This is a genomic window from Parafrankia colletiae (genome assembly GCF_001854655.1).
In the GTDB taxonomy this organism is placed as follows: Bacteria; Actinomycetota; Actinomycetes; order Frankiales; family Frankiaceae; genus Parafrankia; species Parafrankia colletiae.
Window position 1 is genome coordinate 1 of record NZ_MBLM01000158.1, and the last position, 48,843, is coordinate 48,843.

41 protein-coding genes and 4 pseudogenes are annotated in these 48,843 nt (G+C 69.6%); 30 read left to right on the plus strand and 15 right to left on the minus strand.

Annotated elements, in window-relative coordinates; translation table 11 throughout:
- Nucleotides 1-62 precede the first annotated feature (62 nt).
- From CC117_RS37670 to CC117_RS29070, 8 genes and pseudogenes are all read right to left on the minus strand, one after another.
- The gene (locus tag CC117_RS37670; RefSeq protein WP_157905474.1) at nucleotides 63-248 is read right to left on the minus strand and encodes a hypothetical protein; all 186 of its coding nucleotides are present in this window, start codon (nucleotides 246-248) and stop codon (nucleotides 63-65) included.
- Between the two features lie 70 nt (nucleotides 249-318).
- A pseudogene (locus CC117_RS39475) lies at nucleotides 319-434 on the minus strand (Gfo/Idh/MocA family protein); the annotation flags it as partial.
- Between the two features lie 14 nt (nucleotides 435-448).
- Complete coding sequence (locus CC117_RS29045; protein ID WP_071090024.1) at nucleotides 449-1,672, minus strand: glycoside hydrolase family 1 protein; 1,224 nt, start codon at nucleotides 1,670-1,672, stop codon at nucleotides 449-451.
- Between the two features lie 139 nt (nucleotides 1,673-1,811).
- Entirely contained in the window at nucleotides 1,812-4,247 is a 2,436-nt protein-coding gene (locus CC117_RS29050) for a glycoside hydrolase family 3 N-terminal domain-containing protein (RefSeq protein WP_071090027.1), read from the minus strand.
- Between the two features lie 312 nt (nucleotides 4,248-4,559).
- Complete coding sequence (locus tag CC117_RS29055; protein WP_407673606.1) at nucleotides 4,560-5,294, minus strand: SDR family NAD(P)-dependent oxidoreductase; 735 nt, start codon at nucleotides 5,292-5,294, stop codon at nucleotides 4,560-4,562.
- Nucleotides 5,295-5,299: 5 nt separating this feature from the next.
- On the minus strand, nucleotides 5,300-6,130 hold the full coding sequence (locus CC117_RS39480; protein WP_071090030.1) for a TauD/TfdA dioxygenase family protein: 831 nt from the start codon (nucleotides 6,128-6,130) through the stop codon (nucleotides 5,300-5,302).
- A 91-nt stretch (nucleotides 6,131-6,221) separates the two neighbouring features.
- Complete coding sequence (locus CC117_RS29065) at nucleotides 6,222-7,205, minus strand: LLM class flavin-dependent oxidoreductase (RefSeq protein ID WP_084132984.1); 984 nt, start codon at nucleotides 7,203-7,205, stop codon at nucleotides 6,222-6,224.
- 3 nt (nucleotides 7,206-7,208) lie between these two features.
- The gene (locus tag CC117_RS29070) at nucleotides 7,209-7,853 is read right to left on the minus strand and encodes a TetR/AcrR family transcriptional regulator (RefSeq protein ID WP_084132992.1); all 645 of its coding nucleotides are present in this window, start codon (nucleotides 7,851-7,853) and stop codon (nucleotides 7,209-7,211) included.
- 170 nt (nucleotides 7,854-8,023) lie between these two features.
- Between CC117_RS29070 and CC117_RS29075 the strand changes: the two genes are divergently transcribed.
- Nucleotides 8,024-9,265 carry an amidohydrolase family protein gene (locus tag CC117_RS29075; protein WP_071090032.1) on the plus strand — a complete coding sequence of 414 codons (1,242 nt, stop codon included), beginning with the start codon at nucleotides 8,024-8,026 and terminating at the stop codon, nucleotides 9,263-9,265.
- Nucleotides 9,262-9,831, plus strand: a complete 570-nt coding sequence (locus CC117_RS29080) for a nuclear transport factor 2 family protein (RefSeq protein ID WP_071090034.1) — start codon at nucleotides 9,262-9,264, stop codon at nucleotides 9,829-9,831. The genes CC117_RS29075 and CC117_RS29080 overlap by 4 nt, the downstream gene beginning before the upstream one ends.
- Nucleotides 9,832-10,047: 216 nt before the next feature.
- Here CC117_RS29080 and CC117_RS29085 read toward each other — a convergent pair whose 3' ends face one another.
- Nucleotides 10,048-10,644 carry a CGNR zinc finger domain-containing protein gene (locus CC117_RS29085; protein WP_241830526.1) on the minus strand — a complete coding sequence of 199 codons (597 nt, stop codon included), beginning with the start codon at nucleotides 10,642-10,644 and terminating at the stop codon, nucleotides 10,048-10,050.
- 129 nt (nucleotides 10,645-10,773) lie between these two features.
- On the opposite strand from CC117_RS29085, the gene CC117_RS29090 reads away from it, so the two are divergent.
- Entirely contained in the window at nucleotides 10,774-11,226 is a 453-nt protein-coding gene (locus tag CC117_RS29090) for a VOC family protein (RefSeq protein ID WP_071090038.1), read from the plus strand.
- Nucleotides 11,227-11,456: 230 nt separating this feature from the next.
- On the plus strand, nucleotides 11,457-12,362 hold the full coding sequence (locus tag CC117_RS29095) for a pyridoxamine 5'-phosphate oxidase family protein (RefSeq protein WP_071090041.1): 906 nt from the start codon (nucleotides 11,457-11,459) through the stop codon (nucleotides 12,360-12,362).
- Between the two features lie 149 nt (nucleotides 12,363-12,511).
- Here CC117_RS29095 and CC117_RS29100 read toward each other — a convergent pair whose 3' ends face one another.
- Nucleotides 12,512-13,177 carry a TetR/AcrR family transcriptional regulator gene (locus CC117_RS29100; protein ID WP_071090044.1) on the minus strand — a complete coding sequence of 222 codons (666 nt, stop codon included), beginning with the start codon at nucleotides 13,175-13,177 and terminating at the stop codon, nucleotides 12,512-12,514.
- Between the two features lie 335 nt (nucleotides 13,178-13,512).
- On the opposite strand from CC117_RS29100, the gene CC117_RS29105 reads away from it, so the two are divergent.
- Nucleotides 13,513-14,280, plus strand: a complete 768-nt coding sequence (locus tag CC117_RS29105; RefSeq protein ID WP_198542024.1) for a DUF2071 domain-containing protein — start codon at nucleotides 13,513-13,515, stop codon at nucleotides 14,278-14,280.
- Nucleotides 14,281-14,377: 97 nt separating this feature from the next.
- On the opposite strand, the gene CC117_RS29110 is transcribed toward CC117_RS29105, so the two are convergent.
- Nucleotides 14,378-14,662, minus strand: a complete 285-nt coding sequence (locus tag CC117_RS29110; RefSeq protein ID WP_071090047.1) for a hypothetical protein — start codon at nucleotides 14,660-14,662, stop codon at nucleotides 14,378-14,380.
- Between the two features lie 601 nt (nucleotides 14,663-15,263).
- Between CC117_RS29110 and CC117_RS35435 the strand changes: the two genes are divergently transcribed.
- The 9 genes and pseudogenes from CC117_RS35435 (at nucleotide 15,264) to CC117_RS29145 (ending at nucleotide 23,644) form a co-directional block, all read left to right on the plus strand.
- Nucleotides 15,264-16,004, plus strand: coding sequence for a class I SAM-dependent methyltransferase (locus tag CC117_RS35435; RefSeq protein WP_407673607.1), 741 nt, complete (start codon nucleotides 15,264-15,266; stop codon nucleotides 16,002-16,004).
- A gap of 865 nt (nucleotides 16,005-16,869) precedes the next feature.
- Nucleotides 16,870-17,130, plus strand: a pseudogene (locus CC117_RS29120) (alpha/beta hydrolase); the annotation flags it as partial.
- 128 nt (nucleotides 17,131-17,258) lie between these two features.
- A complete protein-coding gene (locus CC117_RS39485; protein ID WP_071090053.1) occupies nucleotides 17,259-17,501 on the plus strand; it encodes a LuxR C-terminal-related transcriptional regulator in 243 nt (80 codons plus the stop codon).
- 141 nt (nucleotides 17,502-17,642) lie between these two features.
- The gene (locus tag CC117_RS29130) at nucleotides 17,643-18,908 is read left to right on the plus strand and encodes a glycosyltransferase (protein ID WP_071090055.1); all 1,266 of its coding nucleotides are present in this window, start codon (nucleotides 17,643-17,645) and stop codon (nucleotides 18,906-18,908) included.
- 358 nt (nucleotides 18,909-19,266) lie between these two features.
- On the plus strand, nucleotides 19,267-19,740 hold the full coding sequence (locus tag CC117_RS29135) for a PH domain-containing protein (RefSeq protein ID WP_071090058.1): 474 nt from the start codon (nucleotides 19,267-19,269) through the stop codon (nucleotides 19,738-19,740).
- Between the two features lie 205 nt (nucleotides 19,741-19,945).
- Nucleotides 19,946-20,244, plus strand: a pseudogene (locus CC117_RS35445) (DDE-type integrase/transposase/recombinase); the annotation flags it as partial.
- Nucleotides 20,245-20,419: 175 nt separating this feature from the next.
- Nucleotides 20,420-20,866: a superinfection immunity protein gene (locus tag CC117_RS40720; protein WP_198542025.1), complete on the plus strand. Its 447-nt coding sequence runs from the start codon at nucleotides 20,420-20,422 to the stop codon at nucleotides 20,864-20,866.
- A 331-nt stretch (nucleotides 20,867-21,197) separates the two neighbouring features.
- Nucleotides 21,198-22,355, plus strand: a complete 1,158-nt coding sequence (locus CC117_RS29140; protein WP_071090061.1) for a GDSL-type esterase/lipase family protein — start codon at nucleotides 21,198-21,200, stop codon at nucleotides 22,353-22,355.
- A 170-nt stretch (nucleotides 22,356-22,525) separates the two neighbouring features.
- Nucleotides 22,526-23,644, plus strand: coding sequence for a phosphotransferase (locus CC117_RS29145; RefSeq protein WP_071090063.1), 1,119 nt, complete (start codon nucleotides 22,526-22,528; stop codon nucleotides 23,642-23,644).
- Nucleotides 23,645-23,767: 123 nt separating this feature from the next.
- Here CC117_RS29145 and CC117_RS39985 read toward each other — a convergent pair whose 3' ends face one another.
- On the minus strand, nucleotides 23,768-24,994 hold the full coding sequence (locus CC117_RS39985; protein ID WP_071090066.1) for an oxygenase MpaB family protein: 1,227 nt from the start codon (nucleotides 24,992-24,994) through the stop codon (nucleotides 23,768-23,770).
- Nucleotides 24,995-25,333: 339 nt separating this feature from the next.
- Nucleotides 25,334-26,017 carry a TetR/AcrR family transcriptional regulator gene (locus CC117_RS29155; RefSeq protein WP_071090070.1) on the minus strand — a complete coding sequence of 228 codons (684 nt, stop codon included), beginning with the start codon at nucleotides 26,015-26,017 and terminating at the stop codon, nucleotides 25,334-25,336.
- Nucleotides 26,018-26,483: 466 nt separating this feature from the next.
- On the opposite strand from CC117_RS29155, the gene CC117_RS29160 reads away from it, so the two are divergent.
- The 15 genes and pseudogenes from CC117_RS29160 to CC117_RS29225 all read left to right on the plus strand — a co-directional run bounded on the left by CC117_RS29160 (nucleotide 26,484) and on the right by CC117_RS29225 (nucleotide 46,318).
- Nucleotides 26,484-27,737: an ABC transporter substrate-binding protein gene (locus tag CC117_RS29160; protein WP_071090073.1), complete on the plus strand. Its 1,254-nt coding sequence runs from the start codon at nucleotides 26,484-26,486 to the stop codon at nucleotides 27,735-27,737.
- An 85-nt stretch (nucleotides 27,738-27,822) separates the two neighbouring features.
- Nucleotides 27,823-29,754, plus strand: a pseudogene (locus tag CC117_RS29165) (ABC transporter permease); the annotation flags it as partial.
- Nucleotides 29,755-29,805: 51 nt separating this feature from the next.
- Complete coding sequence (locus tag CC117_RS40725; RefSeq protein ID WP_407673608.1) at nucleotides 29,806-30,576, plus strand: ABC transporter ATP-binding protein; 771 nt, start codon at nucleotides 29,806-29,808, stop codon at nucleotides 30,574-30,576.
- Nucleotides 30,577-30,722: 146 nt separating this feature from the next.
- On the plus strand, nucleotides 30,723-31,367 hold the full coding sequence (locus CC117_RS29170) for an ABC transporter ATP-binding protein (protein ID WP_241830531.1): 645 nt from the start codon (nucleotides 30,723-30,725) through the stop codon (nucleotides 31,365-31,367).
- Between the two features lie 41 nt (nucleotides 31,368-31,408).
- Nucleotides 31,409-33,358 (plus strand): FAD-dependent oxidoreductase, encoded by a 1,950-nt coding sequence (locus tag CC117_RS29175; protein ID WP_241830529.1) that lies wholly within the window; start codon nucleotides 31,409-31,411, stop codon nucleotides 33,356-33,358.
- Nucleotides 33,359-33,429: 71 nt separating this feature from the next.
- Nucleotides 33,430-35,373, plus strand: a complete 1,944-nt coding sequence (locus CC117_RS29180; RefSeq protein WP_071090084.1) for an AMP-dependent synthetase/ligase — start codon at nucleotides 33,430-33,432, stop codon at nucleotides 35,371-35,373.
- Nucleotides 35,374-35,410: 37 nt separating this feature from the next.
- The gene (locus CC117_RS29185) at nucleotides 35,411-36,574 is read left to right on the plus strand and encodes an acyl-CoA dehydrogenase family protein (protein WP_071090088.1); all 1,164 of its coding nucleotides are present in this window, start codon (nucleotides 35,411-35,413) and stop codon (nucleotides 36,572-36,574) included.
- Nucleotides 36,575-36,641: 67 nt separating this feature from the next.
- Nucleotides 36,642-37,850: an acetyl-CoA C-acetyltransferase gene (locus CC117_RS29190; protein ID WP_071090091.1), complete on the plus strand. Its 1,209-nt coding sequence runs from the start codon at nucleotides 36,642-36,644 to the stop codon at nucleotides 37,848-37,850.
- Nucleotides 37,851-37,879: 29 nt separating this feature from the next.
- Nucleotides 37,880-40,042, plus strand: coding sequence for a 3-hydroxyacyl-CoA dehydrogenase NAD-binding domain-containing protein (locus tag CC117_RS29195; RefSeq protein ID WP_071090094.1), 2,163 nt, complete (start codon nucleotides 37,880-37,882; stop codon nucleotides 40,040-40,042).
- On the plus strand, nucleotides 40,039-41,025 hold the full coding sequence (locus tag CC117_RS29200) for an NAD(P)H-dependent flavin oxidoreductase (protein ID WP_198542026.1): 987 nt from the start codon (nucleotides 40,039-40,041) through the stop codon (nucleotides 41,023-41,025). Before CC117_RS29195 ends, CC117_RS29200 begins: the two co-directional genes overlap by 4 nt.
- A 67-nt stretch (nucleotides 41,026-41,092) precedes the next feature.
- Nucleotides 41,093-41,503: a Sec-independent protein translocase subunit TatA gene (gene tatA, locus CC117_RS29205; protein WP_071090097.1), complete on the plus strand. Its 411-nt coding sequence runs from the start codon at nucleotides 41,093-41,095 to the stop codon at nucleotides 41,501-41,503.
- A 46-nt stretch (nucleotides 41,504-41,549) separates the two neighbouring features.
- Nucleotides 41,550-43,040, plus strand: coding sequence for an aldehyde dehydrogenase family protein (locus CC117_RS29210; RefSeq protein ID WP_071090100.1), 1,491 nt, complete (start codon nucleotides 41,550-41,552; stop codon nucleotides 43,038-43,040).
- Nucleotides 43,041-43,248: 208 nt separating this feature from the next.
- Nucleotides 43,249-44,472: an oxygenase MpaB family protein gene (locus CC117_RS29215; protein ID WP_071090103.1), complete on the plus strand. Its 1,224-nt coding sequence runs from the start codon at nucleotides 43,249-43,251 to the stop codon at nucleotides 44,470-44,472.
- 215 nt (nucleotides 44,473-44,687) lie between these two features.
- Entirely contained in the window at nucleotides 44,688-45,167 is a 480-nt protein-coding gene (locus tag CC117_RS29220) for a DUF4334 domain-containing protein (RefSeq protein ID WP_241830530.1), read from the plus strand.
- Between the two features lie 62 nt (nucleotides 45,168-45,229).
- A complete protein-coding gene (locus CC117_RS29225) occupies nucleotides 45,230-46,318 on the plus strand; it encodes an alcohol dehydrogenase catalytic domain-containing protein (RefSeq protein WP_071090109.1) in 1,089 nt (362 codons plus the stop codon).
- Nucleotides 46,319-46,405: 87 nt separating this feature from the next.
- On the opposite strand, the gene CC117_RS29230 is transcribed toward CC117_RS29225, so the two are convergent.
- The gene (locus tag CC117_RS29230; protein WP_071090113.1) at nucleotides 46,406-47,101 is read right to left on the minus strand and encodes an SDR family NAD(P)-dependent oxidoreductase; all 696 of its coding nucleotides are present in this window, start codon (nucleotides 47,099-47,101) and stop codon (nucleotides 46,406-46,408) included.
- Nucleotides 47,102-47,187: 86 nt separating this feature from the next.
- Here CC117_RS29230 and CC117_RS29235 point away from each other — a divergent pair, with 86 nt between their 5' ends.
- The gene (locus CC117_RS29235) at nucleotides 47,188-48,066 is read left to right on the plus strand and encodes a helix-turn-helix transcriptional regulator (protein ID WP_071090116.1); all 879 of its coding nucleotides are present in this window, start codon (nucleotides 47,188-47,190) and stop codon (nucleotides 48,064-48,066) included.
- Nucleotides 48,067-48,129: 63 nt separating this feature from the next.
- Here the strand turns inward: CC117_RS29235 and CC117_RS29240 are convergent.
- The coding region (locus CC117_RS29240; protein WP_131803154.1) for a thiolase family protein at nucleotides 48,130-48,843 on the minus strand (714 nt) is incomplete at its 5' end.

Here is a 48,843-nt window from a genome sequence, read left to right on the forward strand (position 1 = left end):
TCCACCCGCCCCGTCTGGCTACAACCCGTCACCACCTATGCAACGGCCGCGTGATCGACTGATCACACATTCCAGCTCAGTGCGGAGAGCCCCATTTCGCGGGTCGGTAGCCGGTGCATACGGGCCCGCGGAACTATCTCCTCGGTGATCTCGGGGAGCCTTCCGCCGAACTGGTTGTCCACCACGTGCCGCCAGGYGGCGGCACACTCCTCGTCCATGGCCGGTGCCGGGTGGTTCGCTGTTCCCATATTGTCCTTTCGTTCTGAACGTGAAGGGCCAGGTGGGGTGCTGGATCGTCATCCGGGCGGGATGTCGGGTCGTCCGCTGGTGCCGCGAGCCGACGGCTACCAGCTCGGCGTCGGGCAGGCGGCCGAGCGCGTCGGCGAAACCGTTCGCGACGGAGCCGGGCCCGCGATCGCCCAGCGGAACGACATGGGACGTCCTCGATTCAGGTGAGTCCGCCGGCGCGGGCGACCTTGCCGAGCCAGTGGGCGGAGGGTTTGACGGTGCGGGTGAAGGTGGTGCGGTCGACGGCGATGAGCCCGAAGGTCATCTGGTAGCCGGACGTCCACTCGAAGTTGTCAAGCAGGGACCAGTGCAGGTAGCCGCGGATGTCGACGCCGTCGGCGAGGGCTCCGGCCAGGCCTTCGAGGGCGGCGGTGGTGTAGGCGATCCGGGCGTCGTCGTCGTCGGTGGCCATGCCGTTCTCGGTGACGAGGACGGGCACGCCGGCGTGTTCGGCGGCGAGTCGGACGGTGTGGCCCAGCGCCTGGGGGTAGACCTCCCATCCGGTCTGCGTGGTGGGGGCCTCGGGGGGGACGGGCAGGACGCCGTCGGGGCCGATGCGTTCCCGGGTGTAGGTCTGCACGCCGACGAAGTCGTCGTCACGGGAGACGTCGAGCCAGTCGAGCAGGGCCGCCTGGCGTACGGCCTGGCAGCGTTGTTCGCCGCCGTCGGCGGGCTGGAGGTCGATGAGAGCCAGCGTCCAGCCGACGGCTGGGTTCCCGGGACCGGATTTGATGGCGTCCACGGCCTTGCGATGGGCCTTGGCCATCACCTCGACGGCGGGGGCGGCCCACGCCGCTCCTGACCGCGTCCCGCCGGGATCCTGGCCCTCGCTACTGGTCGACAGGCCGAGGGTCTCGTCGCGGGACGCGGCCGGGATGACACCGAGGTGCATCATCAGGGAGATGACGTTCGGCTCGTTGAACGTGCACACCCAGGGCACCAGGTCACCGATGTGCTCGGTCACCCGGCCCGCGTACCGGGCGAAAAGGTCCGCCGCTGCCGGGTTGCTCCACCCTCCCGCGTCGGCGAACCATCGCGGTGTCGAGAAGTGGCTGTAGGTCACGACCGGGGTGATTCCGTGTTCGAGGCAGGTGCCGACCATCCGGCGGTAGTGGTCGAGAGCGGCGCGGGAGAAACAGCCCTCCTCCGGCTCGATCCGCGCCCATTCGACCCCGAACCGGTAGGCGTTCAGGCCGAGGCCGGCCAGAGTCGCGATGTCCTCCGGGTACCGGTGGTAGTGATCGCAGGCGTCTCCCGACGGCTCGGCGAACCTCGAGTTCTCCGCCCATTCGCTGCGCCACATGTCGGAGTTGACGTTGCCGCCCTCCACCTGGTGCGCCGCGGTCGAAGCACCCCACAGAAAGCTGTCGGGAAACGTCCTCATAGCCGGTGGACCTCCTGGGGTGAATCCCGTTCTGTCACGTCAGGTTCAGATCCGCTGACCTCGGTCGGCGACTGGCACCTGGCCGGAACCGGGTCTGCGAATACCACGGTCGGGATTCCTGGTGGATACGGCCGGTGGTTCAGGGGCGTGTGTCGCTGACGGTGACGTCGGAGAGGAAGGAACGGCGGCCGTTCAGTTCGGCGGTTTTCCCGACGACGTCGAAGCTGCCGCGCAGGCGGATGTCGTCGGAGGAGCTGCCCGCGAGAATCTGGATCGGGCCGGGTTCGAGAACGAATCCGCCGTCGAGGGCGACGTAGCCGAGCTGGCTCATGGGCACGGTGAAGGCCACCGTCGCCGACGCGCCGGCGTCCAGACTGACGCGGGTGAAGCCGACGAGCTCCTGGGCTGGCCGAGTGACTCCGGTGGCCTGGTCGGAGAAGTAGAGCTGCACGACCTCGTCACCCGCCCGTGCGCCGGTGTTGCGGACGGTCAGCCCGACGGTGACGGCGCCCTCGCTGTCGACCTCGGGTGAGCTGACCGTGAGGTCGAGGTAGTCGAAGGTGGTGTAGCTCAGCCCGTGCCCGAACGGGAACAGCGGGCTGGACGGCAGGTCGAGGTAGCCCAGGTGCATGTCCTGGTCGGTGCGCCGGTAGCCGGTGCCGGTCGGCTGGCCGGAGTAGACGGGCACCTGCCCGGAGTGCCGCGGGATGGAGACGGGGAGCCTGCCGGCCGGGTTGACGTCGCCGAAGAGCACGTCGGCCATGGCGGTGCCGGCGTGCTGGCCGCCGTAGTAGCCGTAGAGCAGCGCCGGGAGCAGGTCGACAACCGGGGTCAGAGCCATCGGCCGGCCGGTGTGGACGATGCCCACGCAGGGAGTTCCGGTGCCGGCGACGGCCTGGACGAGCGCGACCTGGTTCGCGGGGAGGTCGATGTTCGCGGTGTCGCAGCCCTCGCCCTCGGTGATCCGGGGCGTGAACCAGCCGGCCCGTCCGCCGAGGGCGAGGATCACCACGTCGGCGGCCGCGGCGGCGGCGACCGCGGCCGGGATGTCGGCTGGTTCCTCGTCGAGGACTCCGCAGCCGGTCGCCACGGTCACCTGCGCGTCGGGCACGGCCAGCCGGATGGCCTCGGCGAGGGACAGCGCTCCGTAGGCGTTGCGGATGTAGTCGTCGATCGGCGTCCCGATGGGCTCGGCGAGCTCCTGGCGCATCAGCGCGGCCGCTTCGGGGGTGATGTCGCCGGCCATGTTCTCGGTGCCGGGTATGTGGGCCCGCTCGCCGGTGAACCGGGCACGGAGCATCTCCAGCGCGGCCGGGTAGGTGTAGGGCGGGAACGCGAAGGAGATCCCGTCGGCGTGCGGGCCGACGATCGCGATCCGGCGCAGGACCCGGGACAGCGGCAGGATGCCGTCGTTCGCCAGCAGGGTCACCGACTGCTGGGCGAGCCGGTAGGACAGGTCGACACCCTGGCGGGCGACCTCGTTGACAACGATCGGGTCCTCGTCGGCGTAGGGCCGGTCGAACAGGCCGAGCGCGAACTTGTCCCGCAGGACCCGCCACACGGCCTGGTCCAGCTGCTCGGCGGGAACCGTGCCGGAGTCGACCGCCCGCGCGAGCGTGGCGCCATAACCGTCGGAAACGGGAAGCTCGACGTCGAGGCCCGCGGCGAGGGCGAGCCGGCCGGCTTCCTCGGCGTCACGCGCGACACCGAGCCGCTTGTACAGGTGGCGGATGGTCTCGTAGTCGGAGACGACGGTGCCGGCGAAACCGAGGCGTTCCCGCAGCAGGCCGGTGAGAACCTCGGGGTTGGCGCCGACCGGGATGCCGTCGATCGTGCTGTAGGAGTTCATCACCGCCCCGAGGCCGGCCAGTCTGATGGCGGCCTCGAACGGGCGGGCGTACACCTCGTACAGCTCCCGGGCCCCGATCGCGGTGCGGGCCATGTTCTGACCGGCTTCGGTGAGGGCGTAGCCGAGGAAGTGCTTCCCGGTCGCGATCACACCCTCGCGCGGGTCGCCGCCCTGGATGCCGCGGACGAACGCGACGCTCATCGCGGACACCAGGTACGGGTCCTCGCCGTAGGTCTCATGGACCCGGCCCCAGCGGGCGTCCCGGGCGACATCCATGACGGGGGACAGGACGAGCGGGTGACCGATCGCCCGGGCCTGCCGGCGCAGGACGTCCGCCATCTCCTCCACGCCGGCGGGGTTCCAGGTGGCGGCGAGCCCGATCGCGGTCGGGAACGTGGTCAGCCCGGGCGAGACCACACCGTTGAGGGCCTCCACGTGGAAGAGCGCGGGAATGCCCAGGCGGGTCCGGGTGACGAGATAACGCTGGATCTCGTTGACACCCTTCGCCAGGTTCGCCGGCGTCCGGTGGCTGAGCATCCCGAGCGGCGCGATGTGGCCGATCCCGTTGCCCATGACGCGCTCGGCCTGCGCCTGGATCAGGCCGTCCACGCCGAGCAGCCCGACCGGCATCAGGCCCGTGATCTGCTGCGCCTTCTCCTCCACCGTCATCGTCCGCAGAAGCGCGTCCGCCCGGGCCTCGGGCGTCAGCGTGTCGTCATACGTCATCGTCGACTCCTTACTGATGCGTCAGCCGGTCAGCGTGCGGATACCGGTGTTCGTGGTCTCCTGGTCCAGGAGTTCTCCCTCCTGGACGGCGCCGCCCTCCGGAAGATGACCGAGGTCGTGGAGATGAGGGCCTAGGCGCGCTAGCGCGCACTAGTGCTGTGGATCGACAAGCTAACATCGGGTTGTTAGCGCGCGCAAGTGGCGAGATCGAGAGCGCCGATACGGCGGCTGCTGCTGCGTCGGCGCTCAGCGGACGGCATGGCGAACCCAGGAGATCACGAACCGGCACGTACCAGCACGGCGTGCCTGGTCTCAGGTGTTGCGGCCGCCGTTGACGTTGAAGGTCTGGCCGGTGATGTAGCCGGCCTCGTCGCTGACGAGGAAGGCGCAGGCTGCGGCGACGTCCTCGGGGCGGCCGATCCGGCCGGCCGGTGTGGCGGCCGTCTGGACGTCGATGTCTATATGGCCGCTGCTCTGGGCGTTGCGGAGCATGGGGCTGTCGACGAATCCGGGCGGGACGTTGTTGACGGTGATGCCCTTGCGGCCGAATTCGCGGGCGAGGACCTTCGTGAGGCCTACGACGCCGGACTTGGCCGCCACGTACGAGGCCATCTGCGGCGGCCCGGTGTGGATGCTCGACGAGGAGATGTTGACGATGCGGCCCCAGCCCGCCTCGAGCATGTCCGGGAGGACGACCTGGCAGCAGTCGAAGGTGCCGGTGAGGTTGACGGCGATCGACCGGTTCCACTGCTCGGTACTGATCTCCAGGAACGGCCTCTCCGGAGCGATGCCCGCGCTGTTCACCAGGATGGTGGGGCGGCCCAGCCGGTTGCGGACCTCCTCGACGCCGGCTTCGATGGCGGCGCGGTCGGTCACGTCGACGAGGAGGCCGATCGCTGCGCCGCCGCTCTTCTCGATCAGGGCCGCCGTCTGCTCGGCGGCGCCGTTGATGTCGAAGACCGCGACGGCGACCCCGCTGGCGGCCAGCCGCTTGCTGACGGCTTCGCCGATGCCCGACGCACCGCCGGTCACGATCGCTGTGCGCACGGCGCTCACTGGATCCCCTCGCTGCCGATGAGCGTGGACCGGTGCATAACCCGCGGCTTGGTCCGGTCGAACGGGCAGGCCCGGTGGATCAGACCGACGTTGTCCCAGATCACCATGTCGCCGACCGACCAGCTGTGCCGGAGCACCCGGTCGGGGGTGGTGGCGCGGTGCTCGAGATCGTCGAGTAGCGCCCGGCTCTCGTCCTCGTCCAGGCCGACCACACGGGAGGCCGTCGCGCCGAACACCAGCGAGCGCTGCCCGGACCGGTGCGTCCACACCAGCGGGTGCTCGCGCGACGGCCGCGAGCGCCATTCCGCCAGCTGCTCCGGTGTCGGGTTCGGGTAGCTCAGCCGCTGGGTCGCCTCGAACGTGTGGATGACGCGCAGCGTCGCGTACCGCTGCTTCTCGTCGTCGGCAAGATGGTCGTAGGCGGCGTAGGTGCTGGCGAACTCGGTCTCGCCACCCTCGTCGGTGACGACGCGTGCGCTCAGCACCGATGCCCTGGGCGGTGGTCCGGCGTCCAACGAGCCGTCCATGTGCCAGCGGTCGTTGCTTTTGAAGTACTCGGCGTTGGGATTGTCCGGATCGAAACTGATCTCCATGATCTCGGGGACCGCGTACCTGGTGAAACGTACGAGTTCGCCGAGCCTGCGGCAGAACGCCACCTGCGTCGCGCCGTCGGCATGTACCTCGCGGAACACCAGGACGCCGTGCTCCTCCAACGCCGCCGTGCAGGCCCCGGGAAGGTCCTCGTCGTGCAGCAGGCGGTCGACGTCGACGTCCAACACCTCAGCGCCGACGTACGTCCCCAGTTTCTTCGTGGCGATCGCGGTCATCAGACCCGCTCCCTTGCTCTCACGGTCTCCCCGCGTACCAGGCCGTCGGCCCTCGGAGCGACGCTGTGCCCGACTGCTGGTTGTGCGCCGACTAATGGTGGTGGGCGGCGGCGAACGTTCGTAGCTCGCCCGCGATGTCCGGCCCGCTCGGGTTGTACATGACCTCGCGGAAGCCGGCCTTCGCGAGCCGACCGATGCCGCGCCGGATGGTGTCGGGATCGCCGACCAGCTCGCCGAGGGCCGGGCCGCCGGTGCCTGACCGACCGAGCAGGTCGACGTCGCGCGGAGCCAGGTGGGTGACATGGCCTTCGAAGGCGAGCAGGTGGCGCTGGCCTTCGGGCACGCGCGACTCCAGATCGGTCCGCCAGTCCCGACCGCCCGGCAGCGCGTCGACCGCGTCGGCGCCGCCGACGGCGTAGACGGTGTGCGCGGAGACGACCCGCCATGGCCCGACAGCTTCGAGGACGCGCGGCGAGTCGGGGGTCTCGTCAGCTGCCAGGACGGTGCCGGTCACCATTGTCGCGGTCGGCAGCGTCGGATGCGGCGGCCCGATGGTTCCGTCAGCGACCTCGGGCGCTCTCCGGTTGCCCCGCGGACCCAGCACGCTGAGCCACAACGGCACGTCGAGGGGGCGCGGGGCAGCCAGGCCGGGCCCGTGCAGCATCCGTGCCGCCCGGCCGTCCACCAGCGTCGTTTCGCCGGCGAGCAGCTTCCGGAGCGCGGCGACGTAGTCGAACAGGGCGTCCAGCCGCAGTGGGGGCTGCCCGAGTGTCATGCGGGCCGTGTGACCGGTGCCGAAACAGGCGCGGAAGCGGTTGTCGGACAACCGCGCGATCGTCGCGATGCTCGACGCCATCGCCATGAGCGAGCGTTCGTCGGGAATCAGCACCGCCGTGGCCAGGCCGATCCGCCTCGTGCGGACGGCGGCGAGTGCCAGGTGGACGAACGGGTCCTCCCACAACGACGACGAGCCGAAGATCCACACACGTGTGTATCCCAGTTCCTCCGCGAGCACGGCGTGATCGGCGAACTGGGGGCCGGGAGGCAGGCCGCAGGATAACTCGATGTCAGCCACGACTCACAGGCCTCCAGTCGGCGTCGGCGTCGGCGCCGGCACCGGTCCCGGCATCRGCGCCGGGTGCGGCGCTGTGCCCGCCACGGTGCCGAGGGCGGCGAAGGCTTCGTCCAGGAGGTCGACCAGGTCCTGTCTGCCGGCGGAGGCGGCCCAGCGGGCGATGGCGATGTTCAGGCATTCCAGGGCGGCGGCAGCGCGTACGGAGGGGGCCAGCGCGGTGGGCTTCACGCCCGAGCCTCGCTCGGCGAGGGCGTGGGTCAGAGCGGGACGCCAGCCATGCTGTTTCTCCCGCTGGCGCATGCGCAGGGCAGGGGTGTCGAGGATGAGGTGTGTCGTCGCGAGGGCCTCTTCCGGGTCCTGACGGTAGATCTCGACGACGATGTCCAGCGCTCGGCGAAGAGCCGTCCAGTCGTCCTCGTCGGTGGGACGGGCGCGCAGCGCGTCGGCGACCTGTTCCCCGTGCACGTCGAAAACGCCCAGGACGACGTCCTCCTTCGTGCCGAAGTAGCGCAGGACGGTGCTCCTGGACACCCCGGCCGCCACGGCCAGATCGTTGATCGTGATCTTCTCGAAACCGTCGCGGCGGAACAGGTCGAGGGCCACCCGGGCCAGCTCCGCTCGGACCGCGGTCCGAGCGATGTCTCTCATCGCCGTCGGCGCTGCTGCGTTCACCGTGCGATCCTAGCCTTCCGACGGGAGCTCGGTCTCCTGATTGAGTCTTGCTTGCCGGATGGATGCTGCGTTGCTACCGTGACACCGAGTTTCACCCCGGCAACTGGCCCCGAGTCCTCTGCGTCGAGAGAGTGGGTAGCAAACTCATGTCCGAAGATCTCATCGTCTCCGTGGACGGGCATATCGTCGAGCCGCCCGACCTGTTCCTCACCCGCCTTCCCGGCCATCTGAGAGAACGAGCCGTGTGGGAGGAGGACTTACTGATCGAGCCACTCGGAGAAGACGGTCGAACCCATTTCCGTAAGCTCCACACCCCGGGTTTCGAGGGGTGGACGAACTCGGCCTATCCTCATTTCGACGGATCGCCCAACACCGGTCAACCCGATCGGATCATCGCCGACATGGACAGCGAGGGCGTCTGGGCCCAGGTGATGCATCCGAACCTGTCGTTCTTCGGGCTTTACTCGGACGATCACGATCGTTCGATAGGGCATGCCCGTGTCTACAACGACTACGTTGCCGAGACGTTCGGCGCCTACCGGGACCGGATCGCTCCCACCGCCCCGATCCCACTGACCAACCTCGACGACGCGGTGGCCGAGATCGAGCGTGCCGCCGGCCTCGGCCTGCGCGCGATCCTCCTGCCGGCGGTCTCCCCGGTGCCCTACCACGCCCGAGAACTCGACCGGGTGTGGGCGGCGGCCCAGGCCCACGGACTGGTGGTGGCGTTCCATGTGGCCACCGGCAGCGTGAAGGTGGACAAGAAGGCCTCTCCCACGCTGCGGGCCCTCATCGAGTCGGTCCGCATGCAGAGCCAGGAACTGACTGACGACCTCGTCGTCGGACGCATCCTCTCGGCTGTCACGAAGCAGTCGTTCGTGCCTCAGCAGATCATCGCGTCGCTGGTGGGCGGTGGTGTCACCGAGCGGTTCCCGGGCCTGCACTTCGTTCTGGTCGAGTTCAACGCCAACTGGCTCGTGTCGTTCATGGCCGCGATGGACAAGGCCTGGACGCTGGGAGTCGGCCAGGACCGCGACTTCTGGGTCGGCACCTGGGACGACGCCCGTCCCGACGGCGACCAGCCGGGAATGGCGCAGGTGTTCCGGCTGAACGAGCGGTGGCCGTATCCGCTGCGGCCGAGCGACTACGCCAGGCGCCAGATCCACGTGTCGTTCCAGGAGGATCCCGTGGCGGTCGCCTGTCGGCACATCACCGGGGTGTCGACACTCGTGTGGGGCGTCGACTACCCACACCCGGAAGGGACGTTCCGGCGCAGCCGCGAAGCGATCGATGTCCAGTTCGCGGGCGTCAGCCCCGCAGACCGGGCGGCGATCCTCGGCGGCACCACCGCCGGGCTCTTCGGCTTCAAGGCCCCGGCCGCGGTATGACCTCCGCCAGCAACGGCACCTTCAGCGACGGCGTCTCCGCCGGTCACGACCTGGCCAGCGACCGCCGTGCCCTGCGGCGGCTGCTCGACAAGGACGCCATCGTCGACCTTGTCCACCGCTACTCCTACTGCGTCGACCACCGGCTCCACGACGAGCTGGCGGCGCTGTTCACCGAGGACTGCACCGTCGACTACGGCCCGGGCTCCGCCCCGGTCATCCACGGGCGCAGCGAGTTCCGGGCCATGTTCAGCGCCTCCACGCCACCGAACGACCAGCCGGGCTTCGTCCGGACCAGCCACCACAACGCCAACGTGCTGACGGCGTTCGACACCGACGACCGGGCGACGGTCCGGACGTCGATGTACGCCTGGCACCGGACAACAGCAGGGACGACTCCCCAGGTCTGGGGCTATTACCACGACGTCGTCGTGCGAACACCGGACGGCTGGAAGTTCCACGAACGGAAACTGCACCTTCTCGGAACCGACGGCTGGCACGACGGATACCACCGGGCCGTACACACGGCCCCCGAGATCGCCGCCCCCGCCACACCCACCGCGGGCTGACTGGCGCTGCGGTCGAACTGGTCGAAGGCGGCACACCGCAACAGTTTTCTGTCCCTCGTCCGGATCGATCTCCCGGACCCGCACCCGCTCCGCCGCAGCCCGACCATCCCGGTAGCCGCACGGGATCTTGTGACCGGCGCACCGCTGCGGAGCGGGCAGACCTCGGCGGCTACGGCGCTAATGGAGCTGCACCGCTACGGCGACCCGGTGGCTCCATCAGGGGCCCGGCCGGGTCTTGGCGTAGTGGCGGGCGGCTCGGGCCCGGTTGCCGCAGCCGGCCGAGCAGTACTCCCGCCGCGGCGCGCCGTGGACGAAATAGAGAACACAGCCAGGCCCGTGGCAGGCCCGCACCTCGGCGCCGGCGGGTCCGCCGAACAGGCACACCGCATCGTCGGCCAGCGCGGTGAGCGCGAGCGCGACGGGTCGGTCCGCGCAGCTCACCACCACCCGGGGTTCGGGGTCGACACGCAGCTCGCGCCACCACGGTGTTCGCCGGGCGAGCTTGTTCAGGGCGGCGACCGCGTCGGGATCCGCCTCGCGGCCGTTCGCCGCCGCGCCGGCCAGCGCTCGGACCGTGTCTCGTAGCTCGCGTGCCATCCGCAGGTCATCCTCGCCGACAGCACGCAGGTCGTCCTCGGTGAGCGCGACCGTGAGCCGCGGACGCATCGCGCGCATCCAGTCGACCAGTTCCAGCACCGTCCGCAGGGCGTCGCGGGGACGGCCCCGCGTGGCGTAGATGGTGTTGCCCAGCTCGATAGCCGGTGGTTCACCGAGCATCGGGGCGCCGTCGTACTCGGCAGGGGCCTGCTCCATCAAGCTAACGCTACCTCCGGGTTGACACCGTTAGAAAGCTCGGGCATCTTTCTAGCGGGACGGGTGCGGTCAGGCCGTTAGAACGGCTGATCTGCGAGTCGGAACCAGATCCACAAATCGGAGGTACACATGGGCAAGCCTGGGCCGCAGACCGGCCATGTCGGTCTGAACGTGACCGATCTGACCCGCTCGGCCGCCTTCTACCAGCGGGTCCTCGGCCTCGAGGAGCTGGGCGGACAGACCAACGGCGACCGGAAGTTCGCGTTCCTCGGCCGGGATGGCACGCTCCTGCTCACCCTGTGGCAGCAGAGCGAGGGGGCGTTCCCCACGGGGCTGCCCGGGCTGCACCATCTGTCGTTCCAGGTCGCCGACCTCGAGGCGGTCCGCCAAGCGGAGGTGGTGCTGCGCGAGATCGGCGTCGAGCCGCTCTACGACGGCGTCGTCGCGCACGGCGAGGGCGCGTCGTCCGGGGGCGTGTTCTTCACCGACCCGGACGGCATCCGGCTGGAGATCTTCGCCCCGACCGGCGCCGAAGCTGCACCCGTGCCAACCCAGGGCGCCCCGACCTGCGGCTTCTTCTAGTGCCGTGACCGGCAGGGTTCGCCCCGGCACGCCCAGCCGGCCGGGGCGAACCCTGCCGGTCACGGCACTAGCAGCCGGGATCCCGACGCGGCCTGTGGTGGCTCTGGGTGTCCTGCCCGGGCCACCGCGGCGGCCATCCCGAACCCCCGCGACGCCGGGAGCCGACACGAGCTGGACCGCCTGCGCGGGCCAGGTGGCGAGCCAACCCGTCCTGACGGAAGGAGCCAGTCATGCTTCACCCGGGCGAACGTTCGGTACAGGCGCGCGCGAGCCTGCCCCCTGGCCCGCGCGGATCGGCCGTCGTCGGCGCCACCATCCCACCAGTGGCCGCGGAGTTCCTCGGGCAGCAACGGGTCCTCCTGCTCGGAGCCGCCGACGAGGCCGGCGCGGTCTGGGCCAGCCTGCTGACCGGCACGGCCGGCTTCGTCGCCGCGGCGGACGAGGAGACCATCGTCGTCGATGCCCTGCCCGGTGCCGGGGATCCCCTCGAAGGCGCCTTCGCCGCGCGGCGGGACGTCGGCCTGCTCGCCCTCGACCCAGCCAGCCGCCGACGGATGCGGGCCAACGGGAAGGCCCGCTGTGACGGCGGCCGGATGGTGGTCAACACCGACCAGGTCTACTCGAACTGTCCGAAGTACATCCAGCCACGCCACCTCGCGCGGGACGACGCCGAGGCGGCTCGCGGGCCCATCTCAGTGACCACCGGGCTCACCGCCAGCCAGCGGCGCTGGATCGCCGAGGCCGACACCTTCTTCGTCGCGACCCAGGCCGCCGGCCTCGGGGCGGACACGTCGCACCGGGGCGGGAGCCCGGGCTTTGTCACGGTCACCGACCACGGACGTCTGATCTGGCCTGACTACCGCGGCAACTCGATGTACATGACGCTGGGCAACATCGAGCTCGACCCGCGCTGCGGCCTGCTCTTCCTCGACTGGGAGCACGGCCACACCCTGCAGCTCACCGGCCGCGCCCGGGTCGACTGGAATCCCGACCGGGCAGCGACGGTGCCCGGCGCGCAGCGCGTCGTCGACTTCGAGGTGCAGCGGGTCGTCCAGGTCTCGGCGGCCAGCCCGCAGCGCTGGTTCATCGCCCGATTCCCCCGCGACCCGCGAGAACGCGCTCACCGGACAGAGTGACCGGTGCTGGGGTAATGGTTCGAGTCCCCTTCGGGCACTCTCGTTCGTACATGATCCCTTGAGGCTTGGCCTCGGCGGTCACTCGGTGGACTCCCGGTTCGTAGTGAGCTGCAGGCTCCCAAGCGGCCCTTGGACCTGGCCGCCGTCTGTCACGTACCGGATCCGGCCCGGTCGGTGCGCGTGCGAGCGCGCAGGGCGCGACGGGCCAGCGGGCCGAGGCTGTCGAGCAGGTCGAGGAGGACAGCGAGGCTGTCGAGGGCATTGGTCGCGGCGTGCGCCCCGTCAGGGTCGACGCCGTCGTACAGCTCCAGCCCGACGAACGCGGCGGACACGGCGCGAGCCAGGCCGGCGAGGTCGGTGACATCCGCGAGCGGCGAGTCGGCGAACAGCCGGCGCAGCACGAGTTCGACCTCGGCCGTCCACAGCTGGAGCGCGGTGCGAACGGGTTGAGCGAGCCGGGAGTCGACCTGCGCGCCGGCGAGCAGCTGCGCGAGGACAGCCACGTGACCGCGCTGACTTTCGGTCTCGTGCAGCTCCTGGCCGAGGCGTAGCAGTTCCTTGGCCGAGCCGACGGCGGCGAACCGATCGCGGTAGTACGCGATCCGCTCGGCGGTAGCGCTTTCGCAGGCGGCGGACAGCAAACCGTCGACGGTGTCGAAGTAATAGAAGACCAGCGCCTGGTTGACCCCGGCGGTGGCGGCGACAGTCCGCGCGGACACCCCGGCGATCCCGTGCGTTCGGATCGTCTGCAACGCGCCCTCGATCAGGCGCTGCCGCGTGGTGGGTACCGGGCTCCGGCTGGCAGGGTTGCCCACGCGTCCGTCCTCCCCGCAGCGGTTTTCGGGCCGTTCGTGCCGCAGCGGCCTGGTGCCAATCTAGCGGTCACTCCGGTCGCGATCGAAGCCTGGCCCGACTCGTGACCAGGAGGTCTGATCTTCGCACTCGGCCCACCAGCCGACCACCTGTCCCGGCTGCCGTGCGAGCGGAAGAGTTGAGCATCCGCTCAATGGGCGCTAGAGTCCGTCTTGAGCAGTCGCTTAATGGCTTGCATGTGAACGAGAGATGGGTGCCCGACTCCGGCTGTATTGCGTCCGCCCCGGGGGCTCTCGTGTTCACATCTGCGGCGCGCTGCCGAGCCCGAGGAATCCGCGTGACGAAGCCTGGCATGTCGAGTGTCGTCGAGCGACGCCTGCTGGTGAACTATCGCGTCGACCCAGGCGCTGTCGCCTCACTGCTTCCCCCACCGTTGCGTCCCCAACTGGTCAACGGCTGGGCGGTCGCCGGAATCTGTCTCATTCGGCTGGGCCAGGCCCGCCCCTCGTGGCTGCCCGGTGCGTTCGGGCTGCGCAGCGAGAACGCCGCGCACCGCGTCGCGGTGGAATGGGACGACGAGCGGGGGCCGGTCGCCGGTGTGTACATCCCGCGCCGAGACAGTGGGTCGGCCGTGAACGTCCTGGTCGGCGGGTGGCTGGCGCCCCTACGTCAACATCCCGCCTCCTTTGACGTCCGTGAAACGCGGCAGTCCGTGCACGTCGCCTACACCAGCCGCGACCGCCTGACCCACGTCAGCGTCGATGTCCGCAGCGCCGAGAAGTTCCAGGGAAGCGCACTGTTCGGCGGCCTCGACCAGGCGTCGGAATTCTTCCGGCAGGGCTCGGTGGGCTATTCACCTGGGCTTCGCGCTGGCCGTCTGGAGGGTCTGGAGCTGAAAACCGACGCCTGGCGCGTCCAGCCAGTCGAAATCGAGGCCGTCAGTTCCAGCTTCTTCGACGACCCCGAGCGATTTTCGCCCGGAAGTGCGACGCTCGACCACGCCCTGCTCATGCGCGACGTCCGAGCGACCTGGACTCCGCTCCCGTCTCTGGTCCGACGGAGCAGCCCAGAAGCTCCGGCAGTAAGTTCTGTCGATCTTCCTTGAATGAATGCGTCTCCCTTGATGGCGCGGGCGGCCGGATTGTCTCCCAGCCACAGCTCCGCATCTTTTCGCTCGGCAGCCGGGCTGACACGACAGGTTGTCAGTCAGTCGGATTCCCCGGGGCCTCCCCGCTGGCGGCGGGGGGAAGTGGCGGGCGGACGTCGGCCAGGTTCAGGTGCAGGTTGCGCAGCCGGAGAAGCGGCATTTTCTCCTTGGTGAGGCTGGACATGATGGTCAGGTCGAAGCGAAGCGTGCCGCCGACCAGGCCCGACCGGGCACATCGCCTCAGCGGTGAGCAGAACCGGGCTTCCGTCCCGGACCCCGGCCTTTCCCCGGAGGAGGGGGAGGAGCCGCTGTAGGTCACCAGGAGCCGGGCGCGCGGCACCGCTGATCTCCTCCGGCGGACCGACACCCGGAGGGTTACCCCAGAACCTCCCGGCCCTGCAGGAGCGCACAGCACCCAGCAGGCACAGCCGGATCGTCGACGCTCTTGCACGGCCAGGAGAACCCGGGGTAAGGCGCAGCCTGCCCGCCCGACGGAGGAGATCAGCTCAGACAGGGTTCTGTGAAAGATCGGACTCGGGTCAGGGGCCGCCGGACCCCTCCCGACCCGACTTCGATCATGCGACAAGGCACCCGTCTACCCCGGACCCTCGACGAGCTTCTGCCCGCGCCCTGCTACGTCGACGCTGCGCGGGGAATAATCGGATCGAAGTCGACCACGGCTGGTTGAAAGCTCGGCTAGTGCGCTGGCCACGAACGTTTCCGGGTTGTGAGGACACGCCGGGCGGAGTGCTGGGGATCGGGCGGTTTCGGGTGGACCATCGGGATTGGTAGCTGATATCGATCCCGGGAGGTGAGCCCGATTGGACAGCCGGTGCGAGCGCGGCGGCTGACCGATGAGGAAGGCCAGCGGCTGCAGGCGATCGCGCGCCGTGGGAAACACGGCTCGATCCGGGACCGACGAGCGAAGGAGCGTTGCCGACGTGTGGAAAGGTGAGCCTTATGACAAGGTTGCGAGCCCCCAGCATCGGTGGGGTCTAGATGTTCTCGACAGGATTTCCGGTATGCCGATCACGCGGGTGCTCGATGCAGGATGCGGTTCTGGTCGAGTCACCGAGGCTCTTCTCGAACGATTTCCGGATGCCGAGGTGGTCGCCGTCGATAGCTCCGACAGCATGCTCGCGGCTGCGGCCAAAAGATTGTCGGTGTATGGCGAACGGTGCACGCTCCGTGAGGTCGATCTCGAGGATGGAAACGCAGTGCGGAACCTCGGTATGTTCGATGCTGCAGTGTCTGCTGGCGCCTTGCATTGGGTCCGCGACCATGAGGCACTTTTTCGAGACCTACATCAGATCCTAAAAAGTGGCGGAATTTTCGCCTGTCAGTCAGGTGGCCGGGGGAGTGTTCGGGCGGTTCGTGATGTCCTCCTCGATCTGGGGGTGGATTGGCGACCATATAACTGTTATGCGAGCCCAGAAGAATCCGAACGGCGACTCGTTGCCGCGGGCTACGAGGGCATCAGCTGCTGGTCGACCAATGAAATCGTGCGTTTCGACGACACGAGCGATCTCATCTCGTATGTCCTGGACGGGGTGATCGCGCCTTACGTYAGCGAGTTCTCATCGGAGGATCGGCTGCGACTTGCGAAAAAGGTTGTCGCTCAGTTACCCGATCCTCAACTCGAATTCGTACGGCTCAATATCCAGGCGCGCACCCAGYCGTGATGCTCGTCACCCGAGATATCCGGCCGCGAGGCAGTCGGACGGATGGCTTGTTGCCGCTGGACGAGCTGCTCGCCTTGAAGGCTCGGTCGCTGTTGTCGGCGCCGAAGGCTCTGGCCGCGCTCCATGGCTGGAGGTGAATGGCGATGCGACGTCCCACGAGGTACAGTCCGAACGATGGTTTACTTCCGTCTGGAAGCGGCTGCCGCAGCCTCCTGTCGCGGATAATCCGGCCCGACGGGAGTGCCAACAATCCCGGCGCCCCAGGTTCCCCTGTCGTCATTGTTCTGATGCTAACACCACGTCCGTCGCGACAGCGGACCGGGAAATGGCGGGCAGGCGGCTCGGTCGCGGCACACGGTCATATTCACAGGCTGCCTGCCGCTCAAGTTGATTAGTTTGATGAGGAGCATTTCTCTCGTTGAGCTCAGCAGCGAGCCCGATGACAGCCGGTTTCCCGGCACCGATGACCGTGGACCCCCCGACCTGCGTCGATGCCGCCGAGCTCAGCCGCCTGACGGGCACCGCGACGCACGATCGGCAGCTGGAAGTTCGGCATCAGCAAGCGACGGGCGGTAGCGCCGTCTCGACGTCGGCACCGGTATCGGCAAGCGGCCCGAACGCGGCCGCCCGGCACCGGAGCACCTTGCCGCGCTCACTGCCATCGAGGACCGCGCCGCCCAGAACGCGTTCACCGCTGCGGGCCAGATCAAGCTGGGCGCGCTGCGCCGCGCGGGTGAGGCCCGCGGACAGGTGCAGCGCTTCGGCGTAGGCGCTGCGCCGACGGTTCTTATCATTCTAGTAGGGGTTACTGTCCGGAGGAAAAGGGCATCTCACAGCCCGGCAAAAGCCCGAGGTTAGAGAGCCCCTCGCCTGGATGGACGATCGCCTGACCGGCCACCCGTGGCGGTGCTTCGAGCAGCCGCTGACGCTCACCAACGAGGAGGCGCTCTGGGTGATCCCRCAGTACCACATCGTGTGCACCTCCACGCTGGCCACCCGCGACGCGGAGCTGATGGAGAAGGCGCACGCGGCGGGCCGCCTGTGGGAGATCGACACCGGCCACGACCTCATGATCACCGAGCCGCGGGCGGTCGCGGACGCGCTCCACGAGGTCGCCGCCGCCTGACAGGACCGACGTCCGGCCCACCACGGCGAGCTGCTGCGCCCCGTGGGTGCGGGCGACAGGTGCATTCGTCACAGCTCCCGGTCGTCCGGTACGGTTCGAGTTATCGCTGATTCCTGGAATGTGTGGAGATGCCCGATTCGCCGGGCCGTCCGGAGCTCGCCGTCGGCAGGCGGGCCGCCGCGGGTCTCGCCAGCCGTCAGGGCGCCCGGGAGGTCGTCCTCAGCGAGAAGACCGTCGATCACCATCTGCGTACCGTGTTCGGGAAGCTGGCGGTGACGGCGCGGGCCCAGCAGTCCGGCCGGATCGTCGCCAGCATCGGGAGCGTCACCCGGCGGGACGGCGCCGACAGGGTGCTCCTGCGATCGAATTGATCAGCTTCAGATCCTCTCCTCAGCCTGACCCGAATCGGTCCGTGGTGGTCCGGCGCGCCCGGCGTCCGGGCGAGCCGGGCGCTCCCACGGCGGGCTCGGGCTCCTTCGTCATGGTCGGGCTTCAGGAGGAAGGGTGGCTCCGTGCGTGTCGCAGTTTTCGTGATGGGTACCCGAGGCGATGCACAACCCGCGGCGATACTCGGCGCCGAACTGGCCCGGCGCGGTCACGAGGTGGTCCTCGGTCTCCCCGAGGACCTTGCCCACTTCGGGCTCAGCATGGGGGTGGAGACCGCGTCGATCGGCGTCGGTGCGCACGACTTCATGGGATCCGAGGAGGTGCGGGCATGGCTGGCCTCGGGCGATCTGGGAAAACTCATGATGGGGTTCAGCCGCTACAAGCGTCAACAGGCGACACGCATCGCCGACGCCATGGCGGAGATCTCCGACGGCGCCGATCTCATCGTGTCCGGTGTGACCATCGAGGACGAGGCGGCGTGCATAGCGGAATGGCGAGGGGTGCCGATGGCATCCCTGCACCACACGCCGATGCGGGCGAACGGGGCCTTCCCGTTCTTCCTCGCCAGCACCCGCCGGTTTCCGCGTGCCGTCAACCACTTCATGTATCACGCCGTCCAGTCCGCAGGCTGGCGGGTCCTCGCCGCCGACGTCAACAGGCTGCGGGCGCGGCTGGGCCTGCGGCCGACGCGAGTACCGACTCCTCGCCGGCTCGCGCGGGCCGGCGCGACAGAGCTGCAGGCCTACAGCCGGTTCCTGGTGCCGGAACTCGCCGCCTGGGGTCCGCGTCGCCCGCTGGTCGGCTTCCTCACGCTGTCGGCCGAGCAGCGCAAGCTGCTCGGGGAGCACCAGCTCGACCCGGCCGTGGACCAGTGGCTGGACGACGGTGAACCGCCCGCGTACTTCGGATTCGGAAGCATGCCGGTCCAGGATCCATCCCGGGTGCTCGATCTGATCAGCACGGTCGCCCGCAGGCTGGGGCTGCGCGCGCTGGTGAGCGCGGGCTGGTCCGACATCCCGACCGGCATCAGCGCTGACCAGCGGGTCCGTGTCGTCGGCAACCTCGACCACGACACGGTGCTGCCGCGTTGCCGCATCGCCGTCCACCATGGCGGTGCCGGTACCACGGCAGCCTCTGTCGGAGCCGGACTGCCGACCGTCGTGTGCTCGGTCATCGGCGACCAGCCCTTCTGGGGCGCACAGCTCGAACGCCTCGGGATCGGCGCCACCCTGCGCTTCCCCGAGATGAGTGAGCGGACCCTCGTCCGCGCCGCGGAACCGCTGTTGGACCGCGAACCGAGGGAACGAGCGGCCCGGCTGGCCGCCCAGCTCAGATCGGAGGACGCGGCCGGATGCGCCGCCGATTTCCTCGAGAAGGCACAGCGGTCCTGATCCCGGCCGCACCAGGACAGAGGTTGTCGTTCGAGGTCTGTGGCCGGGAACGAGACCGGTGAACGTTCAGGTCCGCTCGGCTGACGACAGAGCGTCAGGCATGTCCTGAGCCCATCCATGACCAGTCAGGACGACCTTGTACTCCTACCGTCCCCCGGTGCCGGAACGCGACGGGGAGCGCACCTACACCCAGGCTGAGCTGAACAGCCTCGTCGACGTCGACGGGCTACGGCCCGGGTGGCGGGACACCCCCTTGCTGCCCACAGGACCGGCAACAGCCCACCAATCATCACCCCCCGCACCGGACTGTTCGCCAGGCGGTAATAACGTCCCTTGCCGGACCGCAGGGGGGAACATCATGAACTGGCAGGGGACACCCGAGCCGCACCACCACCAGTCGCACCAGCCCGCACCGTACGGGCACTCGGGCCGCGGGCAGGGCTACCCGCCGCCGCCCGCCTACGTACCCGCATCCGGGCCGCAGGACGAGCGGACCCTGTGGGAGACAGCCAGCCAAACCCTTGCCGGGATCGCATCAGGTGGGCGTGCCGCCGGCCGCTACCGGGTCACCGCTGTCCGCCTGTACGTCACCGAAGGCATCGCCACCACCAAGACCGAGCAGTACGAGCTTGGTTGGCTGTACGACATCGACATCCGGCAGACCCTCGTGCAGCGGGCCCGCAGCATCGGTGATGTGGTCGTGCACGTCCGCCGTGGGTGGGGGCAGGAGACCGTTGTCCTGCAGTCTGTGCCCGAACCCGCCCGGGTTCGCGACATGCTGAACCAGTTGGCTGCACATGCACGGGGCCCGCAGCAGGGCCGGGGCTGGTAGCGGCGCAGGACTGTGCTGTCCCTCCTGAACGTGACGTTGGAGCGTTCAGAAGGGCGGCTCGGTCGGATAGCCGTCGGCCGGCTGCGCCCACGGGCGACCCGCCGCCGGGGCCTGCTGGGCGTAGCCCTACGCCGCCGACTGCTGGGCGATGCACCTCGTTCAATCCGGACAGTCGCGATTAAGCTGATCTACGCTGCGGGCTGGCGGCCAGGCCATCGACGTCCTCGCGAGCACCCGCCGAGATCAGATCGCCGTCCGCCGCTTCTTGGTCCGGACGCTGTCCCACGGCCGGTCCGAGGTCACAGCGGACAAGGCCCCGGTGCACCCAGGGGTTCTTGGCGATCTTCTCTCGGAGCGTGCCACGTGGATGCCGCCCGCGAGAACAACCGGATCGAAGTCGACCATGGCCGGTTGAAAGCCCGACTCCGGCCGATGTGCGGGCTGGAACGCCTCCGCTCCGGCAGCCGCCGTGGCCTCTGGCATGCCTCCCTTCCTCAGAACATGACAGTGCCCCTGATGTGCTGGCTATGTCGGTCCGTCCCGACGTCTGCTTCAAAGCAATTAACGGGCGCCACTGGCCCGTAATGTCGCGCTTGCAGCATGGAAGCGGGATGTCGTCATCGTGCTACTATCCGATCAGGTTTCGCTGTGTCGCCGACCCGGGGGAGCGGGGGATTTCGTGAATGCCGTCATCTGGCTTTATCTGCTTATTTGTTTCCCCTTGTATTTCCTGCCGAGCATCATTGCGATGATGCGCAAGCGGCAGGTTGCGTCGGTCATCGTGATCAATCTCTTCCTCGGTTGGACGGTCATCGGATGGGTCGGGTCTCTCGCCCTGGCGGTGAGCTCCGGGAACAGGAACATGCCTCCGCCAGCCGTCGGAATCGCGTACTACCCGCCGCCCCCCGCGATCCCGGGCCCATCCGGCGCTCCGTCGTGGTACCAGCAGCCGGGCCCATACGGCTCGCCGGCGCAACATCCGACCCCCAACTCCGGTGGCCAGTGGACGCCGCAGCAACTGCCGGAGGGGCCACCGCCGCAGGGGTGGCAGCCGCCCTCGCCCTCGGGCCCTCACCCCAGGCTTCCCGACCCCGGCGGCCCGAGCGGCCCACATCCGCAGCCCTGATCGCCGCAGGCCGACCCGGCGGGCATCGGGCACCAGGGGCGGGAAACGCGAGCGCTGGTGTGTACCCCCGGGCCCCGGCATTCCTGCTGGCATTCACCGGGCTCGCCCGCGCTGTCCGGCCACCGGTCGCCGGAGCCTCTGGCGTGCGTCGAATCCCCCCGAGCGCAACAACGCCGGCCCCGGCGGCCGGGACTTCGCGATCTTTTTGATCTCCCGGCGCTCGGCGTGCACATGTTGAATCCTGTCGCTGGATTGCGCAGTTTCCGCTCCGAACTGCCAGAATGCGTTGTCTGGACCGACTCGGCGGCAGGCGGGAGGCGGCGTGGGGAGCATGGGCGGACTGCGTACGGGTGGGCAGCGCCGCGTCTTCCGGCGTCTGTTCGAGCCCGCAGCGGGCGCGTGGCTGGGCAGGCGGGCGCGCCTGGCGGCCGCGCTGGTAGCCGCGGTTCTGCTGGCCGGCTGCACAGGTCTGGCTGTGGCCGTGGCGGGCGGGGGCGGCGACCAGTCCGACGCGCCGACCAGGGTGCTGATCCTCGGCGACTCGGTCGCCGTGCAGACCGCCGGTGACTACACCTGGCGCTACCGGCTTGCCCACCACCTGAACCTCACCGCGCCGGGCAGGGTGGACTTCGTCGGCGACCGCATCGACGTCTGGGACAACGTCGCGAACGTGCCCGGCTCGAACGACTACGTCGATGCCTGGTTCGACCGGGACCACCATGCGGTCTGGGGGGCATCCATCCGGGGTGAGCGGGATGCGATCGCGAACGTGCTGCGCGCGACGCCCGCCGACGTGCTGATCGTGTCCCTGGGTGCGAACGACCTCACCTACTGGTCGGCGCCGCAGACCGCTGTCGACGACATGATTGCTCTGATCAACAACGCCCGGCTGCTGAACCCCGACATCGACGTCGTGGTCTCGCAGGTCCTGGACCGCTCCAGATACGACGGTGGGCGGGATCTCCAGCAGCAGGCAACCGCCTACAACACGCTGCTCGACCAGCAGGTCGGAAGCTGGCAGACGGAGCGGTCCCGGGTGGTCGTCGCCCGTGACTATGCCGACTGGGACCCGTACCGGTACACCTGGGATGGCTCGCATCCGAACCCTGCCGGCGACTTCGTGATCGCCCGGGCCGAGGCGAACGCACTCGCGCAGCTCGGGATCGGTGCCGACTTCGGCCCGCTGTACGGCGACTTCCCGTGGCCGTACAGCGGTGGGGCGGTCACCGTCACCGGCCAGCCGGGGCGCAATGTACTGACCTGGCCCGCCACTCCCGGTGCGACCGAGTACCTCGTCGAGCAACGAGTGCTGTCCCGGGGCGAACAGGCATTCCAGCGCCTTCCGGGCAAACTGACCGGGACACCCGGGACGAACACGTGGACGACGGACCCGCTGCCCGCCGGGACGATCACCGAGTACCGGGTCATCCCGGTCAAGGGGAGCATGACCGGGAAGCCCGGCCCGCCGGGACGCGCCACCACCCGCTGACCGGCGGACCCGCCGACGCCCGCCGCTCGACATGCCCGTCCCGTCCCGTCCCGTGCCGCGGGGCGACCTGCTGGAGCTGCTGATTCGGACTGAGAGTCGCTGCCCGTTGATCGTAGGTCCACCTCCGACAGAGTTGACCAACGGCGTAAGTGAACACATACTTTCTCCTCATGCTGCTGCGAGACGCCGACGCCTCGAACGGAGCCGTCCCGTTACGGATCCCTGCCGACTGGGCCGAGGCGACGCCCGACTGGTTCGCCGCGGCACTGGCCGAGAGCTGCCCGGGCGCCGTGATCGAGGACGCGATCCTGGTGGCGCGCGACGATGGCACCAACCGTCGCGCACGGTTCGACCTCACGTACGCGGCGGGTTCCGGCCCCGGCCGGGTCTTCCTCAAAGCCGAGGGCGTGCACCGGGCCATCCACGCCCGCAACGGCAACCTGTTCAACGAGGCTGATCTGTTCGCCTCGGGCGTTCCGATTCCCGTCGACCATCCGCAGGCCTTCAAGGTGATCATCGACCGGCCGGGGCTCGACTACCTCATCCTCATGGAGGACGTGACCAGGCGGGGTGGCGACCCGAGGGACTCGACCCGACCCATGACGGTGGAGCAGGTCGCCAGCGGCCTACGCGGACTGGCGCGTCTGCACAGCCGCTACTGGGGGTTCTCCGCGGCCACCGAACCACGCCTTGCCTGGGTCCAGACCTGGGCGCCGACCCAGGGATTCCAGTCGGGGCTGCGGACCTACACACCGCGAGGTCTTGAACGCGGCGCATCCCGCCTCCCCGCCGCGGTCACGGCGCACGACGGCGACGGCCACGTCGACCTGTGGGCTCGCTACGTCGCCATGCTGGACCGCGGACCGGTGACGCTGCTGCACGCCGACGCCCACATCGGCAACACCTACGTGCTGCCCGGTGATGACGTCGGCTTCCTCGACTGGCAGGTTGCCCGTCGCGGCTCATGGTCGCAGGACGTCGGTTACTTCCTCACCGGCTCGCTGACCGTCGAGGACCGGCGCCGCGCCGAGGTCGACCTCGTCAACGAGTACCTCACCGCGCTCGACGTGCCAGACCGCCCAGCCCGCGACGAGGCATGGCTCCACTATCGGGCTTCCGCCGCTTACGGGCTCACGATCTGGCTGTCGACCCTCGGCACCGACGGCTACCAGAGCCGCGAAGTCGCCCTGACCCTCGCAGAACGTTACGCGGCTGCCTTTGTCGACCTGGACACCGAAGCAGCCCTGGCCACGCTCGAAATTTCTGGCATAGGACACTCCCGACACTAGATTCCCGGGCCTGGAGAGGGCAGTCAATCCTCAGGATTTCGGGGGTCGAAGCCAGGGTTTACTCCGGGCCGGGGCTTCACGGCGGGCCTCGATCGTGCGGGCGGGGCTGGATGTTCGCTGGTGTCAGTAGTTGGGGTTGTTGGTGTCGGGGATCTGGATGCTGATGGGGAAGTCGGCGCCGGAGAGGACCACCAGGATGCCGAGGCGGAGGATCTCGTCGAAGGCCCAGTAGACCTGCTGAAGGATCCCCGGGGCCTTCTCGAGCTTCAGCAGGCCTTCGCGGACAGCGACGAAGGGTTCCCAGGCGATGTCGAAGGCGGTGTCCCAGAAGGGGTATCTCGGCAGTTTCAGCGAGTCGGCGATGTGGTCACCCAGGAAGTAGCGGGTGAGGGCACACAGAACGGGCTTGCTGAGAAGGCTGCCGTCGATGAACGAGGCGAGATTGACGAGGATGTCRGCGAGCTTGATGCCCTCGGGGGTGGCGGCGAGGATGGGCGTCAGGACCTGGGCGGCCTGCGAGTTGGCCTCGTCCCAGGAGGCGGGGATGTACTCGTCGAGAATGCCCAGCATGTGGGCGGTGAGCTGCCAGGAGTGCAGGAACCCCGCGGATTCGGCGGCGTTGATCGGCACCTTCCACTGCTGCAGGTTCTGCATGACGGTGGTGGGCAGGCTGTGCCAGGTCACCATCATGTCGGCCTGGGAGATCGGGATCTCCTCGTCGGCGACCCTCGTCCAGTGCGGGGAGCTGGGCAGCAGATGCCGCACCCCGGCGTGTGCCAGGCGTGTCTTGACGCAGGTGACGATCATCTCGCCGGTGGGCTCGAAGGCGTTGGCCGTGCCGACGTCGTAGCCCAGCTTGGCGGTCTTGGTGATGCGGTCCCGCATGTCCGCACCGCCCTTGGAGTAGTAGACCGCCAGGGCCTCCCGGGGGATGATCGTGCTCATCATGCCGCTGACGAAACCGTAGGTGACGCCCAGGTACAGGCCACGCTTCTGGTTGARGTTCGTCGCGGCACCCAGCTTGGCCTGGTCGGTCCACGTCGGCAGCTGACGCGCGTGCTCCATGAAGTCGCGCAGGTCGGTGGGCAGGCCGGCCGGCAGCGGCTGACCGTTCTTCGTCCACTTCTTCAGCAGCTTGTTGACCGCTGTCGTCTCACCCCGGTTGATCACTCCGGCGACCACTGGGTCGGCCTCGGCGTCCCACACGTACTTCGGGTCCAGGCCGGCTCCGGTACCGGCCACCGAGCCCGCGGGTGACCACGACCATGCCGGCGTCGCCGCGGCCAGCGCGCCGGCCATGCCCAACGCCCCGCCCGTGATGAGTAACTGGCGCCTGCTCCGCTCAGCCATTGTTCTTCCTCTCGACACCCCGGCATCCCGGGGATTGGTACAGGGATACAGGTGGGTATCTCTGTATCATTACTTCGCAGTGATCAGAGCACGCGAAGGATGCGAAAACAAGGTTTTTTCGGGTTGGGTTTGCATTGCCTGGTCGGTCGAGGGGTGTCGAGGGGAACGGAGATGAACTGGGCATGTCAATGACGGAGCGCRCTTACGTCGGCGGCCTGACCGGAGTGGCTCGGATCGGGCGCAGTACTAATCGGCCGCGTGCGCCGGGGCGGTGATGTCCGCGCTGCGGYGACTACGGGCCCTGAGTGGGTCGGATATCTCGGGTTGCTCTCGTTCGTACTATGTGTGGGTTGACGGGGCGGCCGGCGTTCCGTGCATCGGAACACCGAGAGACCGCTGCCAGATCTTGTTTATTGTGTCGATCAGGGTTTCCGGGTCGTAGTCGACGCCCTCGTAGGACCAGGCCATGACCATGCGCTCGACCATGAGCGTCAACGCGTGGGCCGTATGCCGCGGATCCATGTCGGGATAGGCCAGCCCCGCTGCCTGCCACCGGCTGATGGCTCTGGTCAGTCGGCCCTGGAAATGCTCGGCGACCTCGTGCCACTGGGCCTTGAGGCGCTCGTCGTCGTCACGGGCCTGGTACACGGCCCGGAGCACGTGGACATTGCGCTGGAAGGCCTCGATGTAGGCCCGGTTCACGTCTTCGATGCTGCTGGCCGGGTCGAACTGGGCGCTTACGTGATCTGGTGCGAGTGTGGTCAGCTCGGCGGAGACGTCCTTCATGACCTCGTGCAGAAGATCGTGTTTCGAGCGGTAGTAGTTGTAGAGCGTGCCCGACGCCACCTTCGCCTCGGCGCTGATGTCCGAGAGTCGGGCGTTGTAGAACCCGTCCCGCTCGAAGACGACCCGGGCGGCTTCGGCGAGGCGTCGTGGGGTGGTCTCGCGACGAGGGTCGTTGCGCGTACGCCGGGGGCTCTCCGGAGCGTTCGTGTGATTCCGGCCAGCAGTGGGCGTCGACACAACCACTCCTTGTTCTCATCTTCACGGTCCGGCGGGGGCTGGTCTCCAGGCCCGCGCGATCCGTTGCGATGGTACGGGCCTGTTCCCAGCGGCGGGCCAGGCGGCGGCGGGCCAGGCGGCGGCGCATCGCCGGCCGGCGATGCGCCGCGCGCCAGGAGCCTGGGTGCCGGCGCCAGGCGAGCGTGATCAGCGATCTCGTGGGTGGCTCATGGGTCTCCCGCAGGTTCCGTGTCGTCTCCGCCGTGTGCCGGCCCATCGAGGCTGGTCGGGGGTCGCGGTGCCGGCCGGACTGATTCAAGCATGCGAGTTGGAACCAAACAAGAGATTGACGTCATCCTCAGTCTTGTCTAACTTCACCTGTCAGTGACGGACTTCGCACCCGGGGCGCCTAGGTCGGGGCCGGGTGCGATGTCGCCGCGCCACGAGAGCGCGCCACGAGAGCTGGCTTCGAGAAGCGAGGCACTTCATGCGATTAGCAGCGAAGCGATCAAGAGTCGTCGTCGGGCTGGGACTGGGCCTTGCGCTCGCGGTGACAGCCGCCTGCGGAGGTTCGGACGACCCGGCCGCAGACACGACGGGGCGGAACACCGCGACCGGCACACCGGTCAGGGTGGGTTTCTTCAGCCCGGAGTCGGGAGTCAACGCGCTTCCCGGCGCCGTCACCGGCATGAAGGCCGCCGTCGCCTACGTCAACGGTGATCTCGGCGGGATCGGAGGGCACCCGATCGAGGTCGTGAGCTGCCCGATCGACGGCACGCCGGAGACCACGATCTCGTGCGCCAACCAGTTCGTGCAGGATGGCGTCGTCGCGGCGTTCGACGGTTTCAACTACAGTTCGAGCGCGGGCATCGACACACTTGTCTCGGCGAAAATACCGCTGGTCGGCCAGATTCCCTTCGACCAGACGACGGGGAGCAAGGCCGAGGGCCGGGTCTTCTTCGGTGCGCCGCAGGCATCGTTCCTCATCGGAGCGCTGCAGGGCTTCAAGTCCGAGGGGATGACCTCGGCGACGCTGACCCTGGCGGACACGCCGGCCGGCCACAACACGGTGGACAACCAGCTCAAGCCGCTGTCCGCGGCCCTGGGCCTCGAGGCGTCCGGGATCTACTTCTCGGTGACCAACCCGAACTTCAGCGCGGTGGCCTCCACCGTCGCGTCGACCGACCCTGACGTCGCCGGGCTCATCGCCTCGCCCAACGAGTCGGTGTGCATCCAGCTGGTGAAGAACCTGCGGGCGGTCGGCTACGACGGCGCGATCTTCCTCGCGGCCTGCACCGCCTTCATCAAGGCGGCTCCCACGGAGGCGCCGGGCGCGACGATGTACTCCTCGGCCTGGCTGCCGGGCTCGGAGCAGCACGCTCCGGCCGAGGTCGGCCAGCAGATGAATGTGGCCACAAGGTACATCGAGAAGGCGGGCGGTCCGGCGGACTACTACGCCTACGGCGAGTTCGCGACCGTGGTGGACTTCGTGCAGGGGCTGGCCGGCGCGTCATCGACCGACGGCCTGACCGGCGAGACCGTGCTGACCACGCTCAAGGCGCTGAAGGACTTCCCGACCTTCCTGGGCGCACCGGCCACCTGCGGCAGGGCCACGACTCCGAACTGCACGACCCAGATGCTGCTTTTCAGCGTTCAGAAGGACCTGACGCTCAAGCCGGTGAGCGGTGGCTGGATCACCCCGTCGCCGCAGATTCTCTCCACCATTCCTGGCGCGATCTGAGCGGAAGGGGCAAGACGTCCACGGCGTACCGGTGCGGTGCGGTGCGGATGTCGGTGTGGCCGATGACCACTGTGACGTGTTATTCATGAGCGAAATCCTGCAGTTCGCCGTTCTCGGGTTCTCGACCGGTGCCGTCTATGCGGTGCTGGGGTCCTCGCTGGTCAGCGTCTACGTCGCGACCGGAATCATCAACTTCGCACAGGGCTCGGTCGCACTGTGGGGCGTCTGGCAGACGGCGGCGCTGCGTGCCAACGGGACCCTGGTGCTCCCGGTCGGAAGCGTCAGGATCACGGACGGGCCGACAGGCACCATGYCGGCCCTCGCGATCGGTGCGGCCAGCTGCCTGATCTGGGCGGTCGTCGCGCACTTCCTGGTGTTCCGGCCACTGCGCAGATCGCCGGTGCTCGGGCAGGTCGTCGCGTCGGTGGGTGTCATGCTCTTCCTGCAGGCGCTGGTGACACTCAGGTTCGACCGCGACACCCTGGGTCTCGACCCGTCCGTGCTGGTGCCGCTGCCGATTCTGCCCGCGGACACCTTCACGCTCGCCGGGAGCACGATCGCGGTGAGCAACCTGATGCTCGCCGGCATCGCGATCTCGATCGCCGTGGCGATGTGGGCCTACCTCAGGTTCACCAGGATCGGGACGGCGACCCGGGCCGGTGCCCAGGACGAGCGTGCACTGCGCCTGCTGGGCTACGCACCGGACCGTCTCGCCACGCTGGTGTGGGGCGCGACCGGGCTCTTCTCGGGCCTCATCGTCGTCCTGGCCGCGCCGGCCATCGGCGGGCTCGACCCGACGAGCTACATGTTCTACGTCGTCCCCGCGTTGTCCGTCGCGCTGGTGGGCCGGCTCACCTCGATCGGCATCGCCTGCGCGGCGGGGCTGGCGCTCGGTTCGCTCCAGCAGATCCTGCTGTTCCTCACCACCAAGAGCTGGTGGCCGTCCTGGGCGCAGGCCGGTGTCGGCGACGCCATCCCGTTCGTCATCGTCGTCGTCGCCCTCTTCGCGCTCGGCAGCGGCATCCCGGAGCGTGGCAGCGCCGACCCGGGGCGGCTCGCGCGGGTGTCGGTACCGCGCCTGCGTCCGGTGCCGACGGCGGGCGCCGTCGGCGTCGCGGTGCTGGTCATCGCGCTGACCTCCGGGGCGTGGCGGTTCAGCGTGGTGATGTCGGCGATCCTCGCGTTGATCGCGGTCTCCGTGGTGCTGCTGACCGGGTACCTCGGCCAGATCTCGCTGGCCACGATGGCCTTCGCGGGCGCCGCCGGGTTCGCGCTGTCGAAACTGACCACAGCGGCCGGTGTGCCGTTCCCGTTCTCGCTGTTCCTGGCGGCGGCGGCGTCCACCCTGCTCGGGATCGTCGTTGGTGTCCCCGCCCTGCGGATCCGCGGTGCCCAGCTCGCCGTCGCCACCATCGCCGCGGCGCTCGCCATCGAGGCCTTCGTCTTCAACAACCCGGCGCTGACCCCCTACTCGGGAGCCCTGATCCGCGATCCGTCCCTGTTCGGCTACTCGCTGGCGGTACGGCACGGGACGGACGTCATCACGCTGCGCTTCTCCTACCTCGTCCTGGCCGTCGTCGTGCTGTGCCTGGTCGTGGTGGCGCGCCTGCTCGGCGGCGGGACCGGACGTGCCTTCCTGGCGGTGCGGTCCAATGAGCGGGCGGCCGCGGGCGCCGGGGTGGACGTCGCCGCGACGAAGCTCCTCGGGTTCGCGATCGCGTCCTTCCTCGCCGGTGTCGGCGGTGGCCTGATCGGCTACAGCCGCGGGCAGCTCTCCGCGGCGTCGTTCACGGTGCTCGTCGGGCTCACCGTCCTGGCGATGACGTACGTCGGCGGGATCACGAGCATCTCCGGCGCTGTCATCGCGGGGCTGGTGGGCCCGCTCGGCGTCCTGCACCTGTTTCTCACCCGGACGCTCGATCTGAGCAGCTACTACACGCTGATCGCCGCGAGCGGCATGCTCGTCCGCGCGGTGGTCCTCCCGCCCTGCGGACCCGTCCAGAACTGGTTCGCAGCCCGGCTGCCCCGCAGCGGAGCCACCTTCGTCCCTGTTACGAGGCATCCGCTGATGCCCGCTGAACCCGGTGCCCACCGACGCCTGCTCGAGACCACGGGCATCTCGGTCCGCTACGGCGGGGTGCGGGCCAACGACGAGGTCACGCTCGACGTGGGCGGAGGGGAGATCGTCGGTCTCATCGGGCCGAACGGCGCCGGCAAGACGACCTTCGTCGACGCCGTCACCGGCTTCACCCGGTACTCGGGGACGGTCGGACTGGGCGGCGCCGGTCTGGACGGGTCCGGACCGCACCAGCGCCGCCGGGCGGGCCTCGCCCGCACCTGGCAGGCCGGTGAGCTCTTCGGCGATCTCACGGTGGCCGAGAACCTGACCGTCGCTGTCGCGCGTTCCGGCGTCCGCGGCGCGTTCACCGACGTGTTCGGGCGTCGCGGCCGCTCCGACCGGGTGGTGCGTTCCGCGCTGGAGCTGGTCGGGGTGGCGGCCCTGGCGGACCGGCGGCCTGACGAGCTCACCCTCGGACAGCAGAAGCTTGTCGGCGTGGCCCGCGCACTCGTCGGCGCGACGCAGGTGCTGCTGCTTGATGAGCCGGCGGCGGGCCTCGACACCGAGGAGAGCGCGGCGTTCGGCGGGGAACTGCGGCGGCTGTCCGCGGGCGGGCTCGGTGTGCTGCTCATCGACCACGACATGACGCTCGTTCTCGACGTCTGCGACCGCGTCTACGTCATGGACTTCGGACGGATCATCGCGGCCGGCACGCCCGCCGAGGTCAGTGCCGACGAGCGTGTCGTGGCCGCCTACCTCGGCAGTGCGGTGACCCCATGAAGACATCGACGGACACAGCGTCAACGCCAACGCCAACACCAACAGCACCGCCAACGCCAACGCCAACGCCAGCGACCGCGACGGCGTCCGTGGCACCCGCGGCGCCGGCACTGGTGATCAGGGATCTCACCGCCGGCTACCGCGGCGTGCCCGCCGTGCGCGGAGTCACCCTGGAGGTCGCGCCGGGCGGGATCGTCGCGCTGCTCGGCCCGAACGGCGCCGGCAAGACGACCACGTTGCTGGCCGCGGCCGGCCTGCTGACCCCGCTGAGCGGCACGGTCACCGCACTCGGATCCCCCGTGACCGGCCGGGTCGAACGCACAGCGCGGGCAGGGGTGAGCCTGATTCCCGACGACCGGGGCCTCTTCCACCGGCTCACCGTGGCCGAGAACCTCCGTCTCGCCGGCGGCCGCGCCGAGCTGGACGAGGCCCTCGACCGGTTCCCGCAGATCCGCGGCCTGTTGAAGCGACGATGCGGCCTGCTCTCGGGCGGGGAGCAGCAGAGCCTGGCGATAGCCAGGACCCTGATGCGGCGRCCCCGCGTGCTGCTGATCGACGAGCTGAGCATGGGCCTGTCACCCGTCGCCGTGCAGGCGATCCTGCCCACGCTGCGGCGGCTCGCCGACGAGACGCAGCTGGCGATCGTGCTGGTCGAGCAGCACATCGACCAGGCGCTGTCGATCGCCGACAGCGCGGTGGTCCTCCACCACGGCGCCGTCGCCCTCGCCGGTCCGGCCGCGGCGCTGCGAGCGGACCGTGACCAGATCCAACGCGCCTACTTCGGCCGATGACACCTCCTCCGGCCGTAGCCATCGCAGCCGGCGCTGGCCAGGTGCTCAGCCCCAGGCAGCGTGCCGCGCTCGTCGCCATCTGCGACACGTTCGCCCCAGGGGACGGCGCGGGTGTCCCGTCCGCCAGCGCCCTCGGCGCGGTCGACATCGCCGAGGCGCTGGTGAGGGGCCTGCCCCGAGCGGTGGACCGCGAACGGATCTCGTCGCTGCTCGCCCTGTGGGACACCCGGCTGGCCGGTCTTCTCCTCGGCGCCGGGCCCCGGCGCTTCTCGGACCTCGACCCCGCCACTCGGCAGGATGTTCTCCTGCGCCTGGGGGAGGCACCGGCAGAGCGCAGGCGGGTGCTGTTCCAGGCCCTCCGGATGCTGGCCACGTCGTCGTATCTGCTCGCACCGGGGCCGACGGGCTCGTCGCCGGTGTGGGAGGCGATCGGCTATCCCGGCCCGCCGGGCGTGCGCGCGGATGCCTTCCCGCCCGCGCTGACGCCACTGACCCCCATCGCGGACACCACGCTCGACTGTGACGTGGTGGTCGTCGGTTCGGGAGCGGGAGGCGGGACCGCGGCCGGAGTCCTCGCCGGCGCCGGCCTCGACGTCGTCGTCCTCGAACGGGGCGGGTACTACGACGACGCGGACTTCGACGGCGGCGAACTGTCCGGCCTGCGTCGGCTGTACGCGGCGGGGCCGGCGACGACCGCCGAGGGGCAGGTCGCCCTGGTCGCCGCGTCCTGCCTGGGTGGGGGAACGGTCGTCAACTGGACCACCTCGCTCCCGACCCCGGCGCGGGTCCGCGCCCAATGGGCGGCGCTGGGGGCGAAGCAGTTCGACACCGAGGAGTTCTCCGAGGCGTTGGACGCGGTGACGCGGCGACTGTCGGTCAATGTCGACCACAGCGCCGCCTCCGCGCGGGACACGGTGATGGAACGGGGGCTGAACGCCCTCGGCTGGCATGTCGACGTCCTGCCGCGCAATGTCACCGGCTGCGACCAGGGCGTGGAATGCGGGCGCTGTGGACTCGGCTGTCGGCTGGGCGCCAAGCGGTCGGTCACCAAGACCTGGCTCGCGGACGCGCAGTCCCACGGCGCCCGGCTGGTCGTGGACGTCGATGTGCGCCGCGTCGATGTGCGGGGCGGTCGCGCCGTCGGGGTCCGGGGTGTCACCGGTTCCGGCCATGCGGTCACGGTGCACGCCCGGGCGGTCGTCGTCGCCGCCGGTGCCATCCAGACACCCGCGCTGCTGCGCCGTTCGGGCCTGACCAACCCCAACATCGGCCGGTACCTGCGCCTGCATCCGGCCACCGCGGTGTGGGGCGTCTACGACGAGCCGATCCGGCCGTGGGAGGGCGGCCTGCAGACCCGCTACTCCCGGGAGCACGACGATCTCGACGGCGCCGGCCACGGCGTGATCTACGAGACGGGTCCGGGCAACCCGGCCGCCCTGCAGGGCTTCATGAACTGGCGGGGCGGGGCCGCGCACCTCGCCACCATGAAGGAGCTCGCGCACACCGCGGCGATCGGCGTCATCACCCGGGACCGTGACGCGGGCGAGGTCGGAGTCGGCCGGGACGGGGAGCCGGTGCCGCGCTACCGGCTTTCCGAACACGACACCGCCCATCTGAAGGCGGGAATCGAGGGCGCGGCCCGGATAACGGCGGCCGCGGGCGCACGCCGGATATTCTCCGCCCACCAGGCCGGGCCGTCGTACGAGCCCGGTCGGCGCGGCTCCCACGACCAGTTCGTCGCGGCCTGCCACGCGGCGGGTTATGGTCCCGGGCAATGCGCCGTCGCGGCACTGCACCTCATGGGAACGGCGCGTATGGGCGGCTCGCCGGAGCTGAGCGCGACCGATCCGGACGGCTCCCTCTGGGAACTCCCGAATGTGGTGGTGGCGGATGCCTCCTGCTTTCCCACCTCGTCCGGGGTGAATCCGATGATTTCCATCGAGGCGATCGCCTACATGAATGCCAGACGTCTCGCCGCCAGGATCGTCTGATGCGCGGCAACTGCATGGAACCTCGTCGTTTCCGTTCCGGCCCGGCCGCCCGACCCCTCAGGGAGCGAAAGATGACCGACATCGCCTTAGCCCGCTCGGCCGTCGAGGCCGAGATCGAGGGCCTGACCCTTGTCGGAGTCCTCGAACGCACGGTGCGGGAGCGTGGCGCCGAGCCCGCCTACTCCGATCGCCGCGTGACGAGCGAGCCGGCGGACGGCACCGGCTGGCGGACCGTCACCTGGGCCGGGCTGCGTGACCGTGCGCGGGGGCTGGCCGCGGTCTACCTGGAGGCGGGCCTGGAACCGGGCGACACGGTGACGATCATGGCCTCCAACCGGATCGAGCATGTGGTGGCGGATCTCGCCGCGGTGCTCGCCGGCGGCATCCCGGTGTCGGTCTACAACACGCTCCCGCCCAACCAGGTGACCTACCTGGCCGAGCAGTTGGCCCCGCGGATCGTCGTGCTGGAGACCGGCGACCATGTCCGACGCTGGCGCCAGGCGCTCGCGGAACGCCCGGAGATCAGCCGGATCGTCGCGATCGACCCCGCGATCGACCCCGCGATCGACCCCGCGATCGACCCCGCGATCGACCCCGCGTTCGACCTGCTGCGCGCCGACAGCCGGGTCCTCGCCTGGTCCGACGCGCAGCTCCGGGGCCCGGCGGCGCTGGCCCGCCAGGACGCCGCGCTCACCGCCCGCAGCGAGGCCGTCAGGCCTGACGACCCGATCACGATCCTCTACACCTCCGGTACGACGGGCCAGCCGAAGGGTGTCGTCCTCACCCACCGCAACATCTGGTTCGAGGCGGTCACCTCGGCCCGGACAGCCCACCTGGACGGTCCCGGCATCACCGTGTCCTACCTGCCGTTCGCGCACATCGCCGAGCGGCTCCTCGGCCTGTACATCCCGCAGCTGCAGGGCGGTCACGTCCACCTGATCGATGATCCGGCGACGCTCGCGGCCACCCTGGTGGAGGTACGTCCCACCCGTTTCTTCGGGGTCCCGCGGGTGTGGGAGAAGATCCGCACCGGCGTGGCGGCGGCGCTCGCGGCCGAGCCGGACGAGGCGAGACGGGCGGCCGTGCGGCAGGCCCTCGCCGTCGGACTGACCTACATCGAGTCGACCCAGACCGGCCGCGCGACGCCGCCGCGGCTGCGCGAGCAGTTCGAAGCGGTGGACGGACCAGTGCTGCGCCCGCTGCGGGCCGCCCTCGGCCTCGACCGGATCGAGTGGGCGACCAGCGCCGCGGCGCCGATGCCGGTGGAGGTGGCCCGGTTCCTGGCCGGTCTGGGACTGCGGGTCTACGACGTGTACGGCATGACCGAGACCACCGCGTCGGCGACGGCCTGCAGCCCCGACTCGTTCCGACTCGGCACGGTCGGCCGGCCGCACGACGGCATCGAGCTGCGCCTCGCCGACGACGGCGAGATCCTGCTGCGCGGTCCGATCACGACACCTGGCTACCACCGGGATCCGGCGGCGACCGCCGAGCTGATCGATGCCGACGGCTGGGTGCACACCGGGGACGTGGGCGAGGTCGACGAGGACGGCTTCCTGCGGGTGATCGACCGCAAGAAGGACATCATCATCACCTCGTCGGGCAAGAACATCGCTCCGTCGAACATCGAGAACGCGCTCAAGGAAAGCCCGTTGATCGGGCAGGCCCTGGTGGTCGGTGAAGGCCGCCCGTATCTCGTGGCGATCCTCACGCTCGACGGTGAGGCCGCGCCGGTCATCGCGAAGCGGCTCGGCGTCCAGCCCGCCTCGCCCGCCTCGCCGGCCTCGGTGGCCGAACTGGCGGCGCACCCGACGATCCAGGCCGCGGTCGCCGCGGCGGTCGAGGCGACGAACGCGCGGCTTTCGCGGCCCGAACAGGTCAAGGCGTACGAACTGCTCGCCGAGGAATGGACGGTAGGCAGCGAGGAACTGACACCCACCCTGAAAATGAAGCGCCTGATCGTCAGCAGCCGTTACAGGGACGTCATCGCTCGGCTGTACGGGGAGAAGGCGTGAGCAGCGATATCGGAAACATTGGTGAACGGAGAATATGATGAGTGGCGTCTACGCGGCCCGGCGCTCCCTCTACGACGAGGAGCACGAGGAGTTCCGGTCGACTGTCCGTGCCTTTGTCGACAAGTACGCCAAGCCCAACGCCGAGCGGTGGCAGGCCGAGGGCAAGGTCGACCGCTGGCTTTTTCAGGAGGCCGGGAACGCGGGTGTCCTCGGTTTCAACATCCCGGAGGAACACGGCGGGGGCGGCAGTCGGGACTTTCGTTTCAACGCGATCTTCGCCGAGGAGCTGGCCCGTCACCCGGTGTCCGACGGCATGGCTGGTATCGGCCTGTCCAACGACATCGTCATTCCGTACTTCACGGATCTCACCGACGACGAGCAGAAGGCCCGGTGGCTGCCCGGGATCGCCCGGGGCGACCTGATCGTCGCGGTCGCGATGACCGAGCCGGGCACCGGTAGCGACCTCGCCGGGATCCGTACGAGCGCGGTGCGTGACGGCGACCACTACGTCGTGAACGGCAGCAAGGTGTTCATCTCGAACGGGCAGAACGCCGACCTGGTTGTCACCGCCGTGCGGACCGGCGAGGACCCGCACAAGGGCCTCAGCCTGCTGGTTGTCGAGGCCGACACGCCCGGCTTCGGCCGGGGACGGAACCTGGAGAAGATCGGCCTGCACGCGCAGGACACCAGCGAGCTGTTCTTCGACGACGTCCGGGTGCCGGTCGAGAACCTRCTCGGCGCCGAGGGCACCGGTTTCGCCGGGCTGATGCGGAACCTCTCCCAGGAGCGGCTCTCGATCGCCGTCGGTGCCATCGCCTCGACCGAGGGAGTGCTCGAACGGACGCTCGAGTACGTGACCGGACGCAAGGCGTTCGGCCGGCCCATCGGCTCGTTCCAGAACACCCGGTTCCAGCTCGCGGAAATGGTCACCGCCGCCCGGGTCAGCCGGGTGTACATCGACGATCTGATCGCCCGGCACACGAACGGCGAGGTGACGGCCGCCGAAGCCGCCGGGGCGAAGTACTGGACGACGGAGCAGCTCGTCGACGTCGTCGGCCGCTGCCTGCAGCTGCACGGCGGCTACGGCTACATGCTCGAGTACCGCATTGCGCAGGACTACCTCGACTCGCGCATCACCACGATCTACGGCGGCACGACGGAAATCATGAAGGAGATCGTCGGCCGCGATCTGGGCCTGTGACACGGATCCGGCCTGTGACACGGGTCTGGGCCTGTGACGCGGAAGAAGACCTGAGAAAGGAATCCTCGTGTCCGAGGCGTTCATCTACGATGCCGTTCGCACCCCACGTGGAAAGAACCGGGGCGGGGCGCTGCACGGCACCAAGCCGGTCGACCTCGTGGTGGGCCTGATCCACGCGCTCACCGAACGCAACCCCGGTCTGGATCCCGGCCGGATCGACGACATCGTCCTCGGTGTCGTCTCCCCGGTCGGCGAGCAGGGCGGCGACATCGCCCGGACGGCTGCGCTCGTCGCCGGGCTCCCCGACGCCGTCGCCGGCGTCCAGATCAACCGTTTCTGCGCCTCCGGGCTGGAGGCGGTCAACCTGGCGGCCCAGAAGGTCGGCTCGGGCTTCGAGAGCCTGGTGCTGGCCGGCGGGGTCGAGTCGATGTCGCGGGTGTCCCTCGGCTCGGACGGTGGGGCCTACGTGCAGGATCCCACCACCGCGTACGACGCGTACTTCGTCCCGCAGGGGATCGGCGCCGACCTCATCGCCTCCCTGGAGGGGTTCACCCGCGAGGACGTCGACGCCTTCGCCGTCCGTTCCCAGGAACGCGCCGAGACGGCCTGGCGCGAAGGACGGTTCGCCCGGTCGATCGTTCCCGTCACCGACCTCAACGGGGTGGTCGTCCTCGACAACGACGAGCACCGCCGGCCCGGCACGACGGTCGACAGCCTCGGCGAGCTGCGGGCGTCCTTCGCCGGCATCGGCGAACACGCCGGCTTCGATGCCGTCGCCCTGCAGAAGTACCACCAGCTCGAACGGATCGAGCACGTGCATCACGCGGGCAACAGCTCCGGCATCGTGGACGGCGCGGCACTCGTGATCATCGGCGACGCCGCGGTGGGCGAGCGGCTGGGGCTCACCCCGCGGGCCCGCGTCGTCGCGACGGCCGTCACCGGATCGGACCCGACGATCATGCTGACCGGCCCCACCCCGGCGACCGAGAAGGCGCTCGCGAAGGCCGGCCTCACCCTCGACGAGATCGACCTGTTCGAGCTCAACGAGGCCTTCGCCGCCGTCGTGCTGAAGTGGCAGCGCGACCTCAGGATTCCCGCCGACGTGGTCAACGTCAACGGCGGGGCGATCGCCCTCGGGCATCCCCTCGGCGCCACCGGCGCCATGATCCTCGGCACGTTGCTCGACGAGCTCGAACGGACCGGCGGCCGCCGCGGCCTGGCGACGCTGTGCGTCGGGGCCGGCATGGGCATCGCCACCGTCATCGAGCGCGTCTGAGCGCGTCGAAGCGCGTCTAGGAGACACAGATGAGCAGCTCAGGCATCAGGTACAGCCACGGCGCGGACGGCATCGTGACCCTGACGATGGACGATCCCGACGCGCCGGTGAACACCATGAACGACAGTTTCATGCTCGGGCTGCGCGAGGCGGTCGACCGCCTCGAATCCGCTCGGAAGGAGGTCGTCGGCGTCCTGCTCACCTCGGCGAAGAAGAGCTTCTTCGCGGGCGGCGACCTCAACCGGCTGCGGGCGAGTGACCCGGCGCGTGCCGCCGAGGAGACCGACTACATCAACACCATGAAGGCCGACCTGCGTCGGCTGGAGAAGCTGGGCCGCCCGGTCGTCGCGCTCATCGGCGGCAGCGCGCTCGGGGGCGGGCTGGAAGTCGCGCTCTGCGCCCACCACCGGATCGCCGCGGACGTCCCCGGCAGCCAGATCGGTCTGCCCGAGGTCTCGCTCGGCCTGCTCCCCGGTGGCGGCGGCATCTCGCGGACGGTGCGGATGCTCGGCCTGCAGAAGGCACTGCAGGAGGTGATCCTGCCCGCCACGAAGTTCAGCCCGCGCCGGGCCCGGTCGCTCGGCCTGGTCGACGAGATCGTCGCGGACCCGGCCCAGCTGGAGCGACGCGCCCGCGTCTGGATCGCCGCGAACCTGGCGCCGGAGAAGCCGTGGGACCGCAAGGGCTTCCAGATTCCCGGCGGGGACGCCCGCAGCCCGCAGGTCGCGGCGACGCTGCAGCTGCTGGCCCCCCTGCTGCGCAAGCAGTCGAGAGGCGCGCCGGTGCCCGCGCAGCGGGCGGCGCTCGCAGCGGCGGTCGAGGGCGCCTACGTCGACTTCGACACCGCCTCGCTCATCGAGACGCGCTACCTGGTCAGCCTCACCACCGGGCAGATCGCCAAGAACATGATCAAAGCCTTCTTCTTCGATCTGCAGCACATCAACTCCGGCGGCAGCCGCCCCGAGGGCTACCCGATCCACACCACGAAGAAGGTCGGCGTCGTCGGTGCCGGCATGATGGGCGCCGGCATCGCCTACATCAGCGCGAAGGCCGGCATAGAGGTCGTGCTCAAGGACGTCTCCCTGGAAGCGGCGGAGAAGGGCCGGGACTACGCGCGCGCGTTGGAGGCGAAGGCGGTCGCCCGCGGACGGACCAGCCAGGAGAAGTCCGACGCGCTCCTGGGCCGGATCACGGTCACCGACAGCCCCGCCGACTTCGCGGGCGTCGACCTCGTCATCGAGGCCGTCTTCGAGTCGATGTCGCTCAAGCAGGACGTGTTCCGCGAGATCCAGGACATCGTGGAACCCGACGCGGTGCTCGGGTCGAACACCTCCACACTGCCGATCTCCATCATGGCCGGAGGTGTGGAACGCGAAAGCGCGTTCATCGGGATCCACTTCTTCAGCCCGGTGGACAAGATGCCGCTGGTCGAGATCGTCCGTGGTGAGAAGACCAGTGACGAGACGCTCGCCCGGGTCTTCGACTACGTGCGGCAGATCCGCAAGACCCCCATCGTCGTCAACGACTCGCGGGGCTTCTTCACCTCGCGGGTGATCAGCAGGTTCATCGCCGAGGCGGTCGCCGCCGTCGGTGAGGGTGTCGAGCCGGCGAGCGTCGAGCAGGCAGCGACGCAGGCCGGCTACCCGGTCGGCGCCCTCCAGCTGCTCGACGAGTTGACCCTCACCCTCACGCAGAAGATCCGCATCGAGACCCAGGAGGCGGAGGAGATCGCCGGCCGCGCCTGGATCGCGCATCCGTCCGAACCAGTCGTCGACTGGATGATCGAGAACGGGCGGGCCGGGCGGCGCGCGGGCGGCGGCTGGTACGACTACGACGACAACGGCGGACGCCTCGGCATCTGGCCCGGCGTCCGCCGGCAGTACGGGTCGGGTCGGACGGTGCTACCGCTGAAGGACCTGCAGGAACGCATGCTGTTCGCCGAGGCGCTCGACACGGTCGACTGCCTCGAGGCGGGAGTGCTCACCAGCGTCCCCGACGCCAACATCGGCTCCCTCTACGGCATCGGGTTCCCGGCCTGGACCGGCGGTGTCCTGCAGTACATCAACCAGTACGACGGTGGCCTGCCGGGGTTCGTCGCCCGCGCCCGGGAGCTCGCCGCGGCCTACGGCGACCGCTTCACCCCGCCGGCGTCGCTGGTCGAGCGCGCCGAACGAGGGGACGAGTACCGGTGACCCTCGCGACCGGGCTGCGCACCCGCTTCACCGAGCTGCTCGGCATCGAACACCCCGTCGTGCAGGGCGGGATGATGTGGGTCGGCCGGGCGGAGCTTGCCGCGGCGGTCTCCGAAGCAGGCGGCCTGGGCATCGTCACCGCCCTCACCCAGCCGACGCCGCACGACCTCGCCACCGAGATCGCCCGGACCCGCAAACTCACCGACAAACCGTTCGGCGTCAACCTGACGATTCTCCCGTCGATCAACCCGCCGCCCTACGACGAGTACCGGCGGGCGATCGTCGACTCCGGGGTCACGATCGTCGAGACGGCGGGCTCCAGCCCGGAGCCGCACATGGGCTTCTTCCGCGAGCACGGCGTCCAGGTGATCCACAAGTGCACCAGTGTGCGGCACGCGGTGAAGGCCGAGCGGGCCGGCGTCGCCGCGGTGTCGATCGACGGCTTCGAATGCGCCGGCCATCCCGGCGAGGACGACATCCCCGGCCTGGTGCTGGTGCCCGCCGCCGCCGACGCGCTGAGCATCCCGTTCATCGCCTCGGGCGGCTTCGCCGACGGGCGGGGCCTGGCCGCCGCGCTCGTGCTCGGCGCGGACGGGATCAACATGGGCACCAGGTTCATGTGCAGCGAGGAGTCGCCCATCGCGGCGGCGGTCAAGCGCCGCATCGTCGAGGCGACCGAGCTCGACACCACCCTGATCTTCCGGTCCCTGCGCAACACCGCGCGCGTCGCCCGCAACTCGGTGAGCGAGCAGGTCACGCGGATCCTCGCCGACGGGGGGACGTTCGTCGACGTCCAGGAGCTCGTCGCCGGTTCGCGTGGCCGCCGGGTGTTCGAGGACGGAGACCTGGACGCGGGCATCTGGACCGCCGGGCTCGTCCAGGGCCTCATCCACGACGTGCCGCCGGCCGGGGAGATCGTCACCCGAATCGTCCGCGAGGCCCGCGCGGTGCTCGACGCGACACAGACGAAGTTCACCCCATGATCACCCACGACGTCGCGACGAGCCGCACGGTCCTGGCGACCGCGCCGGCGACTGGAGGACTCCCGCCATGCCGAACCTGGGCACGACCGAGATCATCATTATCGCGCTGGTAGTCCTGGTGCTCTTCGGATCCAGGAAGCTGCCGGACGCGGCTCGTTCGTTCGGCCGCTCGCTGCGCATCTTCAAGGCGGAGACGAAGGGCCTGCGTGAGGACGACTCCTCTTTCCCCTCCTCCGACGCCGCTTCGTCCGCCCCCGCCACGCTCCCAGCCCCTGTCGTGAATCCTGCTCCGGCCGCGCGCCCCGTCCCTGTCGTGAACCCTGCTCCGGTCGCGCGCCCCGTTCCTGCCGTGCCGCTTCCGATCGAGAACCGGGCCGTGCCGGCCACATCGGTCAACGGCACCGTCCCTGCCGTCCCTGCCGTCCCTGCCGACACGGCCGGCACGGCCAGCACGTCGCCCGCCGTCAACAGCGCCTGATGCCGGAAAGCAACGACATTCTGTTTCGTCTCCTCAGGGAGGTGCGGTGACCACCGCGATCGATGCGTCAGCAGTGCTGGTGACCCGCAACCCGGCAACCGGCCTGACAACCGCCTCCTACCCGGTCGCGGACTCCGCTGTCCTTCGCGCGGCGGTCGACGCCGCCCGTGTCGCCGGGGAATGGTGGCGTTCCCTCGGCTGGAAGCAGCGCCGCCGGCATCTGTCGGCGCTGCGGCTGGCCCTCGCCCGCGAGATCGACGACGTGGCCGCGATGATCCGGGCCGAGACGGGAAAGCCCCTGGACGACGCCGTCCTCGAGGTCATGCTCGCCGCCGAGCATCTCGACTGGGCCGCCCGCAACGCCCGGCGCGTCCTGCGCCCGCGCCGGGTCCGCCCGGGCCTGCTCGCCGTCAACCAGAAGGCTGTTCTCGAATACGTCCCGCTCGGTGTGGTCGGGGTGATCGGCCCCTGGAACTACCCTCTTTACACGCCGATGGGCTCGATCTCCTACGCGCTGGCTGCGGGCAACGCAGTGGTCTTCAAGCCCAGCGAGTACGCACCGGGCGTCGGGCGCTGGCTTGCCGACACCTGGGCCAGGGTGGTGCCCGACCATCCGGTGCTGCAGGTCGTCACGGGTTTCGGGGCGACCGGCGCCGCGTTGTGCGAGTCGGGCGTTGACAAGATCGCCTTCACCGGCTCGACGGCCACCGGCAGGCGTGTCATGGCCGCCTGCGCCAGCACGCTGACCCCGGTCGTGATCGAGGCGGGCGGGAAGGACGCACTGATCGTCGCCGCGGACGCCGACCTCGACGCGGCGGCGACCGCGGCCGTGTTCGGGGGGATGGGCAACGCGGGCCAGACCTGCGCCGGAGTGGAACGGATCTTCGTCGTCGACTCCGTGTTCGACGACTTCCTCGCCCGGGTCACCACCCTCGCCACCTGCCTGCGGACCGGCGAGGACGAGGGAACCCACTACGGGCCGATCACGATGCCGGGCCAGGTCGAGGTGATCCGTGCACACATCGAGGACGCGCTGGGGCGCGGGGCACGGGCCGTGGTCGGCGGGGCGGACTCGGTGCGCCCGCCCTTCGTCGCCCCGGTGGTGCTCGTCGACGTGCCGTCGGACAGCCTCGCCGCGCGGGAGGAGACCTTCGGGCCGACCCTGGTCGTCGACCGGGTCGCGGACCTCGACGAAGCGGTCCGCCGGGCGAACGACTCCCGGTTCGGCCTCGCCGCCTCGGTGTTCACCCGAAACCGGAAGCACGGGATCGACGCGGCCCGCCGGCTGCACACCGGCGCCGTGTCCGTGAACAGTGTGCTCGGGTTCGCCTCGATTCCGGCCCTTCCCTTCGGCGGCGTCGGCGATTCCGGTTTCGGTCGTATCCACGGTGCCGACGGCCTGCGGGAGTTCAGCAGACCGAAGGCGATCACGAGTACCCGCTTCGCGAGCCCGGTGGACCTGATGACGTTGGAACGTTCACCGAAGGCCGTGCCGAACGCGCTGTTCCTGTTCCGGTTACGGCACGGTCACCGATGAACGCTGAAATGTCGTCGGKTCTTTCCGTGAACCACGAACCTGGACGAAATCGGCCCGGAACATAAGGCTTGTGCAAGTCTGGAAGAATCGGTACCGTCATAGTTCTCCGCTCGTCGAGCGATTCCCTCCCCTCTTCTGTCGGCGTACTGCGTCATGCCCTGAAGCAGGACGTCGGCGATGCCGTTCCTCTCGGGAAGAAGGTACGAAAATGAGCGATCTCAGTCGGCGAGGTCTCATTTCCTTAGGCGCCGTACTTGGGCTGGTCGGTGTCACGGAGGTGGCCCCGGCCTGGAGTGCTCCGGGCTGGAGCTGGTCTCCGTCGGGGTCCGTCGCCGGGGCCGGTACGGGGGTCGATCCCCAGTGGGTCTGGGACGACACCATCGACCGGGCGATGGTGCCCGTCCTGGAGAACGGCCAGGTGCCCGCGGTCAACGCCGCCATCCGTCCCTGGGTGAACAACAACCACCCCCTGCCCTCCGGACTGCCGGCGGATATCACCGCCTTCCTGCAGCAGGCGAACCAGCTGCCGTCCTGGGCCGACCGCGCCAAGCTGCGTCGCGCCGCCGACTTCAACCGGCGCAAGGACACCTATCTGTTCATGCTGTACGGCGTCGGCAGCGGCATCATGAGCACGGTCATCCCGCGCGAGGCCAGGTCGGTGTACTGGTCGAAGGGCGGCGCCGACATGAAGGACCGTGCGGCGAAGACCTTCACCTTCGGGTACGACCTGAGCCAGCTGAGCGCCTACGAGCCGAATGGGCAGTTCATCGTCACCGCGAACAAGACGCGCATGGTGCATGCCGCTGTCCGGCACCTGCTGCCGCAGCTGCCGCAGTGGAAGAACGGTGCCACGGAGACGATCCCGATCAGCAACGGCGACATTCTCGTCACCTTCCACAGCCTGGGGACGTTCGTCCACTCCAAGCTGAAGGAGTGGAAGATCCCGATGTCGGCCGCCGACGAGGAGGCCTTCCTTCACTCGTGGCAGGTTGCGATCTCGCTGCTCGGCGTGCGCGACGAGTACATTCCCCGGACGTGGGCCGACGCGCACGCCCAGTCGGCCCAGGTTCTCTCGCCGATCCTCATGCCCACCACCGAGGGCAGGGAACTCGCCGAGGTCCTGCTCGGGCTCCTCTCGCAGGTCGACCTCGGYGTGACGCGCGGCTTCCTCAACGAGTTCACCCGCTACGTGCTCGGCGACACGATCGCCGACTGGCTCGGGCTGCCGCGTGACCTGATCGCGGCCGGCATCATCAGGGTCGGCTGGCCCTCGTACATCCTGTTCCGCGAGGGACTGCTCCCGATCATTCCGGTGAACTTCTATCTCTTCGACCAGTTCCTGCGAGCGGTGGCCATGGCATTCCTCAACGGGGGCACCTCGACCCAGACCACTCCCATCGAGATCCCCGACATCAACCGTCCCGCAGGCTGACCCTCTTCGCCCGGTGCACGTCAGATGCCCTGCAGCGGCTGACCTGCGGGGCATCTGAGCGGCAGCCTGACCTGGCCGGGCGAGAAAAAGAGATTGACGTCATCCTCAATTATCGCTAACTTCCTCGCCAGTGGCGAGGCCGCGCACCCGCGACCAGGGGACGTGCCGCGGCCAGGCCAGAAGCCCGTTACCGGAGAGGCGGGGAACCCTTGCGGTTGTCAGGGAAACAGTCGTCCATCGCCGCGTGCTGGACGGCGCTGCGGGCGGCCGGCGGGCCACTGCGGACCGCGGAGCTGGACGCTCTGTGGGCGCAGCTCGCGCCGGTCGACGCGCGCGACATCCTTGGCCAGTGGCGTGGCTTCGCCTTCCCCACCGGGCATCGCCTCGAAAAGGTGCTGGCGCGCAGCCGCTGGTACGGCAAGCGGTTCGTGGCGCTCGACGACGTACAGCCGCTGCTGTGCGTCGGCGAGAACGGTGAGCTGATCTCCGACGTGGAGGCCGGCCGGGGCGAGGCGAGCCTGTGGAACGTCGAGTTCCGCGGGGAGGTCACCGCGACGATGGTCTATGACGGAATGGCGGTTCTCGACCACTTCAAAAGCGTGGACGACCGCACTCTGATGGGAATCATGAACGGCAAGCCCGGGCTGGTCCTGGACGGCGGGAAGAACTTCTACTTCGGGCTGGAGCGCGTGTGAGGCGTGCTGCCCGCCCGGGCCTGTGAGCCGCGTACCCGACCATCACAGAAGGGATTCCGCAGATGCGCGCCGCGGTGCTTCGGGAGGCCGGCCACCTCAGGGTGGAGRAGATCGACGTACCCGTCCCCGGACCCGGCGAGGTTCGCGTCCGGGTACGGGCCACCGGTGTCTGTTACACGGACCGCACCATCGTCGAGGGCAAGGTGCCCGTCCCGCTGCCGATGGTGCTCGGTCATGAGGGCGCCGGGGTCGTCGACGCCGTCGGTGGGGGAGTCTCCGACCTCGCTGTCGGCGACCATGTCGTCCTGACGATCACACCGGGCTGCGGAGTGTGCCAGCAGTGCCAGCTCGGAGCGTTCGTACTGTGCGAGGTCGCCGCGCCCCACATGCTCGACGGCCGGCTGTCGAACGGTGAGCGGCGGCTCACCAGGGGCGCCGAGCGGATCAACCACTTCGCCATGCAGTCGTCGTTCGCGGAGTACGCGGTCGTCGAGCGCCGGGCCGCGGTGAAGGTGCCCGACGACGTGCCGCTGGACGTCGCCTGCCTTACCGCGTGCGGCGTCTCCACCGGCTTCGGGGCAGCGGTCATCCGGGGTGACGTCGGGGTCGGCGAGAAGGTCCTGGTGATCGGTGCCGGCGGCGTGGGCCTGGCGGCCGTGCTCGGTGCGCTGACGGTCGGCGCGGGCAGGGTGGTCGTTGCCGATCGCAGCACTGTGGCCTGCCAGCTCGCCGCGGATCTCGGCGCTACGGACATCATCGTGATGGACGAGGACACCGACCTGGCCGCACGGGTCCGTGCGGTGACGGGCGGCGGCGTGGATGTCGCGATCGACGCAGTCGGCACGGCGGGCACTGCCGCGGGGGCGTTCAGTGCGCTGCGCAGAGGCGGGCGGRCGGTGGTCATCGGTGTCGCCGACCCCCGGGCGAAGATCTCGATCCCGCTGTACCACCTGATCGACCAGCGGGTGCTCACCGGCAGCACGAACGGCAGCATCCGCCCGCACATCGACATCCCGAGGATCCTCGATCTCTACCGAGCTGGCCGCCTCCCCCTCGACCGGCTCGTCACCCGGCGCTACCCGCTGGAGCACATCGGGCGGGCGATGGCCGAACTCGGCGTGCAGCCCGGGCGGGCGGTGATCACGTTCTGAGAACGGCCCGCCGCTGTGGTTCCVCTTCCGGTGGGCCACGTTGCGCTGGTCAGTCCTCAATATCTGAAGCCGCTGCGACGATCCTCGTYACCACGGCACATCGCCGTGGCGGTCGGCGAAGGTGTTGGTCGGGCCGTCGGGGCCGACCTGGGCCAGGGCGACGATCGCGTCGGTTCCCTCGGTGACCGTCTGCGGGCCGCTGTGGCCGTTCAGGTCGGTGGCGGTGTAGCCGGGGTCGACGGCGTTGATGCGGAAGCCGGGCAGCGTCCGCGCGTACTGGCTGGTCAGCATCGTCACCGCGGCCTTCGACGACGGATAGGCCAGGGCGGTGAACGAGCCCTCGACCCGATCGGGGTTGTTGGTCACCGCCAGSGAGCCCAGCCCGCTYGAGACGTTGACGATGACGGGGTTCTCCGACTTCTCCAACAACGGCAGGAAGGCCTGCGTGACGCGCACGAGGCCGAACACATTGGTCTCATAGACCTCGGCGAGGTCGTCGGCCGAYGTYTCGGGCACGCTTSYGGTGGCGCCCGCGATGCCGGCGTTGTTGATGAGGACRTCGAGGCCGGTGCCCGCGTCGTGGACGGTTCGTACGGCGGCGGYGACGCTGGCATCGTCGGTCACGTCGAGCTGCACGAAACGGCCCCCGATCTCGTCTGCGGCGACACGGCCGAGCTCGGGGTGGCGGGCAGCCATCCAGACGTCGTGGCCCTCGGCGATGAGGCGTCGCGCGGCCTCGCGGCCCAGTCCCTTGTTGGCTCCGGTGATCAGCATCGTGGTCATACCGCGATCGTGGCCCRTYGGCCGCCGGATGAGGAGAGGACTCTCAGGGCGACGATCGTCGCGTCGGCTGCGCGCASACTGAGGGGATGGACGAACTCGGAAGCTGCCTGCGCGCCTGGCGGGACCGRCTGGAGCCCGCAGCGGCCGGCCTGCCCGCGGGCGGCCATCGCCGGGCGCCGGGCCTGCGCCGCGAGGAGGTCGCGCGCCTGGCCGGAGTGTCGGTCGACTACCTGGCCCGGCTCGAGCAGGGACGGGCGACCACGCCGTCGCCGTCGGTGCTGGCCGCGCTCGCCCGCACGCTGCGGCTGACCGAATCCGAACGCGACTACCTGTTTCGACTCGCCGACCAGGCGCCGCCGACGCCCGGGCAGATCGAGCGCCACCTCACGCCCGGGGTGCGGCGGGTCCTCGACCGCATGCCGGACGCCGCGGTCCTCGTGACCGACGCGGCCTGGCAGTTGATCGACTCCAACGASCTGGCGGTCGCGCTGCTGGGCGACCTGCGCGGTCTGCCCCATCGCGAGCGCAATCTCGCCTGGCGGGCGTTCGCCGGTCTGGAGTCGCGCGTCGACCAGGACGCGGCGGCACGGGCGCGTGAGCACGAGGAGATCGCCGCCGAGCTGCGCGARGCCTTCGGCAGGCATCCGCACGACGCTGCGCTGCGGCGTCTCATCGACGACCTGCACGGTCTGAGCGCCGAGTTCGGCGCGCTGTGGGCGTCACAGCCCCCGCGGCCGTGCACCGCGGGGAGCAGGACCGTCGTGCACCCGCAGGTCGGGCCGATCACCCTCGACTGCGACGTGCTTGCCGTCCGYGGCAGCGACGTGCGSATCATGGTCCTCTCGGCAGGTCCCGACTCSGCCGCSGCGGAGGCCCTCCGCCTCGTTCAGACGATCGGCCTCCAGGACCTCGCCTCCCCGGACCCGACGTCATCGGCGGGCGATCTGCAGCCGAGTTCCTCGTAGCGACGTAGGTCCACACGGCGGCCCCGTGCCGGTGATCAGTGCACRGAAGRCAGCGYGYTGYCGTCAGGTGGTGATGATGGAGACGCCKGCGGTGCCTGGTGCGCCGTAGAGCTGGGCGTAGCCCACRCGGGGGGTGCCGGGGACCTGCCGGTCSCCGGCCTGYCCGCGYAGCTGCAGGACGAGTTCGTGGATCTGGCGCAGGCCGGAGGCGCCGACCGGTTCACCGTTGGCGATGAGCCCGCCGTCGGTGTTGACGGGCAGCCGCCCACCGATCTCGGTCGCGCCTTCGGCGAGGAGTTTCTCCTGGTCGCCGTCCGCGCAGAAACCGTTCTCCGCCATGTGCATGATCTCGGCCCCGGAGTCGGTGTCCTGGAYCTGGATGACRTCSACGTCRCCGGGGCCGATCCCCGCGGTCTCGTACGCGGCCCGGGAGGCGTACACCGTGGGGGCSTCGGCGGGTTCCACCGCAGCCCAGGAGCTGTGTACCTCGTGTGCACCGTAGCTGCGGGTACGCAGGACGCTCGCGCGCAGGTAAAGRGGCGTGGAGGTGAAACGGCGCGCGATGTCGGCCCGGCACAGAATCACCGCGGCCGCACCCTCGTCCGGGCTGCAGAACATGTACTTCGTCAGCGGGTGGTTCAGCATCGCCGAGGACAGGATCTCGTCCTCCGTGATGGCCTTGCGGCGGAACGCGTTCGGGTTCAGGACACCGTTGCGGTAGTTCTTCGCGGCCACCCGGGCCAGGGTGCGGTGCGAGATCCCGTGGTCGTACATATA

Bases quoted from the DNA above. Each gene is read 5' to 3' on its own strand.
- CC117_RS29140 (WP_071090061.1), top strand. From the start codon at position 21,198: ATGGGCGGACTGCGTACGGGTGGGCAGCGCCGCGTCTTCCGGCGTCTG.
- CC117_RS29160 (WP_071090073.1), top strand. From the start codon at position 26,484: ATGCGATTAGCAGCGAAGCGATCAAGAGTCGTCGTCGGGCTGGGACTG.
- CC117_RS29180 (WP_071090084.1), top strand. From the start codon at position 33,430: ATGACCGACATCGCCTTAGCCCGCTCGGCCGTCGAGGCCGAGATCGAG.
- CC117_RS29095 (WP_071090041.1), top strand. From the start codon at position 11,457: ATGCTTCACCCGGGCGAACGTTCGGTACAGGCGCGCGCGAGCCTGCCC.
- CC117_RS29195 (WP_071090094.1), top strand. From the start codon at position 37,880: ATGAGCAGCTCAGGCATCAGGTACAGCCACGGCGCGGACGGCATCGTG.
- tatA (WP_071090097.1), top strand. From the start codon at position 41,093: ATGCCGAACCTGGGCACGACCGAGATCATCATTATCGCGCTGGTAGTC.
- CC117_RS40725 (WP_407673608.1), top strand. From the start codon at position 29,806: ATGCCCGCTGAACCCGGTGCCCACCGACGCCTGCTCGAGACCACGGGC.
- CC117_RS39480 (WP_071090030.1), bottom strand. From the start codon at position 6,130: ATGACCGCGATCGCCACGAAGAAACTGGGGACGTACGTCGGCGCTGAG.
- CC117_RS29075 (WP_071090032.1), top strand. From the start codon at position 8,024: ATGTCCGAAGATCTCATCGTCTCCGTGGACGGGCATATCGTCGAGCCG.
- CC117_RS29145 (WP_071090063.1), top strand. From the start codon at position 22,526: ATGCTGCTGCGAGACGCCGACGCCTCGAACGGAGCCGTCCCGTTACGG.
- CC117_RS29050 (WP_071090027.1), bottom strand. From the start codon at position 4,247: ATGACGTATGACGACACGCTGACGCCCGAGGCCCGGGCGGACGCGCTT.
- CC117_RS29085 (WP_241830526.1), bottom strand. From the start codon at position 10,644: ATGGAGCAGGCCCCTGCCGAGTACGACGGCGCCCCGATGCTCGGTGAA.
- CC117_RS29045 (WP_071090024.1), bottom strand. From the start codon at position 1,672: ATGAGGACGTTTCCCGACAGCTTTCTGTGGGGTGCTTCGACCGCGGCG.
- CC117_RS39485 (WP_071090053.1), top strand. From the start codon at position 17,259: ATGCCCGATTCGCCGGGCCGTCCGGAGCTCGCCGTCGGCAGGCGGGCC.
- CC117_RS29090 (WP_071090038.1), top strand. From the start codon at position 10,774: ATGGGCAAGCCTGGGCCGCAGACCGGCCATGTCGGTCTGAACGTGACC.
- CC117_RS29135 (WP_071090058.1), top strand. From the start codon at position 19,267: ATGAACTGGCAGGGGACACCCGAGCCGCACCACCACCAGTCGCACCAG.
- CC117_RS29080 (WP_071090034.1), top strand. From the start codon at position 9,262: ATGACCTCCGCCAGCAACGGCACCTTCAGCGACGGCGTCTCCGCCGGT.